Below are 55089 nucleotides of genomic sequence, written 5' to 3'. Positions count from 1 at the left end.
CAGGTTGCTTTCGAAACGCCCCGACACCCGTACCGCGACTTCGCGGCCGGCGCGGTCGTGCAGGCGCCACAGATCCTGGCGGCCCTGGCTGCCGACCAGGATCAGACACTCGTGGCGCGCGAGCTCCTCGGGCGAGTTGGGCATGCCGTGGCGGCGCACGTAGTCGGGCGAGGCGCAGATCACGCGCCGGTTCGGCGCCAGCTTGCGCGCGACCAGGCTGGAGTCCTCGAGCGCGCCGATCCGGATCGCCAGATCGAAACCGGAACTCACCAGGTCCAGCAATTGATCGTTGAGATTGACGCTGACCTTGACCCGCGGATGCAGGGCCAGGAATTCGGGCAGCAGCGGCGACAGGTACTGGCGCCCGAACGAGGCCGAGGCGGTCAGGCGCAGGGTGCCGGCGACGTCGGTCGCGGCCTGGCGCAGGCCGCCGGTCAGCGCCTCCAGGTCCTCGACCAGGGCACGGCCCTGTTCGGCCAAGGCCGCGCCCTCGGGGGTGGCGTGCAGCTGGCGCGTGGTCCGGTGCAACAGGCGCACGCCCAGGTCGCGTTCCAGCCGCTTCAGGCGCTGGCTGGCCACCGCCACCGACAGGTCCAGGCTGCGCGCGGCGGCGCTGATCGAGCCCAGATCGAGCACGCGCAGGAACAGGGCGAGGTCGCCGACTCGGTCCATGACCTATTCTCAACTATTTATTGAAACTGATTAGCCATCTTGGTGGTTTTAGCTAAAGATGCAAGCTTCCAGACTGCGCGCCTCCCCAGTGGATGCCCGACATGGAATCCCCCGCCCTTCCCCGCTCCGAAACCGGCGCCTCCAAGCCAGGCGCGCCCAAGCAGCGCATGCCGTTGGCCCTGTACGCCCTCACCGCCGGCGCCTTCGGCATCGGCACCACCGAATTCGTGATCATGGGCCTGCTGATGCAGGTCGCCGCCGACCTCCAGGTCACCATCGCCGCGGCCGGCCTGCTGATCTCCGGCTACGCCCTGGGCGTGTTCGTCGGCGCGCCGCTGCTGACCACCGCCACCCGGCGCCTGCCGCGCAAGACCGTGCTGGTCGCGCTGATGCTGATCTTCACCCTGGGCAACATCGCCTGTGCGATCGCGCCCAACTACACCACCCTGATGATCGCGCGCGTGATCACCTCGCTGGCGCACGGCACCTTCTTCGGCGTGGGCGCGGTAGTCGCGACCGGCCTGGTCTCGGAAGACCGCAAGGCCTCGGCGATCTCGATCATGTTCGTCGGCCTGACCGTGGCCACCCTGCTCGGCGTGCCCGCCGGCGCCTGGCTGGGCCTGCACCTGGGCTGGCGCGCGACGTTCTGGGCGGTGGCCGCGATCGGCGTGATCGCCACGATCGTGATCGCCACGCTGGTGCCCAAGGACAACGGCCAGCAGGAGAACGCCGCGCTGCGCGACGAGATCAAGGCGGTGACCCATCCGCAGGTGCTGCTGGGCCTGGCCATGACCGTGCTCGGCTTCGCCGGCGTGTTCACCGTGTTCACCTACATCCAGCCGATCCTGACCCAGGTCACCGGCTTCGCCGAAAGCGCCGTGTCGCCGATCCTGCTGGTGTTCGGCGTCGGCCTGATCGCCGGCAACCTGCTCGGCGGCCGCCTCGCCGACCGTCGCCTGGCGCCGGCCCTGGTCGGCACCCTGGTCGCACTGGCGGTGGTGCTGGGCCTGATGACCTTCGCCCTGCACAGCAAGATCGCGGCGGTGATCTTCGTCGCCCTGCTCGGCATCGCCGCCTTCGCCACGGTGTCGCCGATCCAGCTGTGGGTGTTGCAGAAGACCGACAGCGCCGGCCGCAACCTCGCCTCCAGCCTCAACATCGGCGCCTTCAACCTCGGCAACGCGCTCGGCGCCTGGCTGGGCGGCGCGGTGATCAACCTAGGCCTGGGCCTGGGCGCGGTGACTTGGGTGGCCGCGTTGGTGACGGTGTCGGGCATCGTGCTGGCGGTGTGGGCGGCGCGCCTGGACGCACCGCGCAAGCCGGCGCTGCAAGCCGCCGCGGCCTGTCCGGCCGCCTGATTCCTTCCTCCCCATTCCAAGGCGCAGCGTCGGACGCGCGCCTTCACTCTCAAGGAACTCCCTCATGGATACCCGCTTTCTCGGCAACTCCGGCTTCAAGGTGCCGGTCCTGGGCTTCGGCGCCGGCACTTTCGGCGGCAAGGGCCCGCTGTTCAGCGCCTGGGGCAATACCGACGTCGCCGAGGCGCGGCGTCTGATCGAGATCTGCCTGGAGGCCGGCGTGAATCTGTTCGACACCGCCGACGTGTATTCCGACGGCGCCTCCGAATCGATACTCGGCGCCGCCATCCAGGGCCGCCGCGATGAAGTCATCCTGTCGACCAAGATCAGCCTGCGCGCCGGCGAAGGCGCCAACGACGTCGGCGCCTCGCGTCATCATCTGATCCGCGCCGTCGATCGCGCCCTGCAGCGCCTGGGCACCGACTACATCGACCTGCTGCAACTGCATCACTTCGATGCGCAAACGCCGGTCGAGCAGGTCATGTCCACGCTCGACGACCTGGTCCGCGCCGGCAAGCTGCGCTACCTGGGCGTGTCCAACTATTCCGGCTGGCAGCTGATGAAGTCGCAGGCGGTCGCCGATCGCTACGGCTATTCGCGCTTCGTCGCCAACCAGACCTATTACTCGCTGGTCGGCCGCGACTACGAATGGGAGCTGATGCCGCTGGCGCAGGATCAGGGCGTGGGCGCGGTGGTGTGGAGCCCGCTGGGCTGGGGCCGGCTGACCGGCAAGATCCGCCGCGGCCAGCCGCTGCCCGAGGGCAGCCGCTTGCACGACACCGCCGGCTTCGCGCCGCCGGTGGAGGAGGAGCGCCTGTACCGCATCGTCGACGCGCTGGACGAGGTCGCCGCCGAAACCGGCAAGAGCGTGCCGCAGATCGCCCTGAACTGGCTGCTGCGGCGCCCGACGGTGTCCAGCGTGCTGATCGGTGCGCGCAACGAGGAACAACTGCGCCAGAACCTGGGCGCGGTCGGCTGGAGCCTCAGCGCCGAGCAGGTCGCCAAGCTCGACGACGCCAGCCGCGTCACGCCGCCTTATCCCTACTACCCGTATTGGAACGGCATGTTCTCCGAGCGCACGCCCGCGCCGGTCTGAACCGTCCGATGCTTCAGCCTGTTCTCGAATCCCTTCCCCACTTCAACGCGAGCACCGACATGAGCGCCTCCCTTTCCGGTTCCACCGCCGTCGTCACCGGTTCCACCGCGGGCATCGGCTATGCCATCGCCGAAGAACTCGCGCGCGCCGGCGCCGCCGTGGTCGTCAACGGCCGCAGCCAGGCCCGCGTCGATGCCGCGCTGGCTTCGCTGCGCGCCGCCGTGCCGGGCGCACAGCTCAGCGGCGTCGCCGCCGATCTCGCCAGCGCCCAGGGCGCGGCCGAGTTCATCGCCACGGTGCCGCAGACCGACATCCTGATCAACAACCTCGGCATCTTCGTGCCCACCGATTTCGCCAACATCGAAGACGAGGAATGGCAGCGCCTGTGGGATGCCAACGTGATGAGCGGCGTGCGCCTGTCGCGCCACTACTTCAGCGGCATGCTAGAACGCGATCGCGGCCGGGTGGTGTTCCTGTCCAGCGAGTCGGGCCTGCAGATCCCGGCCGAGATGATCCATTACGGCGTGACCAAGGCCGCGCAGATCGCGCTGGCGCGCGGCATGGCCCAGCTCACCGCCGGCACCCAGGTCACCGTCAACTCGGTGCTGGCCGGCCCGACCCGTTCCGAGGGAGTGGGCGTGTTCGTCGAGCAGCTCGCCGAGCAACAGGGCGTGAGCGCGGCCGAGTTCGAAAAGCAGTTCTTCCAGACCGTGCGCCCGACCTCGCTGCTGCGCCGCTTCGCCGAACCGGCCGAGATCGCGCGCGTGGTCGCCTTCGTCGCCAGCCCGGCGGCCTCGGTGGTCAACGGCTCGGCGATCCGCGCCGAAGGCGGCCTGGTGCTGTCCGCGTTCTGATTCCCTCATCCGCATTCAACGACCGAACCGTTTGGAGCCACTTATGAAAGCCGTCGCCCTCACCCGCTACCTGCCCATCGACGATCCCGAATCCCTGCTCGACGTCGAACTGCCCGACCCCGCCGCGCCGCAAGGCCACGACCTGCTGATCCAGGTCGAGGCGATCTCGGTCAATCCGGTCGACACCAAGGTGCGCGCGCCCAAGCCGAACGTGGAAGCGCAGCCGCGCGTGCTCGGCTACGACGCCGCCGGCACCGTGCTCGCGGTCGGCGACGCGGTCACCCGCTTCAAGGTCGGCGACCGCGTCTACTACGCTGGCGACATCACCCGCCCCGGCAGCAATGCGCAGTTGCAGCTGGTCGACGAGCGCGTGACCGGCCATGCGCCGAGCTCGCTGGACGCGGCCCAGGCCGCGGCCCTGCCGCTGACCGCGATCACCGCCTGGGAACTGCTGTTCCAGCGCATGCCCTACGACGCCGACCAGGGCGGCATCGGCAAGACCGTGCTGGTGATCGCCGGCGCCGGCGGCGTCGGCTCGATCGCGATCCAGCTCGCGCGCCGCGCCGGCTTCAACGTGATCGCGACCGCCTCGCGTCAGGAGACGATCGACTGGTGCCGCGCGATGGGCGCGCACGAAGTGATCGACCACCGCCAGCCGCTGCTGCCGCAGCTGCAGGCGCTGGGCCATGCCCAGGTCGAGGCGGTGCTGAACCTGGCCGACACCGACCGCTACTGGGACGCGATCGGCGAACTGCTGGCGCCGCAGGGCCATGTCGGCCTGATCGTCGAGCCCAGCGGCGCGCTCAAGATCGGCGATCCCTACAAGGCCAAGTGCATCGGCATCCATTGGGAAATGATGTTCGCGCGTCCGCGCTTCCAGACCGCCGACATGGTCGAGCAGGCGCGCATTCTGGACCGCGTCGCCAAGCTGATCGACGCCGGCGAACTGCGCGGCACCCACAGCGCGACCCTGGGCAAGATCGACGCGGCGACTCTGCGCGAGGCGCATCGCCGTCTCGAATCGGGCAGCACCGTCGGCAAGCTGACCCTGGCCGGCTGGTGATCGCGACGAGGCCGCGCGCATGAGCGCTACGTCCTGGCTGCTGTTCTGCAGTCTCGCGTTGCTGACCGCGTTCAGCCCCGGGCCGGCGGTGTTGCTGGCGGTATCCAACACCGCCGCGCACGGCGCGCGCCGCGCCCTGCTGGGCTCGGTCGGCAACGCCTTGGGCGTGTTCCTGGTCTCGGCGACCGCGATGCTGGGGTTGGGCGCCCTGCTCCAGACCTCGGCCTGGTTGTTCGGCGCGCTCAAGCTGGCCGGCGCGGCCTATCTGATCTGGCTGGGCCTGCGCCAATGGCGCGCTCGCGACGACCTGTTCGCGCGCGCGCCCGCCCAGGCCGGCGCGCCGCGGCGCATGTTCCTGCAAGGTCTGCTGGTGGCGACCACCAACCCCAAGAGCATCCTGTTCTTCACCGCCCTGCTGCCGCAATTCATGCGCGCCGACGCCGCGCTGCTGCCGCAGTTCTTCGCCCTGACCCTGACCTTCGCCGCCTGCACCGTGCTCTCGCACCTGTGCTACGTCGTGCTTGCCGGCGCCCTGCGCGGCTGGTTCGCGCAGCCGCGCCGCGCGCGCTGGTTCAATCGTGCGCTCGGCACCGGTTACGCGGCGATGGGGTTGAGTCTGTTACGGCTACGGCCGGCTGCTGTTTGAGCCGCGCGCACGAAGCAGGCGCCGCCATGAAAGACCGGACTCGGCCTGCGGCGCACCTGGTTATGTTCCGGCGAACCTTCGACGCGGTCGAAGGGGGGGGGCTGCGCTACGGACTCACCCAAATCTCAAGAGAACGCGGTGAAATTCCCTTTATAAACTTCGGAGTTTCCATCGACGGCACCAACCCGGTGGCTACGATATCGGCCGTCAGCCTTTGGGCCGCGTCTTCATCGTCCCGGTCGCCGTAGCGGACTTCACGCTTGCCCGCCGCGCTTGCGATCCGTTCGCCGCCACGTTGCGCACCGGGCGCGTTCGGCCACTTGCGTTGTACGCTCCGCCCAAACTCCTTCATTTGCTCGCGCGTGAGCGATCCCGCGAACTGGATCCACACCTGATAGTCGGCGTTGTCCTTACCCGGTTCGGCCACGGGCTTGCCCATCGCCTCCAACTTCGCCTTCAAGCCTTCGTTTTCGGTCAACAAGGTCTTGCGCTCAACATCCAGCCTTTCGCGCAGTTGAGACTCGTTCGTCGCACGCTCTTCGGCAGCCGCAATCCTCGCAATCTGCGCGGCTTTCAGGTCCGTCTCTTGCTGCTCGGCCAGCAAATAGGTGAGCCGAGACGTGGCCGCCGACCAAAACAAGGCGGTAAACAAAGCTAGGACGAACGCGCTGAGAGCGTAGGTCGTCCAATCGGAAGCGCCCAGAGTAATTGCCGCACGCCTCGCAGCATACTCGGCCTCCTCACCCAGACGCTTTGCCGACGCCTGCGGCCGCATTGGCTCCGAGCCGCGCGCTTCGAAGCCGGCCTTACGCAACATACGCAGCCCTACAGCATGCCCATGTACGATCAGCATGTCCGCCAACAACGGTGGGAACCGATCGAGGTCGGTCCTAATCTTGTTGAGTTTTTTCTGAGTCTCAGAGTCCAGACCGGATTCATCCGCCTCTGCTCGGATGCGGATATCCACCAACTGCATCCCTGTCAGCGCTATGCGGTGATCGGTGTTGTCGGCCACGCGCCGCATCATGATGTCCGACGCGCGCACGTTGCGTGAGACGATGTCCCACAACGAAGCATTCTGCTCCGTACGGAACGACGCGCCGGCATTACTCAGCACGACAGCGTCGGCCCGGCTTTGTCCGGTAGCCTTGTCGTGGATGAGCTTTTCGGCGCCGAGGTTGTCGTATACACCGCCGTCGGACAGATCGATGACGCCTTGCAGATCCGAGACTTCGACCTTATCCAGCATGCGTTCGCTGAGCCGCAGAGGCGGGAACATTGGCGGGAATGCGCTGGACGCAGTGACGGCGAACGCGACCCGGATCGATTCCGCAGGGGCCCCGTCAGACTGGAGCGGGCGATCGTCGCGCGCGAGCTTGCTGATCTCGAAACGCCCGGCCGAGAAACTGCACATTTCCCCGGACTTGAAGCTGGTGGACAGGATATGCAGCCGCGGCCTGGTCCGCGTGTCGTCGCCCGCAAGATCCTTCAACTTGGCGCCGCGATACAACGATTCGTATTCCCTTTCCAGCCAATAGGTGCGGCTGCCCCGGCCTAGAAGCCTGGGCAGCACGAGCAAGATCGATCCAATCCACCGCCGCACTACGCGGTTACGGATATCGCGATAGGCCAGCGCGCGGATCTGTTTGGCCATCGACTGGAAGTCGTCCTCCGACCCACAGTACTTTTCCCAATTCAGGACCAGATGCGCGGCCAGGATGCTGCCACCGGACACCGAATAGATTTCGCCGATACTTTCAAGCGCCGACCGGTCGCCGCGCCGCGCAGCGCGCAGACTCTGGATTACCCCCAGATGAAACAGCGTAGCGCGCAGCCCCCCGCCCGACAGACACAGCGCCAGCGACGCATCGTCGGTACGCGAAGTATTCGAGTCGGACATGGCATAGCCTCCCTGGCTGCTGCGGCATAGGCAGCGATTCCTGTCGCAACGATTTCCCTGTCGCAGTGCGCGACGGACGCTATCGGCGCCTACCTCAGACCTGCCGTGCTGCTGCCTGACCACCGCACCGCAGTCGATCGCGTCGCGTCCATCTTTTAGGACTCCATCACTCCAGTCAACTGCGCTCCGGAGGCAGGCGGGGAGGAGCAACGTGATGGCTAAGCGCATTCGTCCACATTGACCGGCACCAAAAATGATGACTTTGTGTTGACGATCGGCAGTGACACCACAAAATCTCGCTGTTCGCGCTGCCGCGCCCTGCGCATTCTTAAGCTATTGGAATGCGAGATTGGAAAATTCACTGAAGCAAAAAAAAGGGGCCGGCGATGCCGGCCCCTGCGCTTTCAAACAAGCTCACGCACTCAGACGTTGCGCGCGGCCTCGTAGCCGTTGAAGACCAGCGAGGCCGAGGCCCGTCCCTGGGTCAGCGAACGCAGCGCGGTGGTGTAGCCCGACAGCTGCGCCAGCGGCGCACGCGCGGAGACATCAGCGCGCGTGCCACGGTCGTCGATCGCCAGCACCCGGCCGGAGCGACGTTGCAGGTCGCCGACCACGTCGCCGACGTTGCCGGCGGGCGTGTCCACGACCAGCGTCATCACCGGCTCCAGCACCGTGGTGCCGTTGAGCGCCAGCGCCGCCTTCAGGGCCTCGCCCGCCGCGCGTTGGAACGCGAGTTCGGACGAATCCACCGCATGCGTCTCGCCGTCGACCAGGGTCACCGTGAGCCCGACCACCGGATAGCCGCGCGGGCCTTCCGTGAGCGCGCTGCGCAGTCCCTTTTCCGTCGCGTTGACGAAGTTGCGCGGGACCACGCCGCCGCTGGTGCGGTCGACGAACTCGAAGCGACCGTCCGTGCGCGGCTCGACATCGATGAGCACGCGCGCGAATTGTCCGATGCCGCCGTTTTGCTTCGACAACTTGCCTTCGACGCCCATGACGGCGCGGCTCGGCGTTTCCTGATAGGCCACGCGCGGCGAACCGGTGCGCACCTCGACCTTCCACTCCTGACGCAGGCGTTCCACCATCACCTCCAGGTGCAGCTCGCCCATGCCCCAGATCAGGGTTTCGCCGGTGTCCTCGTCGCTGCCGACGTGGAACGACGGATCTTCCTGGGCCAGGCTGGCCAAGCCCTGGCCGAGACGGATCAGATCGCCCGCGTTGGCCGCGCTCAGACGCCAGGACAGCACCGCCGGCTGGGCCTGGATCGCGTCCAGCACCAGCTTGCGATCGACCGCGCTCAGGGTTTCGCCGCTGACCGCGTCCTTCCAGCCCTGCACCGCAACGATCTCGCCCGCGTACGCGGCCTCGACGTCGCGGCCGCGATCGGCCTGGACCACGACCAGGCGGCCGACCCGAAGCGCGCGTTCGCGTCGCGAAGCCCAGACCGTGTCGCCGACCCGCAGCGTGCCCGAGTACAGGCGCACGAACGACAGCGCGCCGTGCTCCTTGTGCACGATCTTGAACACCAGGCCGGCCAAGGGACCGGACGCGTCCGGGGCCAGCGCGACCTCGCCCTGCTCGCTCTCGGCGCGCACCCACGGCCGATCCAGCGGCGACGGCAGGTAGTCGACGATCGCGTCCAGCAGCGGTTCCACGCCCTTGTTCTTGAACGCGGAGCCGGCCAGCACGGGCGTGCCCGCGCCGAGCAGCGTGGCGCGACGCAGCGCGGCCTTGAGCAGGCCGGCGTCGATCGCGCGCGCTTCCAGGTAGGCCTGGGCGAGTTCGTCGTCGTGATCGGCGACGGCCTCGATCAGGCGCTGGCGCAGCGGCTCGTAAGCGCGGCTGTCGTCGCCGTCCCAGGGCCGGCGCGCGATGGCGTCGTCGGGGCCCCACAGCACGATCTCGCGCGCGACGTAGTCGACCCAGCCGCGCAGCTCGCCCTCGGCGCCGATCGCCTGGCCCAGCGGCCACGGCTGCGCATCGAGCTTGTCGCGCATCTGCGCCAGCACGAAGTCCAGCGAGGCGCCGACCCGGTCCATCTTGTTGACGAACGCGATCATCGGCACGCCGTGCCGGCGCGCCTGGCGCCACACGGTTTCCGATTGCGGCTGCACGCCGTCGACCGCGCTGAACACGGCGACCGCGCCGTCGAGCACGCGCAGCGAACGCTCGACCTCGATCGCGAAGTCGATGTGGCCGGGCGTGTCGATGATGGTCAGGCGATGCTCGGCCCGACCCTGCGGCGCCCAATGCGTCTGTACGGCCGCGGCGCCGATGGTGATGCCGCGGTCCTTCTCGATCGGACTGAAGTCGGTGGTGGCGGCGCCGTCGTGGACTTCGCCGGTGCGATGGATCGCGCCCGTTTTCCACAACAGGCGTTCGGTGAGCGTGGTTTTGCCCGCATCGACGTGGGCGATGATGCCGAGATTGCGCCAGCGGGAGACAGTGGTGGTGTTCATGAGATTTTTCGCTATTCGTTGCCAACTCGGGAGGCCGCGCGACCCGGTTGGCGACGGGGCGCGCGGCTAGGTTTCGGTCTCGGCCGCGGTATTCACGACACGTTCTCCTTGGGATGGACGGGACTGCGGTGGATGGAAAACCGGCGCCGGAGCGCAGCGCCGGGCCGAACGACGGGCAAAAAAAAGCACCCTTGCGGGTGCTCGGTATCGTGTGGCGGCGGCGCGGTCGAATCAGCTCGACACGCGCTCGCAGATCACAGGAGGCAGGCGCACCCGGCCCGCGCTCTCGCACTGGGCATGCAGCGATATCAGTAGCGGGAACGACTTCATGGGCGGCGTGGCCGGGTTTCGGATGCTCATAAGAGTAGGGGCGGCCGCGCCGGAGTCAATCGTCCGCGCGATGCGATGTCTGGGATGCAGCGTTGCGGCGGCGCGCGCCGGCCTGCGCACCGCCTGGGCGGGCGCGCGGGCGCCTGGCGCACGCCGTGGTTGAATCGCGGCCGTTTTACCGGCATCGTGCGCGCTCCATACGCCAGCGTATTCGAGCATGACGGCCGCCAGCTCCCCGCCCGCAAGCCCTGCCGCCCCGCACCCCTTGTATCCCAAGCTGTTCGAGCCGCTGGACCTGGGCCACTGCGTCCTGCCCAACCGCGTGCTGATGGGCTCGATGCATACGGGGCTGGAGGACAAGGCCGCCGACTTCCCGAAGCTGGCGGCCTATTTCGGCGAGCGCGCGGCCGGCGGCGTCGGCCTGATCGTGACCGGCGGCTTCGCGCCCAACATCGTCGGCTGGCTCAAGCCCTTCGGCGGCAAGCTGAGCTGGCGCTGGGAAGTCGGCAAGCATCGCCAGGTGACCCAGGCCGTGCACGGCCACGGCGGCCGCATCTGCCTGCAGATCCTGCATGCCGGCCGCTACGGCTATCACCCGCTGCAGGTCGCGCCGTCCAAGCTCAAGGCGCCGATCAATCCGTTCACGCCGCGCGCGCTGTCGGGCATGGGCGTGCGCGCGCAGATCCGCGCCTTCGTCAACAGCGCCAGGCTCGCGCGCGAGGCCGGCTACGACGGCGTCGAGGTGATGGGCTCGGAAGGTTATCTGCTCAACCAGTTCACCGTGCCGCGCACCAACAAACGCGAGGACGAATGGGGCGGCGACGCCGCGCGCCGGATCGCGTTCGTGACCCGGATCGTGCGCGGCATCCGCGAGGCCTGCGGCCCGGATTTCATCATCATCTACCGGTTGTCGATGATCGACCTGGTCGATGGCGGTTCGACCTGGGAGGACGTGATCGCCCAGGCCCAGGCGATCGAGGCCGCGGGCGCCAGCCTGATCAACACCGGCATCGGTTGGCACGAGGCGCGCATCCCCACCATCGCCACCTCGGTGCCACGCGCGGCCTTCACCGGCATCACCGCGCGCCTGAAGCCGCACGTGGGCCTGCCGCTGATCGCCACCAACCGCATCAACATGCCCGACGTGGCCGAGCGCATCCTGCGCGAGGGCGAGGCCGACATGGTCTCGATGGCGCGGCCGCTGCTGGCCGACCCGGCCTGGGTCGCCAAGGCCCGCGACCGCCGCAGCGACGAAATCAACACCTGCATCGCCTGCAACCAGGCCTGCCTGGACCACGTGTTCGAGAACAAGCACGCCAGCTGTCTGGTCAATCCGCGCGCCTGCGCCGAGACCGAACTCAACTACCGCCCGACCGCGGCGCCCAAGCGGGTGGCGGTGGTCGGCGCGGGCCCGGCCGGCCTGGCCTGCGCGACGGTGGCGGCCGAACGCGGCCACCGTGTCACCCTGTTCGATGCCGCCCACGAGATCGGCGGCCAGTTCAACCTGGCCAAGCGGATCCCGGGCAAGGAAGAGTTCCACGAGACCCTGCGCTACTTCGCGCGCAAGATCGAAACCAGCGGCGTCGAGCTGCGTCTGAACACGCGCGCCGACGCGGCCGCGCTGGCCGGCTACGACGAGGTCGTGCTGGCCACCGGCATCGCCCCGCGCGCGGTCGATTTCCCCGGCGCCGACCATCCCAAGGTGCTCAGCTACCTGGACGTGCTGCGCGGCGGCGTGGTGCCCGGCGCCAAGGTCGCGATCGTCGGCGCCGGCGGCATCGGCTTCGACGTGGCCGAATACCTGGTGCACCCGGCCGGCCACGACAGTTCCAGCCTGGATCCGGCGCGCTGGCGCGCCGAATGGGGCGTGGACCTGGGCTACGGCGACAACCGCGGCGGCCTGGCCGAAGCGCGGCCGGAGCCGCCCGCGCGCCAGGTCTGGCTGCTGCAGCGCAGCGCCGGCAAACCAGGCGCGCGCCTGGGCAAGACCACCGGCTGGATCCACCGCGCCACCCTCAAGGCCAAGCAGGTGCGCATGCTCGGCGGCGTCGAATACCTGGGCGTGGACGACGAAGGCTTCCGCGTCCGCGTCGACGGCAGCGAACAACTGCTGGCGGTCGATCATGTGGTGATCTGCGCGGGCCAGGAACCGTTCAAGCCGCTGGCCGCGCAGCTGGCCGGCGACGGCCGCCCGGTGCACGTGATCGGCGGCGCCGACGTCGCCGCCGAACTGGACGCCAAGCGCGCGATCGCCCAGGGCAGCCGGGTCGCAGCGGCGCTGTAAAGCGTTTTCAGGGGAGCTGAACAGTGGTGGGCGTCACGCTCCCAGGGGCGTCTCGCGCCCCGGAGATACCCTTCCCTGGCAAGGCCTTAGCGCCTATTCAGAGTAAAAACTTGAGTTTTTTCGCGCACTTAGGTTTTTAGATTCAGCGGGCGTTTAGTTAGTCGCGGCTACCTTGCGCCAACTTTCACGCCGCCGCTTCAGGTGGCAACCCTCGCCGCCCGCGTCGTCCACGCGGTTCACGGCACGGGGCAAAAGCGCGCCGCAGAGCCGCTGCCCTCCCCAGTACGCCATGCCGGTCCACGCCGTGTCGTCCGTCCCCGCTAGGAGGGAACGGAAGCCCCAGTGCGGTCCAGCGCAACGGAGCAAGGAGTCAATATGAAACTCGCCTGGATCCTGTGGCTGGCCTCAGTGCTTCCGCCGCAGCCCGCCGATTCGCTGTGTTTGAGCACCACCGTCTACCTGGAAGCCCGCGACCAGTCCATCCGCGGCCAGAAGGCCGTGGCCGAGGTCGCCCTGCGTCGCCGCGACAGCGGTCTGTGGGGCGATTCGGTCTGCGAGGTGGTCACCGCCCGCAAGCAGTTCGCGCCGACCCTGGTGTCGCCGGGTACGCGTCTGAGCAACACCGAGGCCTGGGCCGAGTCGGTGCAGATCGCCCTGGAAGCCGAGCGCAACTGGGCCCTGCCGGCCGGCCAGCGCAAGGAGATCGTGCCGGGCGCCAGCCACTTCGCCGCCCACGCGATCGCCAGCCCGAGCTGGCGCAACGCCTACCAGGTCGCGACCATCGGCGATCACACCTTCTATCAGGTGCAGAAGCTGAAGCCGCGCAAGACCTGAGCAAGCGGGTAACGCGTAAGTAAGAAAGAGGAACGAGTGGATGCGCTCGTTCCTTTTGCTTTTTTGGGGCATGCGCGTCGGCGCACCGGTACAGCGAAGGAGCGCGGCACGAGTAGTAGCGCTACTCACTCGTTCCTCTTTACTCTGGACGCTTTCCTCGCCCCAAGGAGTCCGCCCATGAAGCTCTACACCAAGCCCGGCGCGTGTTCGACCGCCGACCACATCGCCTTGCAGTGGACCGGGCAGCCGTTCGAGGTGCAGGTGATGACGCGCGACGCGATGAAGGCGCCCGCGTTCCTGGCGATCAATCCGGCCGGCGCCGTGCCCGCGATCGAGGACGGCGATTTCGTGCTGACCCAGAACGCCGCGATCATGGGCTACATCGCCGACAGTTATCCGGACGCGCAACTCGCCGGCGACGGCAGCATCCAGCAGCGCGCGACCGCGGCGCGCTGGCTAGCGTTCGTGAACTCCGACCTGCACCCGGCCTTCCTGCCGCTGTTCGCGCCCACGCGTTTCTCCGAAGACGCCAGCGACCAGCCCGCGCTCAAGGACGCCGCGCACAAGCGCCTGCGCGCGCTGTACGAAGCCGCCGACCGTCAGCTCGAAGGCAAGCAGTGGCTGGCCGGTTTCCGCAGCTACGCCGATCCGTATCTGTACATCACCCTGCGTTGGGCCGACGGGCAGAAGATCGACCTCAGCGGCTTGAATAATCTGGCTGCGTTCAAGCAGCGGATGGAAGCCGATGCGGGCGTACACGCGGCGTTGCAGGCGGAAGGTTTGGCCTAAGAGGCGAGCGGCGATGCGCGCAGCTTGCGTTGCGCGCATCGCGACGAAGATTCGTGCGCGGCGGCAACCGCGCTATCGCGGAACCCCGAAGCCGCGCGACGATGCGGTTCGCCTTCGGCTCACCACATCCTACGAATGCCGCCTTTCACGGAGCTGCGATTGCCGTTGCCGTTGCCGTTGCCGTTGCCGTTGCCGCGGCATTGAAATCCAAAGGCACCGCACTTACACGACCAGTCGTAGACCCGTAGGGCGGCGCGCAGGACGCGCGCCGTTTTTCGAATGGACAGGGATGTCCATTCGAAAAATCCCGGCGCAAGCCTCGAACTCGCAGGGGAGGGTTGGTCCGTCACGCTAGCCCTTCTCTTTGGTTACTTTCTCTTGGGCTAGCAAGAGAAAGTGACCCGCATGCGCAGCAGGCGGAAGCCGTTGACCTTCGGTCAGAAGAGGCGACAGCAAAAGCAAAAGCAAATCCTCCCCAACCCTCCTTTGATAAAGGAGGGAGCTAGGAGCAAGAGAAAGTGACACGCATGCGCAGCAGCGGAAGCTGCTTGACCTTCGGTCAGAAAAGACGAAAGCGAAGCAACAGCAAATCCTCCCCAACCCCTCCTTTGATAAAGGAGGGAGCTAGGAGCAAGAACCTCCTGGCGTTCAGCCGCGCACGAACCTGCGGCTCGTAAGCCGCACGGCTTCACCCTTTTCCAAAGGAGGGAGCCAAAGAAGCGAAGACGCAGAGCCCGGAGCTGCGCGACGACGCGACCCGCCCATGGCGCGCCACATCCCACGGCTCGCTTGTGGAGCGTGGCGATAAAGGCCACCCGGCTACCGCGTCGCTACAGCTGCGCCGCCGCGCGTAGACGTCGGTCCAGCTCGTCCGCCCAGGCCGCATCCCGCGCCTTGGTCACCGCCGCGCGCAGGTCCGGCAACAATTTCGCCAGCTCGGCCAGATCGGTGGAACGCTCGATCTTGAGCTGCAGGAAGTAACCGCGCAGACCCAATTGTTCGCGCACCGCGTCGGACATCATGGCGTACAGCACGCCGTAACGATTCGCGGTATCGGCCATGGCCAGCCGTTGCGCAGCCTCCGTACCAGGGGCACCGGCCGGGTTCGGCACGTTCGCGGCCGCCAGCGTCGGCCTGGCCGCCGCCGGCGCCTGCGCGCCGATGCCGATCAATCCCAAGGCGACCAATTGATCCAGCGCGTCCGACGGCCCATGCAGACCCGCCGCCACTGCGCGCAACTGCGCCACATCGCGCTGTCCGTCGACCAACAACAACAAGGAGCGCAGGACGGTCGGCAGCTTGCGCGTGCGGTGCTCGATTTCGTCGCGCCCCGCTTCCGTCTTGTTCAAGATGTCCTGGTCGCGCATGGCCCCCTCCGGCACGCATCGGCATGGCCGGCATAGCGGCCGGCCGCAGGGCCGACGCTACGCCTATCGGCGCGCTCGCGATGCGATGCCGTTCGCGCTTTGCGAGCGCACCGGCCGACTATGCCATGCGCCGACCGCGCCGCCGGCGGCGTTAGACCAAAGAACGAGGCACAAAAAAAACAGGCCGCGCATCCGCGCGGCCTGTCCGGTACTGCGGGCGCGGCGCGAACGCCGGCGCGGGTCAGCGCTGCTCGATCGGCACGTAGGCGCGGTCTTCCGGGCCGGTGTAATTGGCGCTGGGGCGGATGATCTTGCCGTCCTCGCGCTGCTCGATCACGTGCGCGGCCCAGCCGGTGGTGCGCGCGATCACGAACAGCGGGGTGAACATCGGGGTCGGGATGCCCATCATGTGATAGGCCGACGCCGAGTACCAATCCAGGTTCGGGAACATCTTCTTCAGGTCCCACATCAGCGTCTCGATGCGCTCGCTGACGTCGAACAGGACCTGGTTGCCGCCGTCCTTGCACAGCGCGCGCGACAGCTCCTTGATGATGGGATTGCGCGGGTCGCCGATGGTGTAGACCGGGTGGCCGAAGCCGATCACGATTTCCTTGCGTTCGACCCGGGCGCGGATGTCGGCCTCGGCTTCGTCGGCGCTGGAGTAGCGCGAAATGATGTCCATCGCGACTTCGTTGGCGCCGCCGTGCTTGGGACCGCGCAGCGCGCCGATCGCGCCGGTGATGCACGAATGCAGGTCCGAACCGGTGCCGGCGATCACGCGCGCGGTGAAGGTCGAGGCGTTGAACTCGTGCTCGGCGTACAGGATCAGCGACTTGTCCAGCGAGTCTGCGTGCAGCGCGCTGGGCTCCTCGCCGTGCAGCAGGTGCAGGAAGTGCGCCGCCACGCTGTCGTCGTCGGTCTCGCAGTCGATGCGGCGGCCGTTGCGGGTGAAGTGCCACCAGTACAACAGCATCGAGCCGAAGCTGGCGATCAGGCGGTCGGCGATGTCGCGCGCCTCGCTGGCCGGGTGGCCTTCGCGCTCGGGCAGCACCGTGCCCAGCACCGAGCAGCCGGTGCGCATCACGTCCATCGGGTGGGCGTTGGCCGGCACCAGCTCCAGCGCCTCGGTCACGATCGCGGGCAGGCCGCGCAGACGCTTGAGCTTGAGCTTGTAGGCCTTGAGCTGGGAAGCGGTGGGCAGCGCGCCGTGGACCAGCAGGTGGGCCACTTCCTCGAAGGTCGACTTGGTCGCCAGGTCGTGGATGTCGTAGCCGCGGTAATGCAGATCGTTGCCGCTGCGGCCGACCGTGCACAGGGCGGTGTTGCCGGCCGCGGTGCCGCTGAGGGCGACCGACTTCTTGGCCTTGGGCAGAACTTGGGTGGCGTTGTCGCTCATCGGAATTCCTTGTTATTTGTCTTGCGCGAAGAGCTGGTCGAGCTTGTCTTCGTAAGCGTGATAGTTGAGGAAGTCGTACAGCTGCGCGCGCGTCTGCAGGGTATCGACGATGTTCTTCTGCGTGCCTTCGCGGCGCACGGTCTCGTAGAAATGCAGCGCGGCCTTGTTCATGGCGCGATAGGCGCCGCAGCAGTACAGGGCGATATCGACGCCGGCGTCGCGCAGTTCGTCGGTGGTGAAAAACGGGGTGGAGCCGAATTCGGTCAGGTTGGCCAGGATCGGCACCTTCACCGCGGCCTTGAAGCGGCGGTAGTCCTCGAGCGTGTTCATGGCCTCGGGGAAGATCATGTCGGCGCCGGCCTCGACGTAGGCCACCGCGCGCTCGATCGCCGAGTCGATGCCCTCGACCGCGGCCGCGTCGGTGCGCGCCATGATCACGAACTGCTCGTCGGTGCGCGCGTCGACCGCGGACTTCACCCGGTCGACCATTTCCTGCTTGCTCACCACTTCCTTGCCCGGACGGTGGCCGCAGCGCTTCTGGCCGACCTGGTCTTCCATGTGCACGGCGGCGACGCCGACGTTGATGAAGGAGCGGATGGTACGGCCGATGTTGAAGGCGCCGCCCCAGCCGGTGTCGATGTCGACCAGCAGCGGCAGGCCGGTGGCGTCGACGATGCGGCGCGCGTCGGTGAGCACGTCTTCCATGGTGCTGATGCCCAGATCGGGCACGCCCAGCGAATTGGCGGCGACGCCGCCGCCGGACAGGTACAGCGCCTTGTAACCGGTGCGCTTGGCCATCAGGCCGGCATAGGCGGTGATCGCGCCCATCACCTGCAAGGGCGATTCGGCGGCTAGAGCGGCGCGGAACTGCGCGCCGGCGGAAGGATGGCTCATGCTGGCTCCGTTGTGATCGGCCCCGGGACTCAGGGGCGATCCGGCCATTTTACCCCAGCCGTCCGAGCCGGCCGGCACCCTCCGCCCCGGCCGACCACGCCGAGTCCGGCCGTTGGGGCCACGCCGGGCGCTCAGCCTATGGTCTGGACCACCCGGCCTTCGGCGTCCTTGATCTGGGTCTTGCGCACCAGGAAGGACAGCAGGTCGAAACTGCGCAGGGGGTACTGGCCCTCGCGCGCCTGCAGGTTCGCGACCAGCTCGCGCAGGGTGTCGGCGGTCAGGCTCAGGCGCAGGTCCGCGCCGTCGGCCGTGGCGGCATTGCGCCGGGCGTGCTCGAACTCGATCCGGCACTCCGCCCCGACCAGCGCGAACGGCTTGGCGAACGGCAGCCGCAGCGGCAGCAGCGCCAGCAACTCGCCGACCTGGCGCGCGCCCAGCACCACCGTGGTCAGCGGCTTGCGCCAGCGCCGTGCCTGTTGCTGCCAGGACAGGCCGTCGACGAACACGAAGCCGGTGTCGGAGCCGTCACTGGCGGTGCCGGCGGCGATCTCGGCGGCGATCTCCGACTCCTGCATCAACGAGTCGCGCTCCAGATCGGTGATCCACAGCGGCATGTGCGGCTCGAACGCCTGCAGCACCTTGCGCGTCGACCAGCGCTTGAGCGCGAGTTCCTCCTCATTGGTTAGGCCGACCACCTGCAGGAACTCGAGCTTTCCGTGCGGGCTGTCGATCTCGCCCAGTTCGGGATCGCGCACGAACGCCACCGAGCGGATGCGGGTGTCGCTGTCCGCCGCGATCGGGCCGTTGGCGTTGAGGTAGTGGCCGTCGGCGAAGGCGTTGCCGCTGCCGACGACGTAGCGCGCGAGGTTCTGCAGGAAGTTCAGCGCCCACACCGGGGGCTCGCTCGCATCGCTGTCGTCGCGCAGGCGGAAGGTCAGCTCGAAGCCCCAACCGCTGCGCTCGGGATCCTCGGATTCCTTGGCGTACAACTCGGACAGGCCGTAGCTGACGAAGTGCCAGTGCGGCACCGGCTGCTCGCGCTTGTAGGCGCTGATGCCGTCCAGCGGATCCGGGCCGCCCAGCGCGTGTTTGATCAAGGTGCCGTAGTGGCGCGGTTCCTGCTCGCCGTACAACGGCGCCAGCGCGCGATCGATCGCGTCCCAGCCGGCCTGGTCCGGGTTGCGATCGTCGTTACCGCCCTCGTCGTGTTCCATCGTGTCGGCCGCGTTCGGTGGCAGTGAAGGGCTCATGGTAGCGGAGCGCGCAGCAAGGCGGCGTCAAACGCGGGGCGCGGCGGATGCGATCGGCCCGTTTTACCCAAACGCGATGCCGCGGTGCGCCTCAAGCGTCCTCGCCGCGTGCCAATGCGCGTTGTACCTCGTCCAGCGCTGCCGGATCGTCCAGGGTCGACAGATCGCCAGGGTCGCGGCTTTCCGCCAAGGCCTGGATCGAACGCCGCAGCAGCTTGCCCGAACGCGTCTTGGGCAGGGCCGCGACCACGTACACCCGCGCCGGCCGCGCCACCGCACCGAGTTGATCGACCACGCACTGGCGCATGCCGGCCGCGGCGCGCGCGGGGTCCTGATCGCCGGCCTGCTTGAGGGTGGCGAACACCACCGGCACCTGGCCCTTGAGCTCGTCGTGCACGCCGACCACCGCCGCCTCGGCCACGGCCGGATGCGAGGCCACGGACTCCTCGATCTCGCGCGTGCCCAGGCGGTGCCCGGCGACGTTGATCACGTCGTCGGTGCGACCGAGGATGAAGGTGTAGCCGTCGTCGTCTCGGATCGCCCAATCCAGCGAGCTGTACAGCAGCTCCTTGAAATGGCCGAAGTAGCTGGACAGGAAGCGCGCGTCGTCGTTCCAGACCGTGCTCATGCAGCCCGGCGGCAGCGGCGGCACGATCACCAGCACGCCCTTCTCGTTGGCGCCGACATCGCGGCCCGTGGCCTCGTCGATCACGCGCAGGCGGTAGCCCGGCGTGGGCAGGCCGGGCGAGCCGAACTTGATCGGCCGCATGTCCAGGCCCGGCATCAGCGCCAGCACCGGCCAGCCGGTCTCGGTCTGCCAGTAGTTGTCGATGATGGGCTTGCCGATGCCGTCGGTGATCCAGTGCGCGGTCGGCTCGTCCAGCGGCTCGCCGGCCAGGAACAGCCAGTGCAGGCGCGACAGGTCGTGCGCCTTCAACCAGGCCGCATCCTGCTTCTTGAGCACGCGGATGCCGGTCGGCGAGGAGAACATGGTGCGCACGCCGTACTGCTCGCAGATGCGCCACCAGATGCCGGGGTCGGGGTGGGTAGGCAGGCCCTCGTACAGCACCGAGGTCGCGCCCGCGATCAGCGGCCCGTAGACGTTGTAGGAATGCCCCACCGCCCAGCCTACGTCCGAGGTCGAAAACATGACCTGGCCGGCGCGCACGTCGTAGATCGACCACATCGACAGGGCCAGCGCGACCGCATAGCCGCCGACGTCGCGCTGCACGCCCTTGGGCTTGCCGGTGGTGCCGGAGGTGTAGAGCAGGTAGCTGGGTTCGTTGGATTCCAGCCATTCCACAGCGACGGTCGCGTCGGCGTGGCGCGCGCGCAGCTCGGCGTAGTCGAGGTCGCGTCCGGCGATCAGCCGCAGCGCGGGATCCAGCCCGCGATTCACCACCAGCACCCGCGGCGGCGGCGAGGCGGCTTCGGCGCAGGCGGCATCGACCAGCGGCTTGTAGGGGATCACCTTGCCGCCGCGCATGCCGGCGTCGGCGCAGATCAACAGCTTGGGCGTGGCATCGTCGATGCGCAGGGCCAGGTTGTGCGCGGCGAAGCCGCCGAACACCACTGAATGCACCGCGCCGATGCGCGCGCAGGCCAGCATCGCGAACACTGCCTCGGCCATGTTCGGCATGTAGATCACCACCCGGTCGCCGCGGACCACGTCCAGGGACTTCAGCACCGCGGCGAAGGCGTTGACCTCGCGGTGCAACTCGCGATAGCTGAGCTCGCGGGTTTGCCCGGTTTCGCTGGAAATCGCGACCAGCGCGAGCTGATCGCCGCGCGCCTCCAGGTGCCGGTCGAGCGCGTTGTAGCAAAGATTGGTTTCGCCGCCGACGAACCAGCGCCGGAACGGCGGCCGGTCGTAGTCGAGGATGCGTTCGGGCGGCTTGTGCCAATGGATCGCGCGCGCCTGTTCGGCCCAGAAGGCCTCGGGCTGCTCGATCGAACGACGGTAGAACTCCTCGTAGCTCATGCGGCGCCTGTACGGTCCGGGTCTCACGGCAGGCTAGACCAGGGCGCGCAAGGGCGCGTTACGACCTTGGTCTAGGCGGCGGCCCGCCCGCCGGGTGCGGTGACAACCGCACCGTCGCGGGGGCTCGGGATGGCGCGATGGTGCGGTTCGCGTTCGCTCACCACGCCCTACGGCCATCGGGGGCGGTTGGGCTGGGCGCTCCGGGGTCACACACGCCAGCCCCCCGCCCCCTAAGCCTTTCCGGCTAGCCTTAAGGTGCTATTGGCCGCCCGCGCCCCCGCGTCCACCATCGTCCCCGGCGTCGCGATGGGTCGGTCCGTCCCGCCGCCGCAACCGCAGGAGCCGTCCTTGAGCGCCATCAGCCCCGCCTCCGCCCTCCCCCAGGCCGCGCCCATCGGCGCAGGGCAGCGTTTGAAGTCGATCTTCAGCGGTTCGATCGGCAACTTGGTCGAGTACTACGACTGGTACGTCTACACCGCCTTCTCGTTGTATTTCGCCAAGACCTTCTTCCCAGCGGGCGACAGTTTGTCGCAGGCCCTGAATACCGCGGCGATCTTCGCGGTGGGCTTCCTGATGCGGCCGCTGGGCGGCTGGGTGTTCGGCCGCTACGCCGATCGCCACGGTCGCAAGGCGGCGCTGATGCTGTCGGTGCTGCTGATGTGCGGCGGCTCGCTGATCATCACCTTCACCCCGGGCTACGAGACCATCGGCGTGCTCGCGCCGATCCTGCTGGTGTTCGCTCGCCTGCTGCAGGGCCTGAGCGTGGGCGGCGAGTACGGCAGCTCGGCGACCTATCTGAGCGAGATGGCCACGCGCGAGAACCGCGGCTTCTGGTCCAGTTTTCTGTACGTGACCCTGATCATGGGCCAGCTGCTGGCCCTGCTGGTGCTGATCGTGCTGCAGCAGTTCGTGCTCGACGAGGCCCAGCTCAAGGCTTGGGGCTGGCGCATCCCGTTCGCGATCGGCGCGCTGGCCGCGATCATCGCGCTGTACCTGCGCCGCAACATGATGGAGACCGAGTCCTTCACCAAGCTGCAGAACAACGAGGCCGCCAAGCCGCGCGAAGGCTCGCTGCGCACCCTGATGCGCCACCCGCGCGCGGTGCTGACGGTGGTCGGCCTGACCATGGGCGGCACGCTGGCGTTCTACACCTACACCAACTACATGCTGAAGTACCTCACCCTCAGCGCCGGCTTCGACAAGGAGACCGCGTCGCTGATCAACGCCGGCAGCCTGTTCGTCTACATGCTGATGCAGCCGCTGGTGGGCGCGCTCTCGGACCGGATCGGCCGGCGCCCGCTGCTGATCGCGTTCGGCGTGCTGGGCACGGTATTGACGGTGCCGGTGATGCATCTGATTCAGGATGCGCAGACGCCGATGGAGGCGTTCTGGCTGATCATGATCCTGCTCAGCGCGGTCAGCGGCTACACCGCGATCAACGCGGTGGTGAAGGCCGAGCTGTTCCCGGTGGAGATCCGCGCGCTCGGCGTGGGCCTGCCCTACGCGCTCACCGTGGCCCTGTTCGGCGGCACCGCCGAACCGATCGCGATCAAGTTCAAGCAACTGGGCATGGAAAGCGGCTTCTTCTGGTACGTCAGCGCCTGCATCTTCTGCTCGCTGCTGGTCTACGCGCTGATGCCCGACACCCGCAAGACCTCGCACATCGACCGCGACTGACCCCCCTCACGCCTCGGAACTGACCCCATGAAATCTCCCGGCTCGCGTTTCTATCTCTGGGTGCTCGGCGCGATCGTGCTGGGCGGCGCCGTCGGCCATTTCTTCCCCGACTTCGGCGTCAAGCTCAAGCCGCTGGGCGACGGCTTCATCGGCCTGATCAAGATGCTGATCGCGCCGATCATCTTCCTGACCGTGGTGCTGGGCATCGCCGGCGTGGCCGACGTCAAGAAGGTGGGGCGCGTCGGCGCGAAGGCGATTCTGTATTTCGAGGTCGTATCGACCTTCGCCCTGGTGATCGGCCTGGTGGTGGTCAATACGCTCAAGCCCGGCGCCGGTTTCAACGTCAACGTCGCCGACCTCGATCCCAAGAAGGTCGCCGAGGCGATCGGCTACGCGCATAAGGCCGAGGAACAAAGCACGGTCGATTTCCTGCTCCACATCATCCCCAAGACCTTCACCGACGCCTTCACCGGCGAAGGCAGCCTGTTGCAGGTGCTGCTGCTGGCGGTGCTGTTCGGCTTCGCCCTGCTGCACATGGGCAAGGCCGGCGAGAAGGTCATGGACCTGTTCGAGACGCTGTCGAAGGCCTTCTTCGGCATCATGAGCATGATCATGAAGCTGGCCCCGATCGGCGCCGGCGCGGCGATGGCCTTCACCATCGGCAAGTTCGGCATCGAATCGCTGGGCCCGCTGCTCAAGCTGATGGGCAGCTTCTACCTGACCTGCGCGCTGTTCGTGCTGGTCGTACTGGGCCTGATCGCGCGTCTCACCGGCTTCAGCATCCTGCGCTTCATCCGCTACATCCGCGACGAACTGCTGCTGGTGCTGGGCACCTCGTCCTCGGAGTCGGCGCTGGTGCCGCTGATGCGCAAGCTCGAACGCCTGGGCTGCTCCAAGCCGGTGGTCGGGCTGGTCGTGCCCAGCGGTTATTCCTTCAATCTCGACGGCACCAACATCTACCTGACCATGGCCGCGATCTTCGTCGCCCAGGCGCTCAACGTCGAGCTCACCCTGACCCAGGAACTGACCCTGCTGGCGGTGGCGATGCTGACCTCCAAGGGCGCCTCGGGCGTGACCGGCGCCGGTTTCATCACCCTGGCCGCGACCCTGACCGTGGTGCCGTCGGTGCCGGTGGCCGGGCTGGCGCTGATCCTGGGCATCGACCGCTTCATGAGCGAAGCGCGCGCGCTGACCAACATCATCGGCAACGGCGTGGCCACCATCGTGGTCGCGCGCTGGGAGAACGAGCTCGACCGCGACCGCCTGCAGCACGAACTGCTCAATCCGCCCAGCGTCGCCGACCTCGACGCCGAGTTGGCCTTGGAACGCGCGCCGCGCGTGTCCGAAACCAGCGGCTGATCGGCGCCCGCCGATCCCCTGCGCGCGGGATCGCCCCGCGCGCGCTCCATCCCCACCCGCAAGCCCCGGGCGCCGCCACGCCCGCCGGCGGCGCGCGCCTGCGCGTCGCGTACCGGAGAGACCGACCATGCCCCCCCTGCCCCGTCGCGCCTGTCTGTTCGCCTTCGCCCTGTCCGCCGCCACCGCCGCCCACGCCGGCGACGACTGGCCGACCAAGTTCGCCCTCGCCGACGGCACCGAGATTTCCGGCACCCTCAACTACGCCTGGGACCTCGACGATTTCTCCGGCGACGACGGCTACGGCACCGCCGCGACCAAGCTGGAGGACGCGCACACCAACCGGCGCAAGGAGTTCGGCATCGTGGTCAAGAAGAAGGACGTGTACGACTTCACCGCGGTCATGGATTTCCAGTCCAAGCTCTGGCTGGACGTGGCCCTGCGAGTGGAAACGCGCGCCCTGTTCGATCGCGACTACGGCAAGATCCGCATCGGCTACTTCAAGACCCCGGTCAGCATGGAAAGCACCGCCGCCTCGCGCGCGGGCAGCATGCTGGAAGCCTCGGCGGCCTCGCAGGCGATCTACGAAGGCCGCCGCACCGGCGTGGAATGGTCCCTGGACCGCGCGCGCTACGGTCTCAGCGCGGCGTACTTCTTCGGCACCGACCTGCAAGGCGACAACCCCGGCACCACCGCCGCGGCGCGCGCGATCTGGACGCCGGTCAAGGACAAGGACCAGGTGATCCATCTGGCGCTGTCGGGCTCGGTCGAGAACCCGCACGGCTACCGCGACGGTCGCGGCACGTGGTTCGGCCCGTCGGCGCGTTTCCGCGCGCGGCCCGAGGCCGGCCTGACCGCGGTGCGTCTGGTCGACAGCGGCAGCCTGCGCGAGGTCGACCGCATCGTGCGCAACGGCTTCGAGGCCTTGTGGATCGACGGCCCGCTGTCGGTGCAGGCCGAGGTCCTGCGCGCCACCGCGCAACGCGAGAACGGCCTGGAGGATTACACCGCGAATGGCTATTACGTCACCGGCAGCTGGGTGCTCACCGGCGAGACCCGCCCTTACGCGGCCGGCAACGTCGGCAACGTCAAACCCACGCACGGTTACGGCGCGGTCGAGGCGCTGCTGCGCTACGGCGAACTCGACCTCGACCATGCCGGCATCGCCGGCGGTCATCAGCGCGATCTCACCTTGGGCCTGAACTGGTATCTCAGCACGCATTTCAAGTTCCAGGCCAACTACGTGCGCGTGGCCGCCGAGCGCGGCGCGCTGGCGGCGGACCCGCGCGTGCTGGAACTGCGCGCGCAGGTCAATTTCTAGGCGCCAAGCCTGGGCGCGCCGTGCGCAGAGCCGCTAGTCTTGGCCTAGGCCCGCCACCCACCGACCCCGACCGTGATCCCGCGTCGCCGCCAGTTGCACACCGTGCTGTGGATCGCCCTGATCCTGGCCGGCATGCTGTTGTCGATGCTGATCGCCGGGCGCATCGCTTATGCGCGGGCGCTGCAGGCCCAGGCCAGCGAAGCGCGCGCCGTGCTGGTGCCGCGCGCGCAGGCGCTGGAACAGCACATCGATCGCTACCGCATCATGCCGGCGGTGCTGTCGCTGGATCCGCAGCTCAAAGCGACCCTGCTGGACCCGCAGGACCAGGTCCAGCGCCAGCGCGCCAACGAACGCCTGGTCCAGCTCAACTTCGCCAATCGCACCAGCACCCTGACCCTGATCGACCGCAACGGCATCGGCATCGCCGCCAGCAATTGGACCCTGCCCAGCAGCAACGTCGGTCACTCCTACGCGTTCCGTCCCTACTTCCAGCAGGCGATGGCGCGCGGCAGCGGCGAGTTCTACGCGATCGGCGTGACCACCCAGCGCCCGGGCCATTTCATCGCGCGCGCGGTGCGCGATCCGCAGGGCCGCGCGATCGGCGCGGTGGCGGTGAAGGTGGTGCTGGACGACATCCAGTCCGACTGGAGCGAGCGCGGCGATCTGATCCTGCTCAGCGACGCCAACGGCATCGTGTTCCTGACCGGCCGCCCGGAGTGGCGCTACCGCATGCTCGCGCCGCTGCAGCCAGCGCAGCGCGCGCAGTTGCAACGCACCCAGCAGTACCGCGGCCAATCGCTGCGACCGGTCTCGATCGCGCAGCAGCGCACGCTGGACGTCGACGCGCGCGTGGTGCGCGTGCGCGAGTTCGGCGGCCGTCGCGATCTGGTCTGGCAATCGCTGCGCCTGGCGCGCGAAGGCTGGACCCTGCACCTGCTGCGCGACACCGGCCCCAGCGTGCGCGCGGCCTGGGTGGCGCGCGCGATGGCCGCCGGCGCCTGGCTGCTGTTGGTGTCGCTGGCGCTGCTGCTGTGGCAGCGCCACCGCATCGCGCGCCTGCGCCTGCGCAGCCGCCAGGAACTGGAGCAGATGGTCGAGCAGCACGCGCAGGCCCTGCGCACCGCCCAGGACGGCGTGGTCCAGGCCGCGCACCGCGCCAGCACCGGCGAAGGCCAGAGCCTGGAGCATCTGCCGCAAGGCGTGAGCGTGGTCGACGCGCAACTGCGCCTGGTGGCCTGGAACCAGCGCTACGCCGAGCTGTTCCGCTATCCGCCGGAGCTGCTGCAGGTCGGGCGCCCGATCGAGGACCTGATCCGCTACAACGCGCGCCGCGGCCTGCTCGGCGACGATCCGGAGGAAGCGATCAAGCGGCGCCTGGATCATCTGCAGCGCGCCCAGCCCTATCTGCACGAACGCGAGCGCGGCGACGGCACCGTGATCGAGATCCGCGGCAATCCCATGCCCGACGGCGGCTTCGTCACCAGCTACGCCGACATCACCGCCTACAAGCAGGCCGCGCGCGATCTGCGCACCCTTGCCGACAGCCTGGAGCGGCGCATCGAGGAACGCACCGGCGATCTGCGCGAGGCCAAGGGCGAGGCCGAGCGCGCCAACCGTTCCAAGACCCGCTTCGTCGCCGCCGCCGTGCACGACCTGCTGCAGCCCTTGAACGCGGCGCGCATGTACTTGTCCTCGCTGCGCCGGCGCGTCGACGGCGAAGGCGTGGAACTGGTCGAGCACATCGACGCCGCGCTGTCGGCGCAGGACGACATCCTGGCCAGCCTGCTGGATATCGCGCGCCTGGAGTCGGGCGCGCTGCAGGTCCGCCGCGGCGCGTTCCCGCTGGCGCGCTTGTTCGCGGCCATCGAGGGGCCGTTCCGGATCCTGGCGCAGGCGCGCGGGCTGCGCCTGCACGTGATCGCCAGCCGCGCCGTCGTCGACAGCGACGAAGCCTTGCTGCGCCGGATCGTGCAGAACTTCGTGTCCAACGCGCTGCAGTTCACCCCACGCGGCGGCCGCGTCGTGCTCGGCGCGCGCCGCACCGCCGGCGGCGTGCGGGTGGAGGTCTGGGACAGCGGCACCGGCATCCCCGAGCACAAGCTCGAGGCCATCTTCGAGGAGTTCCAGCGCCTGGACAGCGGCATCGACGCGCCCGCGCGCGGCGCCGGCCTGGGCCTGGCGATCGTGCGCCGGATCGCGCTGCTGCTGGAGCATCCGGTGCGGGTGCGCTCCTGGCCGGGGCGCGGCAGCGTGTTCTCGGTGGAGCTGCCGTACGGCGACGCCGCCGCGTTGATCGCCGCGAAAGTCGATGCGACGTCCACGGACGAGGCGCCGCTCAGCGGGCGCCGGGTCTGGGTGATCGACGACGATGCGGCTTCGCGCGACGCCGCCGCGCGTCTGCTCGCCGACTGGGGCTGCGCGACCACCGCGGCCGGCTCGGCCGCCGATGCGGAGATGCAGGCGCGGATATCGCCGATGCCGGACCTGCTGCTGCTCGACTATCGCCTGGGCGAAGACACCGGCCTGGCCCTGGCGCCGCGCCTGCAGCGCGCCTGGCAGGGCCTGCCGCCGGTGATCCTGATGTCGGCCGACATCGACGCATCGTTGCGCCAGCGCGCGGAGGAACTGGGCTGGAGCTTCCTGCCCAAGCCGCTGCGGCCTGCGGCGTTGCGCGCGCTGATGATGCGCGCGTTGGGGTGAGGGAAGAGCAAGAGCAAATCCCCCTCAGTCCCCCTTTTTCAAAGGGGGAAGACCAGCGGCCTGCGTCGCTGGGTGCAGAACCGCCCCTTTGCTGAAGGGGGAAGACCAGCGGCCTTCGTCGCTGGGTGTAGAACCTCCCCTTTGCTGAAGGAGGAAACCAGCGGCCTTCGCCGCCGCGTGTCGGACCTCCCCCTTTGCTGAAGGGGAAGACCAGCGGCCTGCGTCGCCGCGTGTCGGACCTCCCCCTTTGCTGAAAGGGAAGACCAGCGGCCTGCGTCGCCGCGTGTCGGACCTCCCCCTTTGAAAAAGGGGGACTGAGGGGGATTTGCTTCTAGACGTTCCGATCAGCCGCCAGCATCGTCCTCACCCGCGCCTTCACCGTCCAGCGCCAGCGCCTTCACCAGCACCGCCGCCTGCGTGCGCGAATGGCAGCCGAGTTTGCGCAGCACCGCGGTGACGTGGATCTTGACCGTGTTCTCGGCCAGCGACAGTTCGTGCGCGATCTGCTTGTTGAGCAGACCGTCGGCCATGCGCATCAGCACGCGCAACTGCTGTGGCGTGAGCTGGGCCAGGCGCTGCGCGAGTTGCGCGTCGGCCTCGTTGCGTTCGGCCTGCTGCGGCGGAAACCACAGGCCACCGGCGAGCACCGCGGTCACCGCCTCGCCCAAGGCCTCGGCCGGCGCCGACTTGGGCACGAAACCGGCGGCGCCGAACTGCTGGGCGCGCCGGATCGTGCGCGGATGGTCGTCGGAGGAGACGATCAACACCGGCAGCTCGGGCCGCTCGCCGCGCAGGTAGACCAGCGAGGAGAAGCCCATCGCGCCGGGCATGGTCAGGTCCAGCATCGCCAGGTCGTAGGGCGTGCCGTCGGCGACCGCGGTTTCCAGGGCGCTGCGGCTGGCGACTTCGCTGATTCGCGCGCCGGGCGCGATCTCGACCAAGGCATGCCGCAGCGCCGCCCGGAACATCGGGTGGTCGTCGGCGATCAGCAGGTACGGGCCCTGATCCATCGTGGCGTGGTTCGGCGCGCCGGCGCGGCGCAGACCGATCCTACACGGCGTGCGCGCGGACGGACTTTGCGCCGCACAAAAAAACAGGGCGGCCGAAGCCGCCCCGTTCGTTTCGCAGCGATGACGCGGCGGATCAGCCCAGCAGGTGGGCGACGCCGGCGCGCTCTTCCTCGAGCTCGGCCAGGGTCTTGTCCATCGCGGCGCGGCTGAAGGCGTCGACTTCCAGGCCCTCGACGCGGGTGTACTCGCCGTTGGCGGTGATCACCGGCACGCCGTACATCACCGTCTCCGGGATGCCGTAGCTGCCGTCCGAGGGCACGCCCATGGTGACCCACTTGCCGTTGCTGCCCAGCACCCAGTCGCGGATGTGGTCGATGGCGGCGTTGGCGGCCGAGGCGGCCGAGGACAGACCGCGCGCCTCGATGATCGCGGCGCCGCGCTTGCCGACCTGCGGGATGAAGGTGTTGGCGTTCCAGTCGGCGTCGTTGATCTTGTCCTTCAGCGACTGGCCGTTGACGGTGGCGAAGCGGTAGTCCGGGTACATGGTCGGGCTGTGGTTGCCCCACACGATCAGGTTCTCGATGTCGCCCACGGCGACGCCGGCCTTGGCGGCGAGCTGGCTCAGCGCGCGGTTGTGGTCCAGGCGCAGCATGGCGGTGAAGTTCTTGGCCGGCAGATCCGGCGCCGACTTCATGGCGATGTAGGCGTTGGTGTTGGCCGGATTGCCGACCACCAGCACCTTGACGTTGCGCGAAGCGACCTTGTTCAGCGCGGCGCCCTGGGCGGTGAAGATCTTGGCGTTCTCCAGCAGCAGGTCCTTGCGCTCCATGCCCGGGCCGCGCGGACGCGCGCCGACCAGCAGGGCGATGTCGGCGTCCTTGAACGCGACCTCGGCGTCGTCGGTGCCGACCATGCCGGCCAGCAGCGGGAACGCGCAGTCCTCCAGCTCCATCATCACGCCCTTGAGCGCGGCCTGGGCCTTGTCCAGCGGCAGCTCCAGCAACTGCAGGATCACGGGCTGGTCCTTGCCCAGCATTTCGCCGGAGGCGATGCGGAACAGCAGCGAGTAGCCGATCTGGCCGGCAGCACCGGTGACGGCAACGCGGACGGGATTCTTCATGGGGGTGGTTCCTTACGCTGGAGTGAGGTGCGGGCGGGCCCGCTTCAGTAGATGGAGTAACCCAGAGGGGTCAGTTTTTCCTTCAGCGCGTCGGTCTGGTAACCGTGGATCACGTTCTGCCCGATCACGGTCACCGGCACGCCGCGCGAGCCGAGCGCGCGAGCCGCGCGCTCGCCTTCCGGTGTGTCGACGTCGAGCACGCGATACCGCACGTTCGCCTGCTCGAAATCTTGTTGCTGCTTGCGGCAGTAGCCGCACCATTCCGCCGCCAGCATCACGATCTTGGTGTCGCCGGTGAGCTGGCGCGGGTCGTCCGGGTGCAATTGTTCCGGACCCATGCCCAGCATCGCGCCGACGTCGCCGCCGAGCGCTTTGTAACCGACCACGCCGAGCGCGAGCGCGCCGGCGATCCACAGGACGGTGACCACGCGCATGTCGAGATTCCTTCTCCGATCGCCGCTGACGGTTCCGCGCCGGACTCAGACGAGTTCGGCGAAGAACTCCTGGAAGCGCTGCAGACCCGGCGCCAGCTGCGGCGTCGGACAGGTGTAGCTGATGCGCAACGCGCGCGGTTCGCCGAAGGCCGAGCCCGGCACGCAGGCCACGCCCTTGGTTTCCAGCAGCACGTTGCAAAAGTCCATATCGTTGCCGATCTTCTGGCCGCTGGGCGCATGGGTCTTGCCGTAGGCGACGCTGATGTCCGGGAACACGTAGAACGCACCCTGCGGACGCGGGCAGATCACGCCCGGAATCGCGTCCATCACCGCCATGACCTGATCGCGCTTGGCCTGGAACTCGGCGCACTTCTGGGTCGGGATGTCCTGCGGACCGTTCAGCGCGGCGACCGCGGCCGCGGTGACCATCTCCGGGATGTTGGTGATGTGGTTGGAGTTCATCGTGGCCAGGGCCTGCGCCACCGACTCCGGACCGGCCATGAAGCCCACGCGCCAACCCGGCATGCCGTAGGTCTTGGACAGCGAGTCCAGGAAGATCACCCGGTCGCGCAGCTCGGGGCGCGCGTGCACGAAGTTGTGATAGCCCAGGCCGTCGAACACCATGCGGTTGTAGATGTCGTCGGTGATGATCCAGGTGTCCGGATACTTCACCAGCACATCGGCCAGCGCATCGATCTCGTCCTTGCCGTAGACCATGCCGGTCGGGTTGGACGGGTTGTTGAACAGGAACACCTTGGGCTTGCGCGCCAGCGCGGCGTCGAGCTGCGCGGGCGTGAGCTTGTAGTCCTGCTCGGCCGGGCACGGCAGCAGGTCGATCTTGGCGTTGACGATCTCGGCGATGTCGAGATAGCTGGTCCAGTACGGGGTCGGGAAGACGATGGTGTCGCCTTCGTCCAACAGCGCCTCGGCGATGTTGTAGATCACGTGCTTGGCGCCGATGCCGGTGGCCACGTTGACGCGGCCGTAGCCGGTCAGACCGATCTTGCCGATGTGTTCGAGGAAGGCATCGAGCAGCACGTCGGCGCCGCGGTTGCTGCCGTACTGGCCGCTGTCCTTGCTCAGCGCCTCGCGCACCGCGGCGTAGACGTGCTCGCCGGGCAGGAAGTTGGGGACGCCGATGGAGAAGCTGATGATGTCGCGGCCTTCGGACTTGAGCCGCTTGGCCTTTTCGGCAACTTGCATGATCGCGCTGGGCTTGGCGCGACCGATGCGCCGGGCAAGCTGGGGCATCGTGAAACCTCGTGGGGTGGTGTACGACGGATGCGGGGAGGTGTGCGAGCGAACGCGCTGCGTACGGTGTCCGAATGCGTCCGGAACCACCGGAATCGAGCCGCAAAATGGTAGCACAGCGGCATCCCGGCGCCGGCCGGCGCGAACCGCGAAACCCGCGTCCGCGGCGTCGGCGCGGGTACGGGCCGGATCCGCACGCGCACCGCGTGGGATCGGCAAACAGGCCGCGTCGGGACCGCACGGGACCGCCTCCCGCCGCAAATGCTGTGGAGCGGCGTAAGCCGCGATTCGCAGCCACGGGGCCGGCCGAATCGCGGCTTACGCCGCTCCCACAGGAGGCCGGCGCGCCGCAGGAGCGGCCGGCGCGGCCGCCGCGGTCGTTCGGACCGCGGGGCCGGTTAGCTCAGGGTCCGCTCAGGGCGACAGGATCTTGTTCCACTCGGCGACGCGGTCGGCCTTGGCCGCCAGCGCGCCGGCGGCGTCGCCGTCGATCTTCACCGACTTGATCTTGTCGCCCTGCTTGATCGCGTCGACCACGTCCAAGCCTTCGACGACCTTGCCGAACACGGTGTGCTTGCCGTCCAGCCAGGCGCAGGGGATGTGGGTGATGAAGAACTGGCTGCCGTTGGTGCCCGGGCCGGCGTTGGCCATGGACAGCACGCCGCGCTCGTGAGGCAGGCCGTTGCGGGTCTCGTCCTCGAAGCGGTAGCCGGGGCCGCCGGTGCCGGTGCCCAGCGGGCAGCCGCCCTGGACCATGAAGTCGGCGATCACGCGGTGGAAGTTCAGGCCGTCGTAGAAGCCGCGCTGGGCCAGGTTGACGAAGTTGGCGACGGTGAGCGGGGCCTTGTCGGCGGCGAGCTCGATGCGGATCGGGCCGCGGTCGGTGTCGAAAGTGGCGGTCAGGCTCATAGCCGTCTCCTGGGAGTGGATGGAGGGGGTGTTCGGGTCCGGAAACCTGCCGCCGACATGGCGACGGCCGGGCCAATCCACAAGGATACCCCACCCCGTTCAGCTGAACGGGCAGCCGTCGCATTTGACAGGTATAATGATCGGCTTCTCTCCAGGCCTCCACGCTCTACACCCAGGGCGCTCTCCGCATGTCCATCCAAAACCTCCGCAATATCGCCATCGTCGCCCACGTCGACCATGGCAAGACCACCCTCGTCGACTGCCTGTTGAAGCAATCGGGCACCCTGTCGGAACGTACGGTGCTGGCCGAACGCGCGATGGACAGCAACGACCAGGAAAAGGAACGTGGCATCACGATCCTGGCCAAGAACACCGCCATCACCTGGCAGGGCAACCGCATCAACATCGTCGACACCCCGGGACACGCCGACTTCGGTGGCGAGGTCGAGCGCGTGCTGTCGATGGTGGACTCGGTGCTGATCCTGGTCGACGCGATGGACGGCCCGATGCCGCAGACCCGCTTCGTGACCCAGAAGGCCTTCGCGATGGGCTTCAAGCCGATCGTGGTGGTCAACAAGATCGACCGCCCCGGCGCGCGTCCGGACTGGGTGATCGACCAGGTGTTCGACCTGTTCGACAAGCTCGGCGCCACCAACGAGCAGCTCGATTTCCCGATCGTGTACGCCTCGGCGCTGCACGGCTACGCCAGCCTGGACGACTCCGCGCGCGACGGCGACATGACCCCGCTGTACGAAGCGATCATGAAGCACGTGGCGCCGCCGCAGGTCGACCTGGACGGCCCGTTCCAGATGCGCATCAGCCAGCTGGACTACAGCAACTTCGTCGGCCTGATCGGCATCGGCCGCATCCAGCGCGGCAAGGTCCGCCGCAACATGCCGGTCAGCGTGGTCGACCGCGAAGGCAAGAAGCGTCAGGGCAAGGTCCTGCAGGTGCTGGGCTTCATGGGCCTGGAGCGCATCGAGGCCGAGGAAGCCGAGGCCGGCGACATCGTCGCCATCTCCGGCGTCGCCGACCTGTCGATCTCCGACACCGTCTGCGCCCTGGATACCCCGGAAGCCCTGCCCGCCCTGACCGTCGACGAACCGACGATCAGCATGACCTTCCAGGTCAACAATTCGCCGTTCGCCGGTCACAAGGAGCTCAGCGGCGGCAAGTTCCTGACCAGCCGCCAGCTGCGCGAGCGCCTCGAGCGCGAGACCCTGCATAACGTCGCGCTGAAGGTCGAGGAAGGTTCCGACCCCGACAAGTTCCTGGTCTCCGGCCGCGGCGAGCTGCACCTGTCGGTGCTGATCGAGAACATGCGCCGCGAAGGCTTCGAGCTGGCGGTGTCGCGCCCGGAAGTGATCATCAAGGAAATCGACGGCCAGCTGATGGAGCCGGTCGAGCAGCTCGTGGTCGACATCGAAGAGCAGCACCAGGGCGGCGTGATGGAGAAGTTGGGCACCCGCAAGGCCCAGCTCAAGAACATGGAATCCGACGGCAAGGGCCGCGTGCGCCTGGACTACATGATCCCGGCGCGTGGCCTGATCGGCTTCCAGAACGAGTTCCGCACCCTGACCCAGGGCTCGGGCCTGCTGTTCCACGTGTTCGACCATTACGGTCCGAAGGAAACCGGCGCGATCGCCAAGCGCATCAACGGCGTGATGATCGCCAATGCCGCCGGCACCACCCCGGCCTACTCGCTGGGCCCGCTGGAAGAGCGCGGCCGCCTGTTCGCCGCCGAAGGCGATCAGGTGTACGAAGGCCAGCTGGTCGGTATCCACTCCAAGGACAACGACCTGACCGTCAACGCGATCAAGCCCAAGCCGCTGACCAACATGCGCGCTTCGGGCAAGGACGACGCGATCAAGCTGACCCCGGCGATCAAGTACACGCTGGAGCAGGCGCTGGACTTCATCGAGGACGACGAGCTGGTCGAAGTCACCCCGAAGGAAATCCGCCTGCGCAAGAAGTTCCTCAGCGAAAGCGATCGCAAGCGCGCCTCGCGCGCGGCCTGATCGCGATCCACGCCGGCGCACGCAAGCGCATCGCGTGAGCGACGAGGCTCACTACGATCCACGACCGCAGGCCCACCCGGGCCTGCATGTGATCGCGCTGGTCGAAGCGGCCAAAGGCCTGCTGGGCCTGCTCGCCGCGAGCGGGCTGGAACTGCTGGGTCCGGCGCCGCTGCAGCGCTGGATCCACGAACTGATCACGCGCTTCCACCTCAATCCCGAGCACGGCGGGCTGGCCAAGTTCGCCGACGCGATCAGCCCGCACTCGGTGCACCTGGCCGCGCTCGCGGTGCTGGCCTACGGCGTGCTGCACGTGATCGAAGCCTGGGGCCTGTGGCGCGCCAAGGCCTGGGCCTCGTGGCTGGGCTGCATCGGCGCCGCCGCCTATCTGCCCTTCGATCTCTACGCCTTGTTCAAGCACCCGGGCTGGGTCGCGGTCGCGGTGCTGGTGATCAATTTGATCGTGGTCTGGGTGCTGGGACGCGACCTGTTCAAACGCCGCCACTGAGGCGGCTGCGTAGCGCCGCAAAGGCGCTCGTGCATACTCGTAGCCGTCCGAAAGGGGGCTAGCCCGATGCACTCCACACCGTTTGTGCCGCGACTGTCCGCGCTCGCACTCGCATTGACCCTGGCCGCCTGCGCGAGCGCCCCTCGCGGCAGCGACGACGCCGCGCCCAAGCGCGAACCCTCGGCGGCCACATCAAGGGTCGGCGCGCTGTCCGACCCGCACCGCGTCGTCGAAACCACGCTCGACGATCTCGCCGCCCGCCTGCGCGACGGCCGCCTCAGCAGCGTCCAGCTGACCCAGGCCTACCTCGACCGCATCGCCGCGCTCGACGACGACGGCCCGCTGCTCAATGCGGTGATCGAACTCAATCCCGATGCCTTGCTCGAAGCCGATCGCCTCGACGCCGAGCGCAAGGCCGGCAAACTCCGCGGCCCGCTGCACGGGATCCCGGTGCTGTTGAAGGACAACATCGATGCCACGCCGATGGCCAACTCGGCCGGATCGCTGGCGCTGGCCGCGCACAAGCCCAAGACCGACGCGCCGCTGGTCGCCGCGTTGCGCGCCGCCGGCGCGGTGATCCTGGGCAAGACCAACCTCAGCGAATGGGCCAACTTCCGTTCCAGCCGTTCGAGCTCGGGTTGGAGCGGGCGCGGCCTGCTCACCCGCAATCCCTATGCATTGGATCGCACGGCTTGCGGCTCCAGCAGCGGCAGCGGCGTGGCGATCGCGTCCAGCCTGGCCGCGGTCGGCGTGGGCACCGAAACCGACGGCAGCATCCTGTGCCCCTCGGCCATGAACGGCCTGGTCGGCCTGAAGCCGACCGTGGGCCTGATCAGCCGCAGCGGCATCATCCCGATCTCGGCCAGCCAGGACACCGCCGGCCCGATGGCGCGCAGCGTCGCCGATGCGGCGCGTCTGCTGAGCGCGCTGGCCGCGGCCGACGCCGGCGGCGACGAAGCCGCGCGCCGCGCCGACGGGCACCGCCTCGCCGACTACGGCGCCGCACTCGATCCGGGCGCCCTGCAAGGCGCGCGCATCGGTTTCCTGCACAACTCCGGCGTGCGCTATCAACCCGAGCTCAACGCCGCGCTGGAGCGCGCGATCGCAAGCCTGCGCAAGGCCGGCGCCACCGTGATCGAGGTCGAGATCCCCACCGCCGGGCAGTGGGACGAGGCCGAGTACCAGGTGCTGCTGTACGAGTTCAAGGACGGCCTGGAGCGCTATCTGCGCGACAGCCAGGCGCCGGTGCGCACGCTGGAGGAGCTGATCGCCTACAACCGCGCGCATGCCGAGCAGGAGATGCCGTTGTTCGGCCAGGAACTGTTCGAAAGCGCCGCCAAGATGGGCCCGCTCAGCGATGCGGCCTACCGCCAGGCCGCGGCGAAAGCGCGGCGGCTGGCCGGTCCTCAAGGCATCGACGCCACGCTCAAACGCCACCAGCTCGACGCCCTGGTCGCGCCGACGACCGGCCCGGCGTTCCTGGTCGATCCGATCAACGGCGACCACTTCGGCGGCGCCGGTTACGGCGCGGCCGCGGTCGCGGGCTACCCCAGCCTGACCGTTCCGATGGGCGACGTCCGCGGCCTGCCGGTGGGCCTGGCCTTTCTGGGACCGAAATGGAGCGAGGCGAAGCTGCTCGGCTACGGTTACGCCTTCGAGCAGCTCACGCGCGCGCGCATAGCGCCGCGTTATCTGCCCAGCGTATCGATGGAATCGGTGCGGGCGCCGTAGGGCGCGGCGACAATCGCAGCGGCGTTGGCTGCGGCGATGTAACCGCGCCACCGCCGTCTCGTCCAATGCGCGTGGCTACGCGACGATGCGGTTCGCTGCGCTCACCACATCCTACTGCCGGCCTCTCGGATTCGTAGGGTGCGGTGATAACCGCACCATCGCCATCTCACTACGAGCGGGCGGCTGCGCGAACGATGCGGTTCGCAGCGCTCACCACATCCCACAGACGGCCTCTCGGACTCGTAGGGTGCGGTGATAACCGCACCATCGCCATCTCGCTACGAGCGGGCGGCTGCGCGAACGACGCGGTTCACCGCACGCTGCGACTGGCCGACAGGTGCGCCCAGACCTGGCGCAGGCCGATCAGATGCAACGCGCCCAGGACGAAGCAGATCGCCGAACTCCAGTACCAGAACGCCGGGCTGCGCTCCGGCATTTGCGCGACGAACGGCAGCGCGATCACGCCGCGCAGCAGGTAGACCGCGGTGATCGCGCACAAAGCACTGCGCAACAAGGGCAGACGCCGGATCGCACCCGCGCCGGACAGCGCGTACAAGGCCCAGATAGCGAGTACGCCGGCGATCAACAGGGTCACGACCGTCGGATACGGACTGCCCGCGATCGCCAGCTGCGCCATCCGCTCGCCGGCGCCGAAGAACCGGTACCAGGGCGCGCCGAACGCGATGCAGCCCAGATGCAACAGCGCCGCCAAGGCGCTGCCGAGGCCGGCCGCGATCAGCCAGCGGTTGGCGCGCTCGTGCGTCATTCGAGGTCCCGTGTCGGCAAGCGTCGGGCCAAGTAAGACCCGAACCGGCGGCGTATCGCAGCCGGTTCTGGTCTAGCCGTCGGGCTCAGGCCGGCGCGGCGATCTGCGCCTGCTTGCGCACGATCAGCATCGCCACTTCCAGCGCCTGCTCGTAGTTCAGGCGCGGATCGACCGTGGAGTGGTAGGCGCGTTCCAGATCGCTCTCGGTGAGCTCGCGTGCGCCACCCAGGCATTCGGTCACGTCCTCGCCGGTCAGCTCCAGATGCACGCCGCCCAGGCGGGTGCCGGCCGCGGCATGCAGCTCGAAGGCCTGCTCGATCTCGCTGCGGATGTTGCGGAAGCGGCGGGTCTTGTAGCCGTTGCTGGTGCTCTCGGTGTTGCCGTGCATCGGATCGCAGACCCACAGCACGCGGCGACCGTCGCGGCGCACCGCGTCCAGCAGCGGCGGCAGCTTGTCGGCGATCGTGCCCGCGCCCATGCGATGGATGAAGCTCAGGCGGCCCGGCTCGTCCTCGGGGTTGAGCAGGTCGATCGTGCGCAGCAACTGGTCCGACGTAACCGAGGGACCGACCTTGAGCGCGATCGGATTGCGGATTCCGCGGAAGTACTCGGCGTGGGCGCCGTCGGCGGCGGCGGTGCGCATGCCGATCCACGGGTAATGGGTGCTGAGGTTGAAGTAGCCCCAGTGACGCGGCACCTGCCGGGTCAGCGACTCTTCGTAGGGCAGCAGCAGGGCTTCGTGCGAGGTGTAGAAGTCGACCCGGTTGAGGTTGTGCACTTCCGAGCCCGACAGGGTCTCCATGAAGCGCACCGCATCGCCGATCGCATTGACCATGCGCCGGTACTCGTCGGCGAGCGGCGAATGCCCGACCCAGTTCAGGTTCCAGTACTCGGGGTGATGCAGGTCGGCGAAACCGCCGTCGATCAGGGCGCGCACGAAGTTCATCGTCATCGCCGAGCGCGCATGCGCCTTGATCATGCGGCGCGGATCGGGGCGGCGCGCGGCCTCGGTGAAGGCCGGCGCGTTGACCATGTCGCCGCGGTAGCTGGGCAGAGTCACGTCGCCGATGGTCTCGGTGTCGGCCGAACGCGGCTTGGCGTACTGGCCGGCGAAACGCCCGACCCGCACCACCGGCTTGCGCATGCCGTGCACCAGCACCAGGCTCATCTGCAGCAGCACCTTGAGCCGGTTGGAAATCACGTCCGAGGAGCACTGATCGAAGCTCTCGGCGCAGTCGCCGCCCTGCAGCAGGAAGCGCTTGCCCTCCTGGGCCTCCGCCAGCTGCTGCTTGAGCGCGAGGATCTCCCACGAGGTCACCAGCGGCGGCAGGTTGCGCAGTTCCTGCAGGGCGTCGGCGAGTTCGGCCGCGTCCGGATAGGTCGGCAACTGCAGCGCGGTGCGCTCGCGCCAGGACGTGGGCGTCCAGTTGGCTGGCAGGTTGACGGCTCGGAGGTTGCGGTCGGTGGCGCTCATTTCCTTGGATCCAGTGGTTGCGGTACGAATTGCGAAGGACGCGCGCAGGACGCGTCGGCGATCAAACGGTAACGCGCTTGCGGAACGCGGCGTAGGCGGCCCAGGCGGCCAACACCAGGAAGCAGATCAGGCTCCAGGCCGGCATGGCCAGGCCCAGGAAGGTCCAGTCGACCGCGGCGCATTCGCCGGAACCGGTCATGACCTTGCGGATCACGCCGGCGATCGGCATGGCCTCGAGCATGTAGTCCAGGCCCGGGCCGCACGCCGGAACCTGGTCCGGCGGCAGGTGCTGCAGACGGACGTGATTGCCGGCCACCAGGATGCCGCCCAGCGCGGCCAGCAGCGCGAACACGCCGTAGGTCTTGCGGCCGCGCGCGCCCTTGGGTCCGTGGATCGCGCCGATCAGGAACACCAGGCCGAGCGCGAAGAAGGCCACGCGCTGGAAGATGCACAGCGGGCACGGCTCCAGGCCGTCGTGCAATTGCAGGTAGAAGGCGTAGCCCAGCAGGCCCGCGCAGGCCAGAAAGCCGAGCAGGTATTGGACGCGGAACGAGGCGGAAAATGGACTGGCGGTCATGTGGTCACCTTACGTCGTGGGCAGCGCCGTGCCTAGCGGGCAGCGGCGCCGGTTCGGTTATGTCGTCAGAAGACTCCGACAGGCGGCAAAAGTTGCCTTTGTTGCCCGCGAAACCGTTGCTGTCGTAACCGTCGCCAGAACGCAAAAGCCCCGGCCTGGGCCGGGGCTCTCGCTCGCATCGCCGCTGGCGCGACGTTGCGGGGTATCGCTGCGGATCGATCTCCGCGCCGTCGATTACTCGGCGGCTTCGGGACGGTCGACCAGCTCGACGTAGGCCATCGGCGCATTGTCGCCAGCGCGGAAACCGCACTTGAGGATGCGCAGATAACCGCCCGGACGCGCCTGATAGCGCGGACCCAGGGTCGTGAACAGCGTGCCCACGGCTTCCTTGTCGCGCAGGCGCGAGAAGGCAAGGCGGCGGTTGGCGACGCCGTCGACCTTGGCCAAGGTGATCAGCGGCTCTGCGACGCGGCGCAGTTCCTTGGCCTTGGGCAGAGTGGTGCGGATGAGGCCGTGCTTGATGAGGGACGCAGCCATGTTGGTGAACATCGCATCGCGATGGGCACTGGTGCGGCTGAACTTACGTCCGGATTTCTGGTGGCGCATGGTCGTGATTCCTGATGAATGGTGTCGCTATTGAGGTTCGCTGTCGCCTTCATGGCGTTGTTGCATGGACTGCGGATGGTCCGAGCCCGTTCGTCCTGATCGGGCATCGTCGCGGGCCTGCGGCCCGTCGACGTCTGTGTTGCGTGTTGCGGTGTTGCGATACTGCCGATGGATCAAGCGTCCACGCTTCGGCTAGCTTCGGCGTGGACCCTTGTCGCTCCCCTGCCCGACGCAGCGCGTCGGGCGTTCGCCCCAGCCGCGCGGCAGTGCCGCGCGAGCGAGGCTGGGGCTCACCCCATCATGCCGTGCTGAGCGATCCCGGCCGGCGGCCAGTTTTCCAGCTTCATGCCGAGGGACAGGCCGCGCTGAGCCAGCACTTCCTTGATCTCGGTGAGCGACTTCTTGCCCAGATTCGGGGTCTTGAGCAGCTCGACTTCGGTCTTCTGAATCAGATCGCCGACGTAGTAGATGCTCTCGGCCTTGAGGCAGTTGGCCGAACGAACGGTGAGCTCGAGGTCGTCGATCGGACGCAGCAGGATCGGATCGATGCCGCTGGTGGCCGGCTTCGCCGCACCGCGGTCGCGGTGGGTGAAATCGCCGAACACCGACAGCTGATCGGTGAGGATGTCGGCGGCGGTGCGCACGGCTTCCTCGGCGTCGATCGTGCCGTTGGTTTCGATGTCCAGCACCAGCTTGTCGAGGTCGGTACGCTGTTCGACGCGCGCGGCTTCGACGGCATAGGCGACGCGACGGACCGGCGAGAAGCTGGCATCCAGCATCAGGCGGCCGATGGTGCGGGTTTCTTCGTCCGGACGACGGCGCGCGGCGGCCGGCTGATAGCCGAAGCCACGCTCGATCTTCAGACGCATGTTGATCGCCGTGTCCTTGGTCAGGTGGCAGATCACGTGCTCGGTGTTCAAGATTTCGACGTTGTGGTCGGTCTTGATGTCGCCGGCGGTGACGATGCCAGGACCCTGCTTGGCCAGCGACAGCGTGGAAGCGTCGCCGGTGTGCATGCGGATGGCGACGTCCTTGAGGTTCAACAGGACTTCAAGCACGTCCTCTTCGAGACCTTCAACGGTGGTGTACTCGTGGAGCACGCCATCGATTTCGACTTCGGTGATGGCGAAACCCGGGATCGAAGACAGCAGCACACGGCGCAGCGCATTGCCGAGGGTGTGGCCGTAGCCGCGTTCCAGCGGCTCGATCACGACCTTGGCGCGATTGCCGGCAAGGCGTTCGATCTGGGGACCGCGCGGACGCAGTACCTGGTTGGCGGTAACCGTCATGTTTCGGTGTCTCCTGCGAGGCCCCGGCGAACCGGGGCTTCAAAAGATAATTACTTCGAGTACAGCTCGACGATCAGCGCTTCGTTGATATCGGCCGGCAGATCGGCACGATCCGGCACAGCCTTGAACACACCGCTGAACTTCTTGCTGTCGACCTCGACCCAGGACGGCGAGAGGTCCATCTGCGAGGCCACGGTCAGGGATTCCTGCACGCGCAGCTGCTTCTGGGCCCGCTCGGACAACGCGATCGCGTCGCCGGCCTTGACCTGGTAGGACGGCAGATTGACGGACTTGCCGTTAACCGTAACGCCGCGGTGCGAGACCAACTGACGAGCGGCCGGACGGGTGACCGCGAAGCCCATGCGGTAGATCACGTTGTCGAGACGCGTCTCCAGGAGCTGCAGCAGGTTTTCGCCGGTGTTGCCCTTCTTGGTCGAAGCCTTCTTGTAGTAGTTGCGGAACTGACGTTCCAGCAGGCCGTAAATACGCTTGACCTTCTGCTTCTCGCGAAGCTGGGTGGCGTAGTCGGACAGCTTGCCCTTGCGGGCGGTGGGGCCGTGTTGGCCGGGCTTCTGCTCGAGCTTGCACTTCGAATCGAGTGCGCGAGCGGACGACTTCAAGCCGAGGTCGGCGCCTTCGCGACGAGCGAGCTTACAGGTGGGACCGATATAACGAGCCATTTTTCTTCAGCTCCTCAGACGCGACGCTTCTTCGGCGGACGGCACCCGTTGTGCGGGATAGGCGTCACGTCGATGATGTTCATGATCTTGTAACCGACGTTGTTCAAAGAACGAACGGCGGACTCACGGCCCGGACCCGGACCCTTGATGCGCACTTCCAGCGACTTCACGCCGTAGTCGAGCGCAGCACGGCCTGCCTTTTCGGCGGCGACCTGAGCGGCGAACGGGGTCGACTTACGCGAGCCGCGGAAACCCGCGCCGCCCGAAGTCGCCCACGAGAGCGCGTTGCCCTGGCGGTCGGTGATCGTGATGATCGTGTTGTTGAAAGAAGCGTGGACGTGGGCGATGCCGTCGGTGACGACGCGCTTGATCTTCTTCTTGGTTTTTGCAGCTGCCGGCTTAGCCATGGTCTACCCCTTACTTCCTGATGGCCTTGCGCGGACCCTTACGGGTACGTGCATTGGTACGCGTGCGCTGACCGCGCAGCGGCAAGCCGCGGCGGTGACGCAGGCCGCGGTAGCAGCCCAGGTCCATCAGACGCTTGATAGCGATACCGACCTCGCGACGCAGGTCGCCTTCGACCACGTACTTACCGACTTCGGCGCGCAGGCGCTCGACTTCCGGCTCGGACAGGTCACGGATCTTGGTCGAAGAATTCACGCCTGCGGCATCGCAGACCTTCTTCGAACGGGTACGGCCGATGCCGAAAATGCTTTGCAAACCGACCCAGACATGCTTCTGGGCAGGCAAATTGACGCCCGCAATACGCGCCATAACGCGATCTCCAACTGAGTTTGGCGGCCGAGACGGATTAATCCCGGCGGAGTGAACTGGAAATTTTAACAAGGTCTCGGGTTAATAGGAAGCCCCGCGGCACCCAGGGGTGCCACGGAACCACGGCATGGGGAGTGTGCCCATGCTCCGGCGACGAATCGGGACTGGCTGAACAGGGCGATCCCGCCCCACTCGCCCCGCGCGCTACTCTGGCGCGCGGAATGGCCCCGACTCACCCGCGCGCGAGACCGCCGCGCGAGCCGCCCTTCAAGTTCGCCTTCTTCAACAGGCTCTCGTACTGATGGGACATCAGATGAGCCTGGATTTGAGCGATGAAATCCATCACCACCACCACCACGATCAGCAACGAAGTGCCGCCGAAGTAGAACGAGGTGCCCAGTTGGGTGCGCATGATCTCCGGGAGGAGACAGACGATCACCAGATAAGCCGCGCCGGCCGCCGTGAGGCGGGTCAGCACGCCGTCGACATAGTCGGCCGTCGCCTTGCCCGGGCGGATGCCCGGAATCAGCGCGCCCGACTTCTTCAGATTGTCGGCCGTTTCCTGCGAGTTGAACACCAGCGCCGTATAGAAGAAGGCGAAACCGATGATCAGGGCCGCATACAGGATCATATGCAGCGGCTCGCCCGGGTTCAGCCACTGGCTGACCCGCTGCAGCCAGGTGGCCGAGCTGCTCTGGCTGAACCAGGTGGCCGCCGTCGCCGGGAACATCACGATGCTCGAGGCGAAGATGGCCGGGATCACACCGGACATGTTGAGCTTCAACGGCAGGAACGACGACTGGTTCATGTAGGCGTTACGGCCGCCTTGACGACGGGCGTAATTGACCGTGATCCGCCGCTGGCCACGCTCGACGAACACCACCAGGTAGGTGAACACCACCACGATGGCCACCACCGCGATCGCGGTCATGGGGTTCATGGTGCCGTCGTTGATCTGGGTGAACATCGTGATCACCGCGGCGGGCAGGCCCGCGACGATGCCGGCGAAGATGATCAACGACACGCCGTTGCCGATGCCGCGCTCGGTCACCTGCTCGCCGATCCACATCAGGAACATGGTGCCCGCGGTCAACGCGATCACCGCGGTCAGGATGAAGCCCGGACCCGGGTTGTAGACCACCGGGATGCCCTGGCTCGCGCCGCCGGCCTGCAAGGCCGTCGCGATACCCCAGGCCTGGAACACGGCCAGGGGGATCGCACCCATGCGCGACCACTGGTTGATCTTGCGCCGGCCCGACTCGCCTTCCTTCTGGATGGCCTTCAGGCTGGGCACGATCTGCACCAGCAGCTGCACGATGATCGACGCCGAGATGTACGGCATCACGTTCAGCGCGAACAGGCTGAAACGGTGAAGGGCGCCGCCCGAGAACATGTTGAACATGTCCACGATCGTGCCCTTCTGCGATTCCATGAGCTTGAGCATCGCCTCGGGATTGACGCCCGGCACCGGGATGTAGCAACCGATGCGGTAGACGATCAATGCGCCGACTACGAACAGCAGACGTTGGCGGAGCTCGGTGAACTTACCGAGACCGCCGCCGAGACCGGCCATCGCGTTGCTGCTCCGCGCCATGTATCGCTTACTCCTCGACCTTGCCGCCGGCCGCTTCGATAGCGGCCTTAGCACCGGCCGTGGCCAGCACGCCCTTGAGCACGAACGCCTTGTTCAGCTCGCCCTTCTTCACGATCTTCGCCTGCTTGGCCGTGGTCGGAACCAGCTTGGCCGCCAGCAGCTTGGCGAAATCGATCTCGCCGGCTTCCAGCTTGTCCAACTGGTAGGACAGCACTTCGGCGGTGTCCTTCTTGGTCTTGGAGCGGAAGCCGATCTTCGGCAGACGACGCTGCATCGGGGTCTGACCGCCTTCGAAGCCGGCCTTGATCTTGCCCTTGCCCGAACGAGCGAACGAACCCTTGTGGCCGCGGCCGGCGGTCTTGCCGAGGCCGGAACCGATACCGCGACCGACGCGCTTGCGGTCTTCGCGGGCGCCGTCAGCCGGCTTGAGTGTATTGAGACGCATGATGTTCTCCTTAGCCCTCGACCTGAACCAGGTAGTGGACCGTGTTGATCAGGCCACGAACCTGCGGGCTGTCCTTCAGCGTCCGCACGTCGTTGAGCTTGTTCAGGCCCAGCGCCTTCACCGACAGACGGTGACGCGACTGGCAGCCACGCAGACCCTTGACGAGGCGCACCGTGACGGTGCCGCCTTCGACCGGCTTGTTAGCAGCCTTAGCCATGGTTGAGATCCTCCACCTTCTTGCCGCGCTTGGCCGCGATCTTGGCCGGCGAATGCATGCCGGTCAGACCCTTCAGCGTGGCGCGAACCAGGTTGATCGGGTTACGCGAACCGGTGGCCTTGGCCAGCACGTTCTTGACGCCGACCGCTTCCAGCACAGCGCGCATCGCGCCGCCGGCGATCACGCCGGTACCTTCCGACGCCGGCTGCATGAACACATGCGCCGCGCCGTGGCCCGACTTCACGGCGTGCCACAAGGTGCCGTTGTTCAGATCGACGTTGTTCATCGCCTTGCGGGCGTATTCCATCGACTTCTGGATCGCGACCGGCACTTCGCGCGCCTTGCCGTAGCCGAAGCCGACCTTACCGTTGCCGTCGCCCACCACCGTCAGCGCGGTGAAGGTGAACTGGCGACCGCCCTTGACGGTCTTGCTGACGCGGTTGACCGCGATCAGCTTCTCGATCATGCCGTCGTCGATCTCTTCGCGGTTACGGTCGCGATCACGACCCCGCGGTGCACGCTGTTCTTCAGCCATTTCGATATCTCGTAGGTTTATGGGATTTGCGGCGTCGCCGCTTATGGTTGTGATATGCATCGGGTGCCGCGATCAGGACGGGAACCCGTCCTGACGCCCGGCGCAGACCGCGCCGGCAGTTGTCTGGTTCAGGCGTGGGGACGAATCCCCTCGCCTTCAAGCCTTAGAACTTCAGGCCGCCTTCGCGCGCCGCATCGGCCAGAGCCTTGATGCGACCGTGGTAGCGGTAGCCCGAACGGTCGAACGCGACCTTCTCGATGCCGGCGGCCTTGGCCTTGGCGGCGATCGCGTGACCGACCTTGACGGCGGCCTCGGCGTTCTTGCCGTTCTTCAGGCCTTCCTTGACGTCGGCCTGCACGGTCGAGGCGGCAGCCAGGACCTTGGAGCCGTCGGCGGTGAAGACCTGGGCGTACAGGTGCTGACCGGTGCGCAGCACCGACAGGCGCGGCACGCCGAGTTCGCGGATGTGCGCGCGGGTGGACTTGGCGCGACGCAGGCGGGAAATGTTCTTGTTCATGTTCTGATCTCCGAAAGCTGAAGGGGGGTCGGCACGGCCCTGCGAGGGCGATGCGTTCCTTAGGCCTTCTTGGCTTCCTTGCGGATGATGACTTCGCCGGCGTACTTCACGCCCTTGCCCTTGTAGGGCTCCGGCGGACGGAAACCACGAATCTTGGCGGCGACTTCACCGACGCGCTGCTTGTCCGCGCCCTGGACCACGATCTCGGTCTGGGTGGGGGTAGCGATGGTGATGCCTTCCGGAGCCTTGAACAGCACCGGGTGCGAGAAACCCAGCGCGAGGCTGAGGTCCTGACCCTGCATCGAGGCGCGGTAGCCGACGCCGACCAGCTCGAGCTTGCGCTCGAAGCCTTCGGAGACGCCCTTGACCATGTTCGCGAGGATCGCGCGCAGGGTGCCCGTCAACGGGATCAGCGCGGCGTCTTCGGTGGTGAACACGGCTTCGCCGTTTTCGATCTGCAGGTTGATGGCCGCCGGCTTCGCGATCGACAAGGTGCCCTTCGGGCCCTTGGCGCTGACGTTGTCGGCCTGCACGTTCACTTCGACACCCTTCGGGAGGGCGACCGGCTTCTTGGCAACTCGGGACATTACGATTCCTCCCTTAGGCCACGAAGCACAGGACTTCACCGCCGACGCCCTGCTGGCGCGCCTGCGCATCGGTCATGATGCCCTTCGAGGTGGAGATGATGGCGATACCCAGGCCGCCGAGGACCTTGGGCAGCGCTTCCTTGCCGCGGTACTGGCGCAGGCCCGAACGGGAGTAGCGCTGGAGGCGCTCGATCACCGGCTTGCCTTCGTAGTACTTCAGCGAAATTTCGAGTTCGGCCTTGCCCGGCGTGGTTTGGGTCACGCGCGAGTCCAGGATGTAGCCCTCGTCCTTGAGAACGGCGGCGATGGCCACCTTCACCTTGGACGACGGCATCTTCACCGTCTGCTTCCGAACAGCCGCCGCATTCTTGATGCGGACCAGCATGTCGGCGATGGGATCAGTCATGCTCATTGAATATCACCTATGAGTAGCACCGATATCCGCGGGATTGCGAATTTCAGTAATAGATACAACGGTTTACGACACTTTCAACAGCGCCGCCGCGACCCGAGGGCCGCGGCGGTACAGCTGGGACAGCCGACTATCTTACCAGCTTGCCTTGCGAAGACCAGGCACGTCGCCGCGCATGGTGGCTTCACGCAGCTTGTTGCGGCCGAGGCCGAACTTCTGGTAGACGCCGCGCGAACGGCCGGTCAGGGCGCAGCGGTTGCGCTGGCGGCTCGGCGAGGAGTCGCGCGGCAGCTTCTGCAGCTTGACGGCGGCTTCCAGCTTCTCCTCGTAGGAGGAGCTGTCGCTGGAGATGATCTTCTTCAGCGCATCACGCTTGCCGGCGAACTTCTTCACCAGCTTGGTCCGCTTGATGTCGCGGTTGATCATGGAGGTCTTAGCCATAGTTCAATCCTAGACTCAGTTGCGGAACGGGAAGCGGAAGGCTTCGAGCAGGGCCTTGGCCTCGGCATCGGTCTTCGCGGTCGTGGTGATCGCGATGTCCATGCCGCGCAGCGCGTCTACCTGGTCGAAATCGATTTCCGGGAAGATGATCTGTTCCTTGACGCCCATGTTGTAGTTGCCACGGCCGTCGAACGAACGACCCGAGACACCGCGGAAGTCGCGCACGCGCGGCAGCGAGATGTTGATCAGGCGGTCCATGAACTCGTACATCTTGGCGCGGCGCAGGGTGACCTTGGCGCCGATCGGCCAGCCGTCGCGGATCTTGAACGAAGCCACCGACACGCGGGTCTTCGTCACGATCGGCTTCTGGCCGGAGATCTTGGCCATGTCGGCGACGGCGTTTTCCAGGATCTTCTTGTTGGTCGCAGCCTCGCCCACGCCCATGTTCAGCGTGATCTTGCTCAGGCGCGGCACTTCCATCGGGTTCTTGTAACCGAACTTCTCGGTCAGCGCAGGAACCACTTCATTCTTGTAGAACTCTTCGAGCCGGGTGGTCATTTCAGCATTCCTCAGGCGTCAACCGCCTCACCGCTGGAGCGGAACACACGCAGTTTGCGTCCATCCTCCAGCACCTTGAAACCGATGCGTTCGCCCTTGCCGGTGGCCGGGTTGAACAGCATGACGTTGGAAATGTGGATCGGCGCTTCGCGCTCGATCACGCCGCCCGGCTGGTTGGCCTGCGGATTCGGCTTGGTGTGGCGCTTGACGATGTTGATGTTCGCCACGACGACCTTGTCGCCGAGAACGCGCACGACGTCGCCCTTCTTGCCCTTGTCCTTGCCGGCGGTGACGATCACCTGATCGCCCTTCTTGATACGGTTCATGGTCTAGTTCCTCCGCTCAGAGCACTTCAGGCGCGAGCGAGACGATCTTCATGAACTTCTCCGAGCGCAGCTCGCGAGTCACGGGCCCGAAGATACGGGTGCCGATCGGCTCATGCTTGTTGTTGAGCAACACCGCAGCGTTGCCATCGAAGCGGATCAGCGAACCGTCCGGGCGACGAACGCCCTTGCGGGTACGGACCACGACGGCGTCGTAGACGTCGCCCTTCTTGACCTTGCCGCGCGGGATCGCGTCCTTGACGGTGACCTTGATGATGTCGCCAATGTGCGCGTAACGGCGCTTGGAGCCGCCGAGCACCTTGATGCACATCACTTCTTTAGCACCGGAGTTGTCGGCCACGGCGAGGTAGCTTTGCATCTGGATCATGGTTCAGCCTCCTCTTATTCGGCCACGCGGCTGACGATCTCAACCACGCTCCAGTTCTTGGTCTTCGACATCGGCGCAATTTCCTTCACTCGCACAATGTCGCCTTCTTTGCAGGCGTTCTCGGCGTCGTGGGCGTGGAGCTTGGTCGAGCGACGGATGTACTTGCCGTACAGCGCGTGCTTGACCTGACGCTCGACGAGCACGGTGACGGTCTTGTCCATCTTGTTGCTGACGACCCGGCCTTCAACCGTGCGCAGCGCCTTCTCTGTGTTGTTGTCGGTCATGGCGTGGGTCCTTACTTCTTCTGACCCAGCAGCATGTTCACGCGAGCGATCTCGCGGCGAACACGGCGGGCCTCATGAGTCTTAGCGAGCTGACCGGTGGCCTTCTGCATGCGGAGGGCGAAGCTCTCCTTGTGCAGGTCGACCAGATGAGCCTTGAGCTCGTCAGCCGACTTCTCGCGCAGTTGCTTGAGTTCCATTAGCGCACCGTCCGGGTAACGAAAGTGGTGGTCACCGAGAGCTTGGCGGCCGCCAGACGGAACGCTTCGCGCGCGACGTCCTCTGCGACACCTTCGATCTCGTAAATCATGCGACCGGGCTGGATCTGAGCGACCCAGTACTCGACGTTGCCCTTACCGGAGCCCATTCGGACTTCGATCGGCTTCTTGGTGATCGGCTTGTCCGGGAACACGCGGATCCACATCTTGCCGCCGCGCTTGACGTAGCGGCTGATCGAGCGGCGAGCCGCTTCGATCTGACGCGCGGTCAGCTGGCCGTGTGCGGTCGCCTTGAGGCCGTATTCGCCGAAGCTGACGGCATTGCCGTTCCAGCTCAGGCCCTCATTGCGGCCCTTGTGTACCTTGCGGTACTTGGTTCGCTTGGGTTGCAACATGGCGGATTACCTCTGTTCGCGGGCAGGACGGCCCGGACGGTCGTTACGGTCGCCGCGGTCGCCGCGGTCACCACGATCGCTGCGCGGCGAATCGTCCTGCTTTTCCTGGCCGACCTGCGAGAAATCGAAGATTTCGCCGCGGTAGACCCAGACTTTGATGCCGATGATGCCGTACGTCGTCTTGGCTTCAGCGAAGCCGTAGTCGATGTCGGCGCGCAGGGTGTGCAGAGGCACGCGGCCTTCGCGGTACCACTCCGAACGCGCGATCTCGGCGCCGTTGAGACGGCCGGCGACGTTGACCTTGATGCCCAGGGCACCCAGGCGCATCGCGTTGCCCACGGCGCGCTTCATCGCGCGACGGAACATGATGCGGCGCTCGAGCTGCTGAGCGATCGACTCGGCGACCAGCTGCGCGTCGAGTTCCGGCTTGCGGACCTCGGTCACGTTGATGTGCGCCGGAACGCCCATCAGCGCGCTGACTTCCTTACGCAGCTTCTCGATGTCCTCGCCGCGCTTGCCGATCACCACGCCCGGACGGGCGGTGTGGATCGTGACGCGGGCGTTGTTGGCCGGACGCTCGATGAAGATCTTCGAGATACCGGCCTGCGCGAGCTTCTTGCGAAGCATCTCGCGGACCTTGAGATCGGCGGCCAGGTACTCGGCGTACTGCTTCTTGCCGGCGAACCACTTGGAGTTCCAGTCCTTGGAGATACCAAGGCGGATACCGGTCGGATGAACTTTATGACCCATTGTCTGACTCCGCCTTACTTGCCCGCGCCCACAACCACAGTAATGTGGCTGGTGCGCTTGAGGATGCGGGTGCCGCGGCCCTTCGCACGCGCCATGAAGCGCTTCAGTGCGGGACCCTCGTCCACCATGATGGTCTTGACCTTGAGCTCGTCGACGTCGGCGCCCTGGTTGTTCTCGGCGTTGGCGATGGCGGACTCCACGACCTTGCGGATCAGTGCAGCTGCCTTCTTATCCGAGAACTTCAGCAGGTTGACGGCGCGTTCGGCGGACAGACCGCGCACCTGGTCGGCGACCAGGCGGGCCTTCTGCGGGGAGATGCGCGCGGTGCGCAGGATGGCTTTCGCTTCCATGGTCATCTCCTTACTTGCCCGACTTCTTGTCGCCGCCGTGACCCTTAAACGTACGGGTCAGGGCGAATTCGCCAAGCTTGTGGCCAACCATATTTTCGTTGACCAACACCGGGATGTGGTTCTTGCCGTTGTGCACCGCGATGGTGAAACCCACCATCTCCGGCAGCACCATCGAGCGACGCGACCAGGTCTTGATCGGCTTCTTGTTGTTGCCCGCGGTCTCCACCTTCTTTGCGAGATGGTGGTCGACGAACGGACCCTTTTTGAGTGAACGTGCCATGGCCGATTAGCTCCTGCGATCGCGAACGATGAACTGCTGCGTACGCTTGTTCTTACGCGTCTTGTAACCCTTGGTCGGCACGCCCCACGGCGTGACCGGATGCGGGTTGCCCTGGCCAGCCTTGGCCTCACCACCGCCGTGCGGATGGTCGACCGGGTTCATGGCCGCGCCGCGGACGGTCGGCTTGATACCGCGCCAGCGCTTGGCGCCGGCCTTGCCGAGCTTCTCGAGGCTGTGCTCGTCGTTGCCGACTTCGCCGATCGTGGCGCCGCATTCCGACGGCACCTTGCGCATTTCGCCGGAGCGAAGACGCAGCGTGGCGTAGCCCTGCTCGCGAGCCACCAGGTAGGCGCTGGCGCCGGCCGCGCGGGCCAGCTGGGCGCCCTTGCCCGGCTTCATCTCGACGCAGCACACGGTGGTGCCGACCGGGATGTTGCTCAGCGGCAGCGTGTTGCCGACGCGGATCGGGGCGTCGCGGCCCGCGATCACCTGGTCGCCGTCCTTCAGGCCCTTGGGGGCGATGATGTAACGACGCTCGCCATCGACGTAGCACAGCAGCGCGATGTGCGCGGTGCGGTTCGGATCGTATTCGATCCGCTCGACGCGGGCGGGGATGCCGACCTTGTCGCGCTTGAAGTCGATGATGCGGTAATGCTGCTTGTGGCCACCGCCGATATGACGGGTGGTGATGCGACCGTGGTGGTTACGGCCGCCGCTCTTGCTCTGCTTCTCGACCAACGCCGCGTGCGGCGCGCCCTTATGCAGGCCCGGCGTCACCACGCGGACCGCGCTACGGCGGCCGGGGGAAGTGGGCTTGAAAGTCATCAATGCCATGGGTCTTTCCTCAGGGCTTGGCAATCACGTCGATCGACTGGCCAGCGGCCAGCTTCACGTACGCCTTACGCCAGTCGGCGCGACGGCCCATGCGGAACTTGAAGGCCTTGTTCTTGCCCTTCACGTTGACCACATTCACCGCCTCGACCTTCACGTCGAACAGCTTTTCCACGGCGACCTTGATGTCGGCCTTGGTAGCGTCCGTCGCGACTTCGAAGACGTATTGGTTGGAAACTTCCTGCAGACGCGCGGTCTTTTCGGACACGCGCGGCGCACGGATGATGCTGTAGAGCTTGGCGTCGTTCATGCCAGCCACTCCTCGATCTTCTTGACCGCATCGGTCGTGAACACGATCGAATCGGCGCCGACGAGGGCGACCGGATCGAGTCCCTGAACGTCGCGGACTTCAACGTAAGGCAGGTTGCGCGCCGAGAGGTACAGGTTCTCGGAGGCTTCCTCGGTGACGAGCAGCGGACGACGGCCCATTTCGAGCGACTTCAGCTTGGCGACCATGCCCGAGGTCTTCGGCGAGTCGATGTCCAGCGTCTCGACGACGGTGATGCGGCCCTGACGGTTCAACTCCGACAGGATCGCAGCCATCGCTGCGCGGTACATCTTGCGGTTGACCTTCTGCGCGAAGCTGCGCGGCTTGGCCGCGAAGGTCACGCCGCCGCCGACGAAGATCGGAGCCGTCAGCGCGCCGTGACGCGCACCGCCGCCCTTCTGCTTCTTCGACTTCTTGGTGGTGCCGTTGACTTCCGAACGCGTCTTCTGCGCCTTGGTGCCGGCGCGGCCCGCGTTGCGGTAGGCCACAACGACCTGGTGGACCAGGTCTTCACTGAATTCGCGATCGAAGATGGCGTCGGAAACCGACAGCTTCTTGTCGCTACCGTTGATGGCAAGTTCCATCGTTATGCTCCCTTGCTCGTCGGACGGACGATCACGTCGCCGCCCGGCGCGCCCGGCACGGCGCCCTTGATGGCGATCAGGCCGCGCTCGGCGTCGACCTTGACCACTTCCAGGCCCTGCGTGCTCTGCTGGACGGCGCCCATGTGACCGGACATCTTCTTGCCCGGGAAAACGCGGCCCGGCGTCTGGCGCTGGCCGATCGAACCCGGCGAGCGGTGCGACAGCGAGTTACCGTGCGTCGCGTCGCCCATGCGGAAATTCCAGCGCTTGATCGTGCCCTGGAAGCCCTTGCCCTTGGTGATGCCCTGGACGTCGACGATCTGGCCTTCGGAGAAGATGTCGGCCTTGATCTCGCCGCCCACTTCGAAAGCGCCGATCTGGTCGGCTTCCACGCGCAGCTCCCACAGGCCGCGACCGGCTTCGACCTTCGCCTTGGCGAGGTGACCGGCTTCCGGCTTGTTGACGAGCGCAGCGCGGCGCACGCCGACCGTCACCTGCACGGCGCTGTAGCCGTCGGTGTCGGTGGTCTTGATCTGGGTGATACGGTTCGGAGTGGCTTCGATCAGCGTCACCGGCACCGACTTACCGTCGGCGAGGAAGACGCGGCTCATGCCGGCCTTACGGCCGACGATGCCCAACGAATATTTCTTCGCGGTCATGGTGGCTTGCCTCAGGTCAGCTTGATCTGCACGTCGACGCCAGCCGCGAGTTCGAGCTTCATCAGCGCGTCCACGGTCTTGTCGTTGGGGTCGACGATGTCGAGCACGCGCTTGTGCGTGCGGGTCTCGTACTGGTCGCGCGCGTCCTTATCGACGTGCGGGGAAACCAGAACGGTGTAACGCTCGATCTTGGTCGGCAGCGGGATCGGGCCGCGCACTTGCGCGCCGGTCCGCTTAGCCGTCTCGACGATCTCGCTGGCCGAGCGGTCGATCAAACGATGATCGTACGCCTTCAGCCGAATCCGGATCTTTTGGTCCGCCATGACGGAATTCCTTGGTTGAAAGAGCGACGGGCCGGCTTCTGGGTGTGCCGAACCCCACGAAAACGCAAACACTCCAGAGCAGCACCCTCGCCCCGGAGCTTCCTTGCCTGGAAAAAAACTAAGGCAGACCGGTTTCCCGATCCGCCCAGACTGAGCAGAACGCACGAAGGGCCCCGTGTGCGTTCCTTGGAAGCCTCGAGGGCCCGGAACGTACGGAGCGCTGCCGTGCGACATATCCCTGTCTGGCGAATACGAGGTGCGTCCTGCTCCTCATTTCGCTGGTCGTGCCGGCCTGAGTTAACAGACCTGGCGCGGTGGTCGAGCATTCTAACCGTATTGCCGGGAAGGACGCAAGCGCCCCGCCCGATCGGCGGCGGATGCCCGGGTCGGCGCCCCGAAAGGGCCGGCCCGGAGGACCCGGAGCCGGGGCGCGAACCCCGGCTCCTGTGTTGCATGTTGCGGTGAGACTGGATCTGCCAGGGCCCAAACTACGCGGGCGACCTGGATTCCCGCCTTCGCGGGAATGCCCCTTTGACAAGGCCGGGCGCCAGAGGCGCCCGGGTCAAAGGGTCACTTGATGATCTTCGCCACCACGCCGGCGCCGACCGTACGACCGCCTTCGCGGATCGCGAAGCGCAGGCCGTCGTCCATCGCCACCGGGTTGATCAGCGCCGTCGTCCATCGCCACCGGGTTGATCAGCG

General features: G+C 67.1%; 58 protein-coding genes and 1 pseudogene (1 of these 59 only partly in view). 15 read left to right on the top strand and 44 right to left on the bottom strand.

Features of this window, described 5'->3' with window-relative positions; all coding sequences use genetic code 11:
- A protein-coding gene (locus tag ASE43_RS07210) for a LysR family transcriptional regulator (protein ID WP_056172434.1) crosses the window boundary here: on the bottom strand, positions 1-672 show its 5' portion. 255 nt of this gene lie to the left of the window's left edge; 672 of the gene's 927 nt are visible here — the first part of the coding sequence; the start codon lies at positions 670-672; its stop codon lies beyond the left edge, outside the window.
- Positions 673-839: 167 nt separating this feature from the next.
- Here ASE43_RS07210 and ASE43_RS07205 point away from each other — a divergent pair, with 167 nt between their 5' ends.
- From ASE43_RS07205 to ASE43_RS07185, 5 genes are all read left to right on the top strand, one after another.
- The gene (locus ASE43_RS07205; RefSeq protein ID WP_057160012.1) at positions 840-2030 is read left to right on the top strand and encodes an MFS transporter; all 1191 of its coding nucleotides are present in this window, start codon (positions 840-842) and stop codon (positions 2028-2030) included.
- 64 nt (positions 2031-2094) lie between these two features.
- On the top strand, positions 2095-3126 hold the full coding sequence (locus ASE43_RS07200) for an aldo/keto reductase (protein ID WP_057160007.1): 1032 nt from the start codon (positions 2095-2097) through the stop codon (positions 3124-3126).
- A 59-nt stretch (positions 3127-3185) separates the two neighbouring features.
- Positions 3186-3980 carry an SDR family oxidoreductase gene (locus tag ASE43_RS07195; protein ID WP_057160006.1) on the top strand — a complete coding sequence of 265 codons (795 nt, stop codon included), beginning with the start codon at positions 3186-3188 and terminating at the stop codon, positions 3978-3980.
- 43 nt (positions 3981-4023) lie between these two features.
- Positions 4024-5043, top strand: coding sequence for a zinc-binding alcohol dehydrogenase family protein (locus tag ASE43_RS07190; protein WP_057160005.1), 1020 nt, complete (start codon positions 4024-4026; stop codon positions 5041-5043).
- Between the two features lie 19 nt (positions 5044-5062).
- Entirely contained in the window at positions 5063-5689 is a 627-nt protein-coding gene (locus ASE43_RS07185) for a LysE family translocator (protein WP_057160004.1), read from the top strand.
- 106 nt (positions 5690-5795) lie between these two features.
- On the opposite strand, the gene ASE43_RS07180 is transcribed toward ASE43_RS07185, so the two are convergent.
- On the bottom strand, positions 5796-7589 hold the full coding sequence (locus ASE43_RS07180) for a patatin-like phospholipase family protein (protein WP_057160003.1): 1794 nt from the start codon (positions 7587-7589) through the stop codon (positions 5796-5798).
- Positions 7590-8011: 422 nt separating this feature from the next.
- The gene (gene fusA / locus ASE43_RS07175) at positions 8012-10048 is read right to left on the bottom strand and encodes an elongation factor G (protein WP_057160002.1); all 2037 of its coding nucleotides are present in this window, start codon (positions 10046-10048) and stop codon (positions 8012-8014) included.
- A 547-nt stretch (positions 10049-10595) separates the two neighbouring features.
- On the opposite strand from fusA, the gene ASE43_RS07170 reads away from it, so the two are divergent.
- The 3 genes from ASE43_RS07170 (at position 10596) to ASE43_RS07160 (ending at position 14285) form a co-directional block, all read left to right on the top strand.
- Complete coding sequence (locus ASE43_RS07170; RefSeq protein ID WP_057160001.1) at positions 10596-12662, top strand: NADPH-dependent 2,4-dienoyl-CoA reductase; 2067 nt, start codon at positions 10596-10598, stop codon at positions 12660-12662.
- A 375-nt stretch (positions 12663-13037) separates the two neighbouring features.
- Positions 13038-13496 (top strand): cell wall hydrolase, encoded by a 459-nt coding sequence (locus tag ASE43_RS07165; protein WP_056172412.1) that lies wholly within the window; start codon positions 13038-13040, stop codon positions 13494-13496.
- A 177-nt stretch (positions 13497-13673) separates the two neighbouring features.
- Entirely contained in the window at positions 13674-14285 is a 612-nt protein-coding gene (locus ASE43_RS07160) for a glutathione S-transferase N-terminal domain-containing protein (RefSeq protein ID WP_057160000.1), read from the top strand.
- A gap of 830 nt (positions 14286-15115) precedes the next feature.
- On the opposite strand, the gene ASE43_RS07155 is transcribed toward ASE43_RS07160, so the two are convergent.
- From ASE43_RS07155 to prpE, 5 genes are all read right to left on the bottom strand, one after another.
- Complete coding sequence (locus ASE43_RS07155) at positions 15116-15652, bottom strand: hypothetical protein (protein WP_056172407.1); 537 nt, start codon at positions 15650-15652, stop codon at positions 15116-15118.
- A 241-nt stretch (positions 15653-15893) separates the two neighbouring features.
- On the bottom strand, positions 15894-17048 hold the full coding sequence (prpC, locus tag ASE43_RS07150) for a 2-methylcitrate synthase (RefSeq protein WP_057159999.1): 1155 nt from the start codon (positions 17046-17048) through the stop codon (positions 15894-15896).
- A gap of 12 nt (positions 17049-17060) precedes the next feature.
- Complete coding sequence (gene prpB / locus ASE43_RS07145; protein WP_056172401.1) at positions 17061-17942, bottom strand: methylisocitrate lyase; 882 nt, start codon at positions 17940-17942, stop codon at positions 17061-17063.
- Positions 17943-18073: 131 nt separating this feature from the next.
- Positions 18074-19192 carry a suppressor of fused domain protein gene (locus tag ASE43_RS07140; RefSeq protein WP_235568664.1) on the bottom strand — a complete coding sequence of 373 codons (1119 nt, stop codon included), beginning with the start codon at positions 19190-19192 and terminating at the stop codon, positions 18074-18076.
- A gap of 91 nt (positions 19193-19283) precedes the next feature.
- Positions 19284-21173, bottom strand: a complete 1890-nt coding sequence (gene prpE, locus ASE43_RS07135; protein WP_057159997.1) for a propionate--CoA ligase — start codon at positions 21171-21173, stop codon at positions 19284-19286.
- Between the two features lie 348 nt (positions 21174-21521).
- Here prpE and ASE43_RS07130 point away from each other — a divergent pair, with 348 nt between their 5' ends.
- From ASE43_RS07130 to ASE43_RS07115, 4 genes are all read left to right on the top strand, one after another.
- Positions 21522-22850 (top strand): MFS transporter, encoded by a 1329-nt coding sequence (locus tag ASE43_RS07130; protein ID WP_057160011.1) that lies wholly within the window; start codon positions 21522-21524, stop codon positions 22848-22850.
- A 27-nt stretch (positions 22851-22877) separates the two neighbouring features.
- Positions 22878-24209, top strand: coding sequence for a dicarboxylate/amino acid:cation symporter (locus ASE43_RS07125; RefSeq protein ID WP_056172390.1), 1332 nt, complete (start codon positions 22878-22880; stop codon positions 24207-24209).
- 127 nt (positions 24210-24336) lie between these two features.
- Positions 24337-25527 carry a porin gene (locus ASE43_RS07120; RefSeq protein WP_057159996.1) on the top strand — a complete coding sequence of 397 codons (1191 nt, stop codon included), beginning with the start codon at positions 24337-24339 and terminating at the stop codon, positions 25525-25527.
- Positions 25528-25659: 132 nt separating this feature from the next.
- Positions 25660-28227: a hybrid sensor histidine kinase/response regulator gene (locus tag ASE43_RS07115; protein WP_082607159.1), complete on the top strand. Its 2568-nt coding sequence runs from the start codon at positions 25660-25662 to the stop codon at positions 28225-28227.
- Between the two features lie 344 nt (positions 28228-28571).
- Here ASE43_RS07115 and ASE43_RS07110 read toward each other — a convergent pair whose 3' ends face one another.
- The 5 genes from ASE43_RS07110 to ASE43_RS07090 form a co-directional block, all read right to left on the bottom strand.
- A complete protein-coding gene (locus tag ASE43_RS07110; RefSeq protein WP_056172382.1) occupies positions 28572-29237 on the bottom strand; it encodes a response regulator transcription factor in 666 nt (221 codons plus the stop codon).
- Positions 29238-29370: 133 nt separating this feature from the next.
- A complete protein-coding gene (locus ASE43_RS07105) occupies positions 29371-30357 on the bottom strand; it encodes a malate dehydrogenase (protein ID WP_056172379.1) in 987 nt (328 codons plus the stop codon).
- A 44-nt stretch (positions 30358-30401) separates the two neighbouring features.
- Positions 30402-30791 (bottom strand): glutaredoxin domain-containing protein, encoded by a 390-nt coding sequence (locus ASE43_RS07100; RefSeq protein WP_056172376.1) that lies wholly within the window; start codon positions 30789-30791, stop codon positions 30402-30404.
- 45 nt (positions 30792-30836) lie between these two features.
- Positions 30837-32042 carry an aminotransferase class I/II-fold pyridoxal phosphate-dependent enzyme gene (locus tag ASE43_RS07095; RefSeq protein WP_056172373.1) on the bottom strand — a complete coding sequence of 402 codons (1206 nt, stop codon included), beginning with the start codon at positions 32040-32042 and terminating at the stop codon, positions 30837-30839.
- A 414-nt stretch (positions 32043-32456) separates the two neighbouring features.
- The gene (locus tag ASE43_RS07090) at positions 32457-32951 is read right to left on the bottom strand and encodes a peptidylprolyl isomerase (RefSeq protein WP_056172370.1); all 495 of its coding nucleotides are present in this window, start codon (positions 32949-32951) and stop codon (positions 32457-32459) included.
- 188 nt (positions 32952-33139) lie between these two features.
- On the opposite strand from ASE43_RS07090, the gene typA reads away from it, so the two are divergent.
- The 3 genes from typA (at position 33140) to ASE43_RS07075 (ending at position 37205) form a co-directional block, all read left to right on the top strand.
- The gene (typA, locus tag ASE43_RS07085) at positions 33140-34969 is read left to right on the top strand and encodes a translational GTPase TypA (RefSeq protein ID WP_056172367.1); all 1830 of its coding nucleotides are present in this window, start codon (positions 33140-33142) and stop codon (positions 34967-34969) included.
- 34 nt (positions 34970-35003) lie between these two features.
- A complete protein-coding gene (locus ASE43_RS07080; RefSeq protein ID WP_056172365.1) occupies positions 35004-35474 on the top strand; it encodes a DUF2127 domain-containing protein in 471 nt (156 codons plus the stop codon).
- Between the two features lie 66 nt (positions 35475-35540).
- Positions 35541-37205, top strand: a complete 1665-nt coding sequence (locus ASE43_RS07075) for an amidase (RefSeq protein ID WP_082607156.1) — start codon at positions 35541-35543, stop codon at positions 37203-37205.
- Between the two features lie 310 nt (positions 37206-37515).
- Here the strand turns inward: ASE43_RS07075 and ASE43_RS07070 are convergent, their stop codons facing one another.
- The 31 genes and pseudogenes from ASE43_RS07070 to ASE43_RS21180 all read right to left on the bottom strand — a co-directional run.
- Entirely contained in the window at positions 37516-37971 is a 456-nt protein-coding gene (locus ASE43_RS07070; RefSeq protein ID WP_057159994.1) for a hypothetical protein, read from the bottom strand.
- An 85-nt stretch (positions 37972-38056) separates the two neighbouring features.
- A complete protein-coding gene (locus ASE43_RS07065) occupies positions 38057-39445 on the bottom strand; it encodes a 3-deoxy-7-phosphoheptulonate synthase class II (RefSeq protein ID WP_056172358.1) in 1389 nt (462 codons plus the stop codon).
- 61 nt (positions 39446-39506) lie between these two features.
- Entirely contained in the window at positions 39507-40022 is a 516-nt protein-coding gene (locus ASE43_RS07060) for a disulfide bond formation protein B (RefSeq protein WP_057159993.1), read from the bottom strand.
- 234 nt (positions 40023-40256) lie between these two features.
- The gene (rplQ, locus tag ASE43_RS07055; RefSeq protein WP_056172353.1) at positions 40257-40628 is read right to left on the bottom strand and encodes a 50S ribosomal protein L17; all 372 of its coding nucleotides are present in this window, start codon (positions 40626-40628) and stop codon (positions 40257-40259) included.
- A gap of 290 nt (positions 40629-40918) precedes the next feature.
- The gene (gene rpoA / locus ASE43_RS07050) at positions 40919-41917 is read right to left on the bottom strand and encodes a DNA-directed RNA polymerase subunit alpha (RefSeq protein ID WP_055902375.1); all 999 of its coding nucleotides are present in this window, start codon (positions 41915-41917) and stop codon (positions 40919-40921) included.
- Positions 41918-41967: 50 nt separating this feature from the next.
- Positions 41968-42597, bottom strand: a complete 630-nt coding sequence (rpsD, locus tag ASE43_RS07045; RefSeq protein ID WP_055902372.1) for a 30S ribosomal protein S4 — start codon at positions 42595-42597, stop codon at positions 41968-41970.
- A gap of 14 nt (positions 42598-42611) precedes the next feature.
- Complete coding sequence (gene rpsK, locus ASE43_RS07040; protein ID WP_055902370.1) at positions 42612-43004, bottom strand: 30S ribosomal protein S11; 393 nt, start codon at positions 43002-43004, stop codon at positions 42612-42614.
- 10 nt (positions 43005-43014) lie between these two features.
- A complete protein-coding gene (gene rpsM, locus ASE43_RS07035) occupies positions 43015-43371 on the bottom strand; it encodes a 30S ribosomal protein S13 (RefSeq protein WP_056172351.1) in 357 nt (118 codons plus the stop codon).
- Between the two features lie 232 nt (positions 43372-43603).
- Complete coding sequence (secY, locus tag ASE43_RS07030; RefSeq protein WP_056172348.1) at positions 43604-44965, bottom strand: preprotein translocase subunit SecY; 1362 nt, start codon at positions 44963-44965, stop codon at positions 43604-43606.
- Positions 44966-44972: 7 nt separating this feature from the next.
- Positions 44973-45410: a 50S ribosomal protein L15 gene (rplO, locus tag ASE43_RS07025; RefSeq protein ID WP_056172345.1), complete on the bottom strand. Its 438-nt coding sequence runs from the start codon at positions 45408-45410 to the stop codon at positions 44973-44975.
- A gap of 10 nt (positions 45411-45420) precedes the next feature.
- Positions 45421-45627, bottom strand: coding sequence for a 50S ribosomal protein L30 (gene rpmD / locus ASE43_RS07020; RefSeq protein WP_036111762.1), 207 nt, complete (start codon positions 45625-45627; stop codon positions 45421-45423).
- Complete coding sequence (gene rpsE, locus ASE43_RS07015) at positions 45620-46162, bottom strand: 30S ribosomal protein S5 (protein ID WP_055902361.1); 543 nt, start codon at positions 46160-46162, stop codon at positions 45620-45622. The genes rpmD and rpsE overlap by 8 nt, the downstream gene beginning before the upstream one ends.
- Positions 46163-46325: 163 nt before the next feature.
- Positions 46326-46679 carry a 50S ribosomal protein L18 gene (gene rplR, locus ASE43_RS07010; RefSeq protein WP_056172342.1) on the bottom strand — a complete coding sequence of 118 codons (354 nt, stop codon included), beginning with the start codon at positions 46677-46679 and terminating at the stop codon, positions 46326-46328.
- A gap of 59 nt (positions 46680-46738) precedes the next feature.
- Positions 46739-47266, bottom strand: a complete 528-nt coding sequence (gene rplF / locus ASE43_RS07005) for a 50S ribosomal protein L6 (protein ID WP_056172337.1) — start codon at positions 47264-47266, stop codon at positions 46739-46741.
- 13 nt (positions 47267-47279) lie between these two features.
- Positions 47280-47678, bottom strand: a complete 399-nt coding sequence (gene rpsH / locus ASE43_RS07000) for a 30S ribosomal protein S8 (protein ID WP_056172334.1) — start codon at positions 47676-47678, stop codon at positions 47280-47282.
- Positions 47679-47813: 135 nt separating this feature from the next.
- Positions 47814-48119 (bottom strand): 30S ribosomal protein S14, encoded by a 306-nt coding sequence (rpsN, locus tag ASE43_RS06995; RefSeq protein ID WP_056172331.1) that lies wholly within the window; start codon positions 48117-48119, stop codon positions 47814-47816.
- A 15-nt stretch (positions 48120-48134) separates the two neighbouring features.
- A complete protein-coding gene (gene rplE / locus ASE43_RS06990) occupies positions 48135-48677 on the bottom strand; it encodes a 50S ribosomal protein L5 (protein ID WP_056172328.1) in 543 nt (180 codons plus the stop codon).
- A gap of 11 nt (positions 48678-48688) precedes the next feature.
- Entirely contained in the window at positions 48689-49003 is a 315-nt protein-coding gene (gene rplX / locus ASE43_RS06985) for a 50S ribosomal protein L24 (RefSeq protein WP_056172324.1), read from the bottom strand.
- Positions 49004-49019: 16 nt separating this feature from the next.
- The gene (rplN, locus tag ASE43_RS06980) at positions 49020-49388 is read right to left on the bottom strand and encodes a 50S ribosomal protein L14 (protein WP_056172322.1); all 369 of its coding nucleotides are present in this window, start codon (positions 49386-49388) and stop codon (positions 49020-49022) included.
- A 14-nt stretch (positions 49389-49402) separates the two neighbouring features.
- The gene (rpsQ, locus tag ASE43_RS06975; protein WP_055902341.1) at positions 49403-49672 is read right to left on the bottom strand and encodes a 30S ribosomal protein S17; all 270 of its coding nucleotides are present in this window, start codon (positions 49670-49672) and stop codon (positions 49403-49405) included.
- A gap of 11 nt (positions 49673-49683) precedes the next feature.
- Positions 49684-49869: a 50S ribosomal protein L29 gene (rpmC, locus tag ASE43_RS06970; protein ID WP_056172318.1), complete on the bottom strand. Its 186-nt coding sequence runs from the start codon at positions 49867-49869 to the stop codon at positions 49684-49686.
- Positions 49869-50282, bottom strand: a complete 414-nt coding sequence (rplP, locus tag ASE43_RS06965; protein ID WP_055902334.1) for a 50S ribosomal protein L16 — start codon at positions 50280-50282, stop codon at positions 49869-49871. Before rplP ends, rpmC begins: the two co-directional genes overlap by 1 nt.
- A 6-nt stretch (positions 50283-50288) precedes the next feature.
- A complete protein-coding gene (gene rpsC / locus ASE43_RS06960; protein WP_056172314.1) occupies positions 50289-51032 on the bottom strand; it encodes a 30S ribosomal protein S3 in 744 nt (247 codons plus the stop codon).
- Between the two features lie 14 nt (positions 51033-51046).
- Positions 51047-51382 (bottom strand): 50S ribosomal protein L22, encoded by a 336-nt coding sequence (gene rplV / locus ASE43_RS06955; RefSeq protein WP_056176302.1) that lies wholly within the window; start codon positions 51380-51382, stop codon positions 51047-51049.
- A gap of 10 nt (positions 51383-51392) precedes the next feature.
- On the bottom strand, positions 51393-51662 hold the full coding sequence (rpsS, locus tag ASE43_RS06950) for a 30S ribosomal protein S19 (RefSeq protein WP_056172311.1): 270 nt from the start codon (positions 51660-51662) through the stop codon (positions 51393-51395).
- Between the two features lie 6 nt (positions 51663-51668).
- Positions 51669-52496, bottom strand: a complete 828-nt coding sequence (gene rplB, locus ASE43_RS06945; protein ID WP_055902324.1) for a 50S ribosomal protein L2 — start codon at positions 52494-52496, stop codon at positions 51669-51671.
- A gap of 10 nt (positions 52497-52506) precedes the next feature.
- On the bottom strand, positions 52507-52803 hold the full coding sequence (gene rplW, locus ASE43_RS06940) for a 50S ribosomal protein L23 (protein WP_056172307.1): 297 nt from the start codon (positions 52801-52803) through the stop codon (positions 52507-52509).
- Positions 52800-53405 carry a 50S ribosomal protein L4 gene (rplD, locus tag ASE43_RS06935; RefSeq protein WP_055902318.1) on the bottom strand — a complete coding sequence of 202 codons (606 nt, stop codon included), beginning with the start codon at positions 53403-53405 and terminating at the stop codon, positions 52800-52802. Before rplD ends, rplW begins: the two co-directional genes overlap by 4 nt.
- A gap of 2 nt (positions 53406-53407) precedes the next feature.
- Positions 53408-54064, bottom strand: a complete 657-nt coding sequence (gene rplC, locus ASE43_RS06930; protein WP_056172304.1) for a 50S ribosomal protein L3 — start codon at positions 54062-54064, stop codon at positions 53408-53410.
- An 11-nt stretch (positions 54065-54075) separates the two neighbouring features.
- Complete coding sequence (rpsJ, locus tag ASE43_RS06925) at positions 54076-54387, bottom strand: 30S ribosomal protein S10 (RefSeq protein WP_022968186.1); 312 nt, start codon at positions 54385-54387, stop codon at positions 54076-54078.
- 570 nt (positions 54388-54957) lie between these two features.
- Positions 54958-55056, bottom strand: a pseudogene (locus tag ASE43_RS21180) (elongation factor Tu); the annotation flags it as partial.
- Positions 55057-55089 lie beyond the last annotated feature (33 nt).

The organism is Lysobacter sp. Root983, from assembly GCF_001429345.1.
GTDB lineage: Bacteria > Pseudomonadota > Gammaproteobacteria > Xanthomonadales > Xanthomonadaceae > Lysobacter.
The sequence above is the reverse complement of the archived record's forward strand: the minus strand, read 5'-3'. Positions and strand labels throughout refer to the sequence as shown.

What these genes read in the sequence shown, in the direction of transcription:
- rplX (WP_056172324.1), bottom strand. Translation starts at nt 49,003, where the DNA reads ATGAACCGTATCAAGAAGGGCGATCAGGTGATCGTCACCGCCGGCAAG.
- ASE43_RS07125 (WP_056172390.1), top strand. Translation starts at nt 22,878, where the DNA reads ATGAAATCTCCCGGCTCGCGTTTCTATCTCTGGGTGCTCGGCGCGATC.
- rplP (WP_055902334.1), bottom strand. Translation starts at nt 50,282, where the DNA reads ATGTTGCAACCCAAGCGAACCAAGTACCGCAAGGTACACAAGGGCCGC.
- ASE43_RS07115 (WP_082607159.1), top strand. Translation starts at nt 25,660, where the DNA reads ATGCTGTTGTCGATGCTGATCGCCGGGCGCATCGCTTATGCGCGGGCG.
- ASE43_RS07200 (WP_057160007.1), top strand. Translation starts at nt 2,095, where the DNA reads ATGGATACCCGCTTTCTCGGCAACTCCGGCTTCAAGGTGCCGGTCCTG.
- fusA (WP_057160002.1), bottom strand. Translation starts at nt 10,048, where the DNA reads ATGAACACCACCACTGTCTCCCGCTGGCGCAATCTCGGCATCATCGCC.
- rpsH (WP_056172334.1), bottom strand. Translation starts at nt 47,678, where the DNA reads ATGAGCATGACTGATCCCATCGCCGACATGCTGGTCCGCATCAAGAAT.
- rplQ (WP_056172353.1), bottom strand. Translation starts at nt 40,628, where the DNA reads ATGCGCCACCAGAAATCCGGACGTAAGTTCAGCCGCACCAGTGCCCAT.
- rplR (WP_056172342.1), bottom strand. Translation starts at nt 46,679, where the DNA reads ATGAACAAGAACATTTCCCGCCTGCGTCGCGCCAAGTCCACCCGCGCG.
- ASE43_RS07060 (WP_057159993.1), bottom strand. Translation starts at nt 40,022, where the DNA reads ATGACCGCCAGTCCATTTTCCGCCTCGTTCCGCGTCCAATACCTGCTC.
- secY (WP_056172348.1), bottom strand. Translation starts at nt 44,965, where the DNA reads ATGGCGCGGAGCAGCAACGCGATGGCCGGTCTCGGCGGCGGTCTCGGT.
- rpsS (WP_056172311.1), bottom strand. Translation starts at nt 51,662, where the DNA reads ATGGCACGTTCACTCAAAAAGGGTCCGTTCGTCGACCACCATCTCGCA.
- ASE43_RS07090 (WP_056172370.1), bottom strand. Translation starts at nt 32,951, where the DNA reads ATGAGCCTGACCGCCACTTTCGACACCGACCGCGGCCCGATCCGCATC.
- rplD (WP_055902318.1), bottom strand. Translation starts at nt 53,405, where the DNA reads ATGGAACTTGCCATCAACGGTAGCGACAAGAAGCTGTCGGTTTCCGAC.
- ASE43_RS07105 (WP_056172379.1), bottom strand. Translation starts at nt 30,357, where the DNA reads ATGAAGAATCCCGTCCGCGTTGCCGTCACCGGTGCTGCCGGCCAGATC.
- prpE (WP_057159997.1), bottom strand. Translation starts at nt 21,173, where the DNA reads ATGAGCTACGAGGAGTTCTACCGTCGTTCGATCGAGCAGCCCGAGGCC.
- rplW (WP_056172307.1), bottom strand. Translation starts at nt 52,803, where the DNA reads ATGAACGACGCCAAGCTCTACAGCATCATCCGTGCGCCGCGCGTGTCC.
- rpsK (WP_055902370.1), bottom strand. Translation starts at nt 43,004, where the DNA reads ATGGCTAAGCCGGCAGCTGCAAAAACCAAGAAGAAGATCAAGCGCGTC.
- rpsQ (WP_055902341.1), bottom strand. Translation starts at nt 49,672, where the DNA reads ATGACCGACAACAACACAGAGAAGGCGCTGCGCACGGTTGAAGGCCGG.
- rplN (WP_056172322.1), bottom strand. Translation starts at nt 49,388, where the DNA reads ATGATCCAGATGCAAAGCTACCTCGCCGTGGCCGACAACTCCGGTGCT.
- ASE43_RS07160 (WP_057160000.1), top strand. Translation starts at nt 13,674, where the DNA reads ATGAAGCTCTACACCAAGCCCGGCGCGTGTTCGACCGCCGACCACATC.
- ASE43_RS07065 (WP_056172358.1), bottom strand. Translation starts at nt 39,445, where the DNA reads ATGAGCGCCACCGACCGCAACCTCCGAGCCGTCAACCTGCCAGCCAAC.
- ASE43_RS07110 (WP_056172382.1), bottom strand. Translation starts at nt 29,237, where the DNA reads ATGGATCAGGGCCCGTACCTGCTGATCGCCGACGACCACCCGATGTTC.
- ASE43_RS07075 (WP_082607156.1), top strand. Translation starts at nt 35,541, where the DNA reads ATGCACTCCACACCGTTTGTGCCGCGACTGTCCGCGCTCGCACTCGCA.
- rplC (WP_056172304.1), bottom strand. Translation starts at nt 54,064, where the DNA reads ATGACCGCGAAGAAATATTCGTTGGGCATCGTCGGCCGTAAGGCCGGC.
- typA (WP_056172367.1), top strand. Translation starts at nt 33,140, where the DNA reads ATGTCCATCCAAAACCTCCGCAATATCGCCATCGTCGCCCACGTCGAC.
- prpB (WP_056172401.1), bottom strand. Translation starts at nt 17,942, where the DNA reads ATGAGCCATCCTTCCGCCGGCGCGCAGTTCCGCGCCGCTCTAGCCGCC.
- ASE43_RS07100 (WP_056172376.1), bottom strand. Translation starts at nt 30,791, where the DNA reads ATGCGCGTGGTCACCGTCCTGTGGATCGCCGGCGCGCTCGCGCTCGGC.
- rpsN (WP_056172331.1), bottom strand. Translation starts at nt 48,119, where the DNA reads ATGGCTAAGACCTCCATGATCAACCGCGACATCAAGCGGACCAAGCTG.
- rpsC (WP_056172314.1), bottom strand. Translation starts at nt 51,032, where the DNA reads ATGGGTCATAAAGTTCATCCGACCGGTATCCGCCTTGGTATCTCCAAG.
- rpsE (WP_055902361.1), bottom strand. Translation starts at nt 46,162, where the DNA reads ATGGCTGAAGAACAGCGTGCACCGCGGGGTCGTGATCGCGACCGTAAC.
- rpmC (WP_056172318.1), bottom strand. Translation starts at nt 49,869, where the DNA reads ATGGAACTCAAGCAACTGCGCGAGAAGTCGGCTGACGAGCTCAAGGCT.
- rplB (WP_055902324.1), bottom strand. Translation starts at nt 52,496, where the DNA reads ATGGCATTGATGACTTTCAAGCCCACTTCCCCCGGCCGCCGTAGCGCG.
- ASE43_RS07165 (WP_056172412.1), top strand. Translation starts at nt 13,038, where the DNA reads ATGAAACTCGCCTGGATCCTGTGGCTGGCCTCAGTGCTTCCGCCGCAG.
- ASE43_RS07155 (WP_056172407.1), bottom strand. Translation starts at nt 15,652, where the DNA reads ATGCGCGACCAGGACATCTTGAACAAGACGGAAGCGGGGCGCGACGAA.
- ASE43_RS07120 (WP_057159996.1), top strand. Translation starts at nt 24,337, where the DNA reads ATGCCCCCCCTGCCCCGTCGCGCCTGTCTGTTCGCCTTCGCCCTGTCC.
- rpsD (WP_055902372.1), bottom strand. Translation starts at nt 42,597, where the DNA reads ATGGCTCGTTATATCGGTCCCACCTGTAAGCTCGCTCGTCGCGAAGGC.
- rpsM (WP_056172351.1), bottom strand. Translation starts at nt 43,371, where the DNA reads ATGGCGCGTATTGCGGGCGTCAATTTGCCTGCCCAGAAGCATGTCTGG.
- ASE43_RS07140 (WP_235568664.1), bottom strand. Translation starts at nt 19,192, where the DNA reads ATGAGCCCTTCACTGCCACCGAACGCGGCCGACACGATGGAACACGAC.
- ASE43_RS07180 (WP_057160003.1), bottom strand. Translation starts at nt 7,589, where the DNA reads ATGTCCGACTCGAATACTTCGCGTACCGACGATGCGTCGCTGGCGCTG.
- rpsJ (WP_022968186.1), bottom strand. Translation starts at nt 54,387, where the DNA reads ATGGCGGACCAAAAGATCCGGATTCGGCTGAAGGCGTACGATCATCGT.
- ASE43_RS07205 (WP_057160012.1), top strand. Translation starts at nt 840, where the DNA reads ATGCCGTTGGCCCTGTACGCCCTCACCGCCGGCGCCTTCGGCATCGGC.
- rpmD (WP_036111762.1), bottom strand. Translation starts at nt 45,627, where the DNA reads ATGGCTAAGGCTGCTAACAAGCCGGTCGAAGGCGGCACCGTCACGGTG.
- rplV (WP_056176302.1), bottom strand. Translation starts at nt 51,382, where the DNA reads ATGGAAGCGAAAGCCATCCTGCGCACCGCGCGCATCTCCCCGCAGAAG.
- prpC (WP_057159999.1), bottom strand. Translation starts at nt 17,048, where the DNA reads ATGAGCGACAACGCCACCCAAGTTCTGCCCAAGGCCAAGAAGTCGGTC.
- rplE (WP_056172328.1), bottom strand. Translation starts at nt 48,677, where the DNA reads ATGACCACCCGGCTCGAAGAGTTCTACAAGAATGAAGTGGTTCCTGCG.
- ASE43_RS07185 (WP_057160004.1), top strand. Translation starts at nt 5,063, where the DNA reads ATGAGCGCTACGTCCTGGCTGCTGTTCTGCAGTCTCGCGTTGCTGACC.
- rplO (WP_056172345.1), bottom strand. Translation starts at nt 45,410, where the DNA reads ATGCGTCTCAATACACTCAAGCCGGCTGACGGCGCCCGCGAAGACCGC.
- ASE43_RS07095 (WP_056172373.1), bottom strand. Translation starts at nt 32,042, where the DNA reads ATGCCCCAGCTTGCCCGGCGCATCGGTCGCGCCAAGCCCAGCGCGATC.
- rplF (WP_056172337.1), bottom strand. Translation starts at nt 47,266, where the DNA reads ATGTCCCGAGTTGCCAAGAAGCCGGTCGCCCTCCCGAAGGGTGTCGAA.
- rpoA (WP_055902375.1), bottom strand. Translation starts at nt 41,917, where the DNA reads ATGACGGTTACCGCCAACCAGGTACTGCGTCCGCGCGGTCCCCAGATC.
- ASE43_RS07070 (WP_057159994.1), bottom strand. Translation starts at nt 37,971, where the DNA reads ATGACGCACGAGCGCGCCAACCGCTGGCTGATCGCGGCCGGCCTCGGC.
- ASE43_RS07170 (WP_057160001.1), top strand. Translation starts at nt 10,596, where the DNA reads ATGACGGCCGCCAGCTCCCCGCCCGCAAGCCCTGCCGCCCCGCACCCC.
- ASE43_RS07195 (WP_057160006.1), top strand. Translation starts at nt 3,186, where the DNA reads ATGAGCGCCTCCCTTTCCGGTTCCACCGCCGTCGTCACCGGTTCCACC.
- ASE43_RS07190 (WP_057160005.1), top strand. Translation starts at nt 4,024, where the DNA reads ATGAAAGCCGTCGCCCTCACCCGCTACCTGCCCATCGACGATCCCGAA.